Origin of the sequence: Ornithinibacillus bavariensis, assembly GCF_050433565.1 — a bacterium.
In the GTDB taxonomy this organism is placed as follows: Bacteria; Bacillota; Bacilli; order Bacillales; family Amphibacillaceae; genus Ornithinibacillus; species Ornithinibacillus bavariensis.
Genome location: NZ_JBNPWZ010000011.1, coordinates 1 through 57,671 on the forward strand (window position 1 = coordinate 1; position 57,671 = coordinate 57,671).

Annotated in this window: 57 protein-coding genes, 2 tRNA genes, 1 other RNA gene and 1 other annotated feature (1 of these 61 running past the window's edge); of the genes, 39 read left to right on the top strand and 21 right to left on the bottom strand. The window is 37.4% G+C overall.

Features of this window, described 5'->3' with window-relative positions:
• Positions 1-97 precede the first annotated feature (97 nt).
• From noc to rpmH, 9 genes are all read right to left on the bottom strand, one after another.
• On the bottom strand, positions 98-958 hold the full coding sequence (noc, locus tag HNR27_RS15065; protein ID WP_429340428.1) for a nucleoid occlusion protein: 861 nt from the start codon (positions 956-958) through the stop codon (positions 98-100).
• A gap of 300 nt (positions 959-1,258) precedes the next feature.
• Complete coding sequence (rsmG, locus tag HNR27_RS15070; RefSeq protein ID WP_429340371.1) at positions 1,259-1,975, bottom strand: 16S rRNA (guanine(527)-N(7))-methyltransferase RsmG; 717 nt, start codon at positions 1,973-1,975, stop codon at positions 1,259-1,261.
• 48 nt (positions 1,976-2,023) lie between these two features.
• On the bottom strand, positions 2,024-3,910 hold the full coding sequence (gene mnmG / locus HNR27_RS15075; RefSeq protein ID WP_429340372.1) for a tRNA uridine-5-carboxymethylaminomethyl(34) synthesis enzyme MnmG: 1,887 nt from the start codon (positions 3,908-3,910) through the stop codon (positions 2,024-2,026).
• Positions 3,911-3,933: 23 nt separating this feature from the next.
• Positions 3,934-5,313, bottom strand: coding sequence for a tRNA uridine-5-carboxymethylaminomethyl(34) synthesis GTPase MnmE (mnmE, locus tag HNR27_RS15080; RefSeq protein WP_429340373.1), 1,380 nt, complete (start codon positions 5,311-5,313; stop codon positions 3,934-3,936).
• A gap of 272 nt (positions 5,314-5,585) precedes the next feature.
• Positions 5,586-5,804 carry a YozQ family protein gene (locus HNR27_RS15085; protein ID WP_429340374.1) on the bottom strand — a complete coding sequence of 73 codons (219 nt, stop codon included), beginning with the start codon at positions 5,802-5,804 and terminating at the stop codon, positions 5,586-5,588.
• Between the two features lie 125 nt (positions 5,805-5,929).
• A complete protein-coding gene (gene jag / locus HNR27_RS15090; protein WP_429340375.1) occupies positions 5,930-6,547 on the bottom strand; it encodes an RNA-binding cell elongation regulator Jag/EloR in 618 nt (205 codons plus the stop codon).
• Positions 6,544-7,290, bottom strand: coding sequence for a YidC family membrane integrase SpoIIIJ (gene spoIIIJ / locus HNR27_RS15095; RefSeq protein ID WP_373306351.1), 747 nt, complete (start codon positions 7,288-7,290; stop codon positions 6,544-6,546). Before spoIIIJ ends, jag begins: the two co-directional genes overlap by 4 nt.
• Before the next feature lie 136 nt (positions 7,291-7,426).
• Complete coding sequence (gene rnpA, locus HNR27_RS15100) at positions 7,427-7,768, bottom strand: ribonuclease P protein component (protein WP_212921677.1); 342 nt, start codon at positions 7,766-7,768, stop codon at positions 7,427-7,429.
• A 157-nt stretch (positions 7,769-7,925) separates the two neighbouring features.
• The gene (gene rpmH, locus HNR27_RS15105; protein WP_010094630.1) at positions 7,926-8,060 is read right to left on the bottom strand and encodes a 50S ribosomal protein L34; all 135 of its coding nucleotides are present in this window, start codon (positions 8,058-8,060) and stop codon (positions 7,926-7,928) included.
• Positions 8,061-8,676: 616 nt separating this feature from the next.
• Here rpmH and dnaA point away from each other — a divergent pair.
• The 8 genes from dnaA to HNR27_RS15145 all read left to right on the top strand — a co-directional run bounded on the left by dnaA (position 8,677) and on the right by HNR27_RS15145 (position 19,325).
• Positions 8,677-10,020, top strand: a complete 1,344-nt coding sequence (dnaA, locus tag HNR27_RS15110; RefSeq protein WP_429340376.1) for a chromosomal replication initiator protein DnaA — start codon at positions 8,677-8,679, stop codon at positions 10,018-10,020.
• 186 nt (positions 10,021-10,206) lie between these two features.
• Positions 10,207-11,343, top strand: a complete 1,137-nt coding sequence (gene dnaN, locus HNR27_RS15115) for a DNA polymerase III subunit beta (RefSeq protein WP_212921675.1) — start codon at positions 10,207-10,209, stop codon at positions 11,341-11,343.
• 196 nt (positions 11,344-11,539) lie between these two features.
• Complete coding sequence (gene yaaA / locus HNR27_RS15120; RefSeq protein ID WP_212921845.1) at positions 11,540-11,761, top strand: S4 domain-containing protein YaaA; 222 nt, start codon at positions 11,540-11,542, stop codon at positions 11,759-11,761.
• A 21-nt stretch (positions 11,762-11,782) separates the two neighbouring features.
• Entirely contained in the window at positions 11,783-12,895 is a 1,113-nt protein-coding gene (recF, locus tag HNR27_RS15125) for a DNA replication/repair protein RecF (RefSeq protein ID WP_429340377.1), read from the top strand.
• 43 nt (positions 12,896-12,938) lie between these two features.
• Positions 12,939-13,211, top strand: a complete 273-nt coding sequence (gene remB, locus HNR27_RS15130) for an extracellular matrix regulator RemB (protein WP_429340378.1) — start codon at positions 12,939-12,941, stop codon at positions 13,209-13,211.
• A 34-nt stretch (positions 13,212-13,245) separates the two neighbouring features.
• Positions 13,246-15,165 carry a DNA topoisomerase (ATP-hydrolyzing) subunit B gene (gene gyrB / locus HNR27_RS15135; RefSeq protein WP_373306350.1) on the top strand — a complete coding sequence of 640 codons (1,920 nt, stop codon included), beginning with the start codon at positions 13,246-13,248 and terminating at the stop codon, positions 15,163-15,165.
• A gap of 95 nt (positions 15,166-15,260) precedes the next feature.
• Positions 15,261-17,768, top strand: coding sequence for a DNA gyrase subunit A (gyrA, locus tag HNR27_RS15140; RefSeq protein ID WP_212921671.1), 2,508 nt, complete (start codon positions 15,261-15,263; stop codon positions 17,766-17,768).
• Positions 17,769-18,230: 462 nt separating this feature from the next.
• Entirely contained in the window at positions 18,231-19,325 is a 1,095-nt protein-coding gene (locus HNR27_RS15145) for an HD-GYP domain-containing protein (protein WP_429340379.1), read from the top strand.
• 86 nt (positions 19,326-19,411) lie between these two features.
• Here the strand turns inward: HNR27_RS15145 and HNR27_RS15150 are convergent, their stop codons facing one another.
• Positions 19,412-20,359, bottom strand: a complete 948-nt coding sequence (locus tag HNR27_RS15150; protein WP_429340380.1) for a YaaC family protein — start codon at positions 20,357-20,359, stop codon at positions 19,412-19,414.
• A 187-nt stretch (positions 20,360-20,546) separates the two neighbouring features.
• On the opposite strand from HNR27_RS15150, the gene guaB reads away from it, so the two are divergent.
• From guaB to HNR27_RS15170, 4 genes are all read left to right on the top strand, one after another.
• Positions 20,547-22,022, top strand: coding sequence for an IMP dehydrogenase (gene guaB / locus HNR27_RS15155; RefSeq protein WP_429340381.1), 1,476 nt, complete (start codon positions 20,547-20,549; stop codon positions 22,020-22,022).
• A 132-nt stretch (positions 22,023-22,154) separates the two neighbouring features.
• Positions 22,155-23,489 carry a D-alanyl-D-alanine carboxypeptidase family protein gene (locus HNR27_RS15160; protein ID WP_429340382.1) on the top strand — a complete coding sequence of 445 codons (1,335 nt, stop codon included), beginning with the start codon at positions 22,155-22,157 and terminating at the stop codon, positions 23,487-23,489.
• A 72-nt stretch (positions 23,490-23,561) separates the two neighbouring features.
• Positions 23,562-23,778: a binding site (T-box leader), on the top strand.
• A 53-nt stretch (positions 23,779-23,831) separates the two neighbouring features.
• Positions 23,832-25,106, top strand: coding sequence for a serine--tRNA ligase (gene serS / locus HNR27_RS15165; RefSeq protein WP_212921667.1), 1,275 nt, complete (start codon positions 23,832-23,834; stop codon positions 25,104-25,106).
• A 129-nt stretch (positions 25,107-25,235) separates the two neighbouring features.
• A tRNA-Ser gene (locus HNR27_RS15170) sits at positions 25,236-25,328 on the top strand.
• Between the two features lie 819 nt (positions 25,329-26,147).
• Here HNR27_RS15170 and HNR27_RS15175 read toward each other — a convergent pair.
• Positions 26,148-26,831, bottom strand: a complete 684-nt coding sequence (locus HNR27_RS15175) for a deoxynucleoside kinase (protein WP_212921666.1) — start codon at positions 26,829-26,831, stop codon at positions 26,148-26,150.
• A 41-nt stretch (positions 26,832-26,872) separates the two neighbouring features.
• On the bottom strand, positions 26,873-27,517 hold the full coding sequence (locus HNR27_RS15180; RefSeq protein WP_212921665.1) for a deoxynucleoside kinase: 645 nt from the start codon (positions 27,515-27,517) through the stop codon (positions 26,873-26,875).
• 188 nt (positions 27,518-27,705) lie between these two features.
• Between HNR27_RS15180 and HNR27_RS15185 the strand changes: the two genes are divergently transcribed.
• A tRNA-Arg gene (locus HNR27_RS15185) sits at positions 27,706-27,778 on the top strand.
• An 809-nt stretch (positions 27,779-28,587) separates the two neighbouring features.
• Here the strand turns inward: HNR27_RS15185 and HNR27_RS15190 are convergent.
• The 6 genes from HNR27_RS15190 to HNR27_RS15215 all read right to left on the bottom strand — a co-directional run bounded on the left by HNR27_RS15190 (position 28,588) and on the right by HNR27_RS15215 (position 33,663).
• Positions 28,588-29,067 (bottom strand): hypothetical protein, encoded by a 480-nt coding sequence (locus HNR27_RS15190; RefSeq protein ID WP_429340383.1) that lies wholly within the window; start codon positions 29,065-29,067, stop codon positions 28,588-28,590.
• A gap of 26 nt (positions 29,068-29,093) precedes the next feature.
• The gene (locus HNR27_RS15195) at positions 29,094-30,566 is read right to left on the bottom strand and encodes a hypothetical protein (RefSeq protein ID WP_429340384.1); all 1,473 of its coding nucleotides are present in this window, start codon (positions 30,564-30,566) and stop codon (positions 29,094-29,096) included.
• A 73-nt stretch (positions 30,567-30,639) separates the two neighbouring features.
• Positions 30,640-30,993 (bottom strand): hypothetical protein, encoded by a 354-nt coding sequence (locus tag HNR27_RS15200; RefSeq protein WP_212921664.1) that lies wholly within the window; start codon positions 30,991-30,993, stop codon positions 30,640-30,642.
• The gene (locus HNR27_RS15205; protein ID WP_429340385.1) at positions 30,977-31,666 is read right to left on the bottom strand and encodes an ABC transporter ATP-binding protein; all 690 of its coding nucleotides are present in this window, start codon (positions 31,664-31,666) and stop codon (positions 30,977-30,979) included. Before HNR27_RS15205 ends, HNR27_RS15200 begins: the two co-directional genes overlap by 17 nt.
• 216 nt (positions 31,667-31,882) lie before the next feature.
• Positions 31,883-32,956 (bottom strand): sensor histidine kinase, encoded by a 1,074-nt coding sequence (locus tag HNR27_RS15210; protein ID WP_429340386.1) that lies wholly within the window; start codon positions 32,954-32,956, stop codon positions 31,883-31,885.
• A complete protein-coding gene (locus tag HNR27_RS15215; RefSeq protein ID WP_429340387.1) occupies positions 32,953-33,663 on the bottom strand; it encodes a response regulator transcription factor in 711 nt (236 codons plus the stop codon). The genes HNR27_RS15210 and HNR27_RS15215 overlap by 4 nt, the downstream gene beginning before the upstream one ends.
• 467 nt (positions 33,664-34,130) lie before the next feature.
• On the opposite strand from HNR27_RS15215, the gene HNR27_RS15220 reads away from it, so the two are divergent.
• The 3 genes from HNR27_RS15220 (at position 34,131) to acsA (ending at position 36,698) form a co-directional block, all read left to right on the top strand.
• The gene (locus tag HNR27_RS15220; RefSeq protein WP_429340388.1) at positions 34,131-34,319 is read left to right on the top strand and encodes a hypothetical protein; all 189 of its coding nucleotides are present in this window, start codon (positions 34,131-34,133) and stop codon (positions 34,317-34,319) included.
• Positions 34,316-34,786, top strand: coding sequence for a hypothetical protein (locus HNR27_RS15225; RefSeq protein ID WP_429340389.1), 471 nt, complete (start codon positions 34,316-34,318; stop codon positions 34,784-34,786). The genes HNR27_RS15220 and HNR27_RS15225 overlap by 4 nt, the downstream gene beginning before the upstream one ends.
• 196 nt (positions 34,787-34,982) lie before the next feature.
• Positions 34,983-36,698 (top strand): acetate--CoA ligase, encoded by a 1,716-nt coding sequence (gene acsA, locus HNR27_RS15230; RefSeq protein WP_429340390.1) that lies wholly within the window; start codon positions 34,983-34,985, stop codon positions 36,696-36,698.
• Positions 36,699-37,452: 754 nt separating this feature from the next.
• On the opposite strand, the gene HNR27_RS15235 is transcribed toward acsA, so the two are convergent.
• Complete coding sequence (locus HNR27_RS15235) at positions 37,453-38,742, bottom strand: glycoside hydrolase family 18 protein (protein WP_429340391.1); 1,290 nt, start codon at positions 38,740-38,742, stop codon at positions 37,453-37,455.
• 350 nt (positions 38,743-39,092) lie between these two features.
• Entirely contained in the window at positions 39,093-39,245 is a 153-nt protein-coding gene (locus HNR27_RS15240) for a hypothetical protein (RefSeq protein WP_429340392.1), read from the bottom strand.
• A gap of 158 nt (positions 39,246-39,403) precedes the next feature.
• On the opposite strand from HNR27_RS15240, the gene tadA reads away from it, so the two are divergent.
• The 18 genes from tadA (at position 39,404) to rsmI (ending at position 51,286) form a co-directional block, all read left to right on the top strand.
• The gene (gene tadA, locus HNR27_RS15245; protein WP_429340393.1) at positions 39,404-39,865 is read left to right on the top strand and encodes a tRNA adenosine(34) deaminase TadA; all 462 of its coding nucleotides are present in this window, start codon (positions 39,404-39,406) and stop codon (positions 39,863-39,865) included.
• Between the two features lie 66 nt (positions 39,866-39,931).
• Positions 39,932-40,197: signal recognition particle sRNA large type (gene ffs, locus HNR27_RS15250), an RNA gene on the top strand.
• 196 nt (positions 40,198-40,393) lie between these two features.
• Complete coding sequence (dnaX, locus tag HNR27_RS15255) at positions 40,394-42,079, top strand: DNA polymerase III subunit gamma/tau (protein WP_429340394.1); 1,686 nt, start codon at positions 40,394-40,396, stop codon at positions 42,077-42,079.
• Positions 42,080-42,107: 28 nt separating this feature from the next.
• Positions 42,108-42,428, top strand: coding sequence for a YbaB/EbfC family nucleoid-associated protein (locus tag HNR27_RS15260; protein WP_212921656.1), 321 nt, complete (start codon positions 42,108-42,110; stop codon positions 42,426-42,428).
• Positions 42,429-42,506: 78 nt separating this feature from the next.
• The gene (recR, locus tag HNR27_RS15265) at positions 42,507-43,103 is read left to right on the top strand and encodes a recombination mediator RecR (protein WP_212921655.1); all 597 of its coding nucleotides are present in this window, start codon (positions 42,507-42,509) and stop codon (positions 43,101-43,103) included.
• A 15-nt stretch (positions 43,104-43,118) separates the two neighbouring features.
• On the top strand, positions 43,119-43,343 hold the full coding sequence (locus tag HNR27_RS15270; protein ID WP_429340395.1) for a YaaL family protein: 225 nt from the start codon (positions 43,119-43,121) through the stop codon (positions 43,341-43,343).
• Between the two features lie 132 nt (positions 43,344-43,475).
• Positions 43,476-43,742, top strand: a complete 267-nt coding sequence (locus HNR27_RS15275) for a pro-sigmaK processing inhibitor BofA family protein (protein WP_212921653.1) — start codon at positions 43,476-43,478, stop codon at positions 43,740-43,742.
• 75 nt (positions 43,743-43,817) lie between these two features.
• On the top strand, positions 43,818-44,012 hold the full coding sequence (locus HNR27_RS15280) for a sigma factor G inhibitor Gin (protein WP_212921652.1): 195 nt from the start codon (positions 43,818-43,820) through the stop codon (positions 44,010-44,012).
• A gap of 90 nt (positions 44,013-44,102) precedes the next feature.
• Entirely contained in the window at positions 44,103-45,515 is a 1,413-nt protein-coding gene (locus tag HNR27_RS15285; RefSeq protein WP_429340396.1) for an aminotransferase class I/II-fold pyridoxal phosphate-dependent enzyme, read from the top strand.
• 20 nt (positions 45,516-45,535) lie between these two features.
• Entirely contained in the window at positions 45,536-46,171 is a 636-nt protein-coding gene (tmk, locus tag HNR27_RS15290) for a dTMP kinase (protein ID WP_429340397.1), read from the top strand.
• Between the two features lie 15 nt (positions 46,172-46,186).
• On the top strand, positions 46,187-46,516 hold the full coding sequence (locus HNR27_RS15295) for a cyclic-di-AMP receptor (protein WP_212921649.1): 330 nt from the start codon (positions 46,187-46,189) through the stop codon (positions 46,514-46,516).
• Between the two features lie 33 nt (positions 46,517-46,549).
• A complete protein-coding gene (locus HNR27_RS15300) occupies positions 46,550-46,990 on the top strand; it encodes a YaaR family protein (protein WP_212921648.1) in 441 nt (146 codons plus the stop codon).
• Positions 46,991-47,025: 35 nt separating this feature from the next.
• Entirely contained in the window at positions 47,026-48,012 is a 987-nt protein-coding gene (gene holB / locus HNR27_RS15305) for a DNA polymerase III subunit delta' (RefSeq protein WP_429340398.1), read from the top strand.
• Positions 48,013-48,016: 4 nt separating this feature from the next.
• A complete protein-coding gene (locus HNR27_RS15310) occupies positions 48,017-48,844 on the top strand; it encodes a PSP1 domain-containing protein (protein WP_212921646.1) in 828 nt (275 codons plus the stop codon).
• Positions 48,845-48,894: 50 nt separating this feature from the next.
• Positions 48,895-49,203 carry a DNA replication initiation control protein YabA gene (gene yabA / locus HNR27_RS15315; protein ID WP_373306349.1) on the top strand — a complete coding sequence of 103 codons (309 nt, stop codon included), beginning with the start codon at positions 48,895-48,897 and terminating at the stop codon, positions 49,201-49,203.
• 203 nt (positions 49,204-49,406) lie between these two features.
• Positions 49,407-50,147 (top strand): tRNA1(Val) (adenine(37)-N6)-methyltransferase, encoded by a 741-nt coding sequence (locus HNR27_RS15320; protein WP_429340399.1) that lies wholly within the window; start codon positions 49,407-49,409, stop codon positions 50,145-50,147.
• Complete coding sequence (locus tag HNR27_RS15325; RefSeq protein WP_212921643.1) at positions 50,140-50,433, top strand: GIY-YIG nuclease family protein; 294 nt, start codon at positions 50,140-50,142, stop codon at positions 50,431-50,433. Before HNR27_RS15320 ends, HNR27_RS15325 begins: the two co-directional genes overlap by 8 nt.
• Positions 50,411-51,286 carry a 16S rRNA (cytidine(1402)-2'-O)-methyltransferase gene (gene rsmI / locus HNR27_RS15330; RefSeq protein ID WP_429340400.1) on the top strand — a complete coding sequence of 292 codons (876 nt, stop codon included), beginning with the start codon at positions 50,411-50,413 and terminating at the stop codon, positions 51,284-51,286. Before HNR27_RS15325 ends, rsmI begins: the two co-directional genes overlap by 23 nt.
• A gap of 84 nt (positions 51,287-51,370) precedes the next feature.
• Here the strand turns inward: rsmI and abrB are convergent, their stop codons facing one another.
• Entirely contained in the window at positions 51,371-51,646 is a 276-nt protein-coding gene (gene abrB, locus HNR27_RS15335) for a transition state genes transcriptional regulator AbrB (protein WP_212921641.1), read from the bottom strand.
• 361 nt (positions 51,647-52,007) lie between these two features.
• On the opposite strand from abrB, the gene metG reads away from it, so the two are divergent.
• The 5 genes from metG to rsmA form a co-directional block, all read left to right on the top strand.
• Positions 52,008-53,951 (top strand): methionine--tRNA ligase, encoded by a 1,944-nt coding sequence (gene metG, locus HNR27_RS15340; RefSeq protein ID WP_429340401.1) that lies wholly within the window; start codon positions 52,008-52,010, stop codon positions 53,949-53,951.
• A 127-nt stretch (positions 53,952-54,078) separates the two neighbouring features.
• Complete coding sequence (locus HNR27_RS15345) at positions 54,079-54,849, top strand: TatD family hydrolase (protein WP_429340402.1); 771 nt, start codon at positions 54,079-54,081, stop codon at positions 54,847-54,849.
• A 237-nt stretch (positions 54,850-55,086) separates the two neighbouring features.
• Positions 55,087-56,268 (top strand): resuscitation-promoting factor, encoded by a 1,182-nt coding sequence (locus tag HNR27_RS15350; RefSeq protein ID WP_429340403.1) that lies wholly within the window; start codon positions 55,087-55,089, stop codon positions 56,266-56,268.
• A gap of 72 nt (positions 56,269-56,340) precedes the next feature.
• A complete protein-coding gene (gene rnmV, locus HNR27_RS15355) occupies positions 56,341-56,907 on the top strand; it encodes a ribonuclease M5 (RefSeq protein WP_212921637.1) in 567 nt (188 codons plus the stop codon).
• Positions 56,900-57,671, top strand: the 5' portion of a protein-coding gene (gene rsmA, locus HNR27_RS15360; protein WP_429340404.1) for a 16S rRNA (adenine(1518)-N(6)/adenine(1519)-N(6))-dimethyltransferase RsmA. The gene runs 113 nt beyond the window's last position; the window shows 772 of its 885 coding nt (coding positions 1-772); it begins with the start codon at positions 56,900-56,902; its stop codon lies beyond the right edge, outside the window. Before rnmV ends, rsmA begins: the two co-directional genes overlap by 8 nt.

A 57,671-nucleotide genomic window follows, 5' to 3' on the forward strand; every position in this document is an offset into this window, starting at 1 on the left:
AAAGGTGTCCTTTTTGTGTGCATAAAAAGAGTGGTATTCACCTGTTTAGGTAAGTACCACTCTTTTTTTATTTACTGGGGTTTTGTCCCAGCCTCATTTATTTCTTTTTCGGAATTTTAATAGTAATTTGGTAATAATCCTCTAAATCCTGCTCATCTGATTGTATGTCTATACCAGTATCAGACACCATAGTTAAAGATTGTCTAATAGTATTCATCGCTATTCGAATATCTTTATTAATTCCTTTTAGCTTCGGTTTTTTACGTTTTGGTTTTTCTTTAGCGGTATTAAGGTTCTCTATGCGTTCTTCTGTCTGTTTCACATTTAGTTCATATTCGATGATGTCTTGAAGAAGTTTTAATTGGACAGCCTCATCCTTCACCTTAATCAATGCCCGTGCATGCCTCTCCGTGATTTGTTTACTCAATAATGCTTGCTGGACTTGTTCTGGAAGCTTCAGCAGACGAAGCTTATTCGCTATCGTTGACTGGTTTTTCCCTAAGCGTTGTGCTAGAGCCTCTTGGGTTAGGTTCTGTAGCTCCAATAGCTTCGCATAAGCTACAGCTTCTTCAATCACTGTTAATTCCTCTCGCTGAAGGTTCTCAATTAAGGCTACCGATGCTGTTTGAGTTTCGTTCATATCACGAATAATTGCGGATACATTCTCCCAGCCGAGAGATTGTACAGCACGCCAACGCCGCTCTCCAGCTATGATTTCATATCTATCCTTGTCAATTTTACGAACAACTATTGGTTGAATAATGCCGTGGGTATTAATTGTCTTTGCAAGCTCAGCAATTTTCTCTTCATTGAAAATAGATCTTGGCTGATACCTATTTGGCTCGATTTGATGAACCGGAAGCTGTATAACTTCATCTGGGTGATAGGATTCTTCCTCAACGATTTCGTTGTTTTCTTTTTCTCCAATTCCGAAAATACGGTTAAATGGACTTACCACCATCAGACACCACCTTTATAAAAATAGATAGATTTCATAATATTTTTCTCTACTAACCTTCGTATCTAGTAAAATGTTTCACGTGAAACATTTCTTAAAAACAAGTACAAATGAGTTCTATTATAGTTTACCACAGAATTATCTCTACGCCTATTCTATCATAATCATCAAGACATAGATAAGCTTTTCAATAGAATTATTGTCAATCTATTCGAGGGGTTTCTGATAAATTGACTAACAATTACTAGTCCTCAATCAGTAAAAAAACAGGAAAAGCATCACTTTTCCTGTATAAGCTTCTTATTGAATCGGCTCTTTATTTGGTGTTCCAGGTTTTCGCGGGTATTTCTTCGGTGTTTGCCTGTTTTTTGCAATCAAAATAATAGAACGCTCACTATTTTCCTCTGGTAAACTAAAGGTATGGAAGGATGATACTTTTCCTCCTAATACCTCAATAGCTGATTTAGCTTCATCTACCTCTTCTTTTGCCTGTGAGCCCTTCATAGCAATGAACGTGCCATTCTTTTTAACTAGTGGGAGGCATAACTCACTAAGTACTGACATTCTAGCAACAGCTCTAGCCATAACGGTGTCATAGGACTCGCGGAACGTAGCATTTTTACCAAAGGTTTCTGCACGGTCATGATAAAAAGCGACATCATTTAATTCGAGTTGTGTTGCTAGATGATTTAAGAAACCAATTCGTTTTTGAAGTGAGTCAACAATCGTTACGTTAATATGAGGGAAGCAAATTTTGATTGGTAAACTAGGAAACCCTGCTCCAGCACCCACATCACAAATGCGCTGTTCCTTAGTAAAGTCATGATAAAAGGCTGCCGAAATAGAATCATAAAAATGCTTTAAATATACATCCTCTTCGTCTGTTAAAGCAGTTAAATTAATTTTTTCATTCCATTCTACTAATGTTTTGAAGTAGATACGAAATTGTTCTATTTGCCGCTCAGATAACATGATACCTTGTTTCTCAAGTTCATCTGCAAATTGAATGGCATTCATTACAAAACTCCCTTATTCATTTATGTACTAAGAGGGGCTTCCCCCTCTTTAGTTTGCTATTTTAGCAATTTTACCGTGTTCAATATAAACAAGCAATATAGAGATATCTGCAGGATTAACGCCAGATATTCTAGAAGCCTGCCCAACAGATAGCGGTCTTACTGTTTTAAGCTTTTCCTTTGCCTCTGTTGCAATACCACCGATAGCATCGTAATCAATATCATCTGGGATTTTTTTGTCCTCCATTTTTTTCATACGATCAACCTGTTCATTTGCTTTTTTAATATAGCCCTCATACTTAATTTGAATCTCGACTTGCTCCTTAACGTCTACTGGTAAAGCTTCAGCTGAGTCAATTACTTCAGAGATTAATTCATACGTTAATTCTGGTCGCTTTAATAAGTCATATGCTTTAATCGCTTCTTTTAATGGTGTAGCATTTGCCTTATTTAGCATTTCTTGAACATCTGGAGTTGGTTTGATTGTAATCGTACGTAAACGATCCTTCTCATCTTGAACCATTTGTTTCTTCGTTTCAAATTGTTGATAACGTTCTTCTGAAATTAACCCTAATTGATAGCCAATTTCGGTTAAACGAAGATCTGCATTATCATGGCGTAATAATAAACGATATTCTGCACGTGAAGTTAATAAGCGATAAGGTTCTTTTGTTCCCTTCGTAACTAAATCGTCAATTAATACACCAATATAGGCTTGTGAACGATCTAAAATAACCGGGTCTTTCCCTAGTACTTTAGCCGCTGCGTTAATACCTGCCATAATCCCTTGTGCTGCTGCTTCCTCATAGCCTGATGTACCATTAATTTGACCAGCAGTAAATAATCCTGGGATTTGTTTAAGCTCAAGTGTTGGCCAAAGTTGTGTCGGTACAATTGCATCATACTCAATTGCATATCCTGGGCGCATCATTTCAGCATTTTCTAACCCTGGTACAGAATGAATAATTTCATGTTGTACGGACTCTGGTAAAGAAGTGGATAAACCTTGAACATAAACTTCTTCTGTATCTCTACCTTCTGGCTCCAAGAATATTTGATGACGAGGTTTATCATGGAAACGAACAATCTTATCCTCAATAGATGGACAATAACGTGGACCTGTTCCACGCTTTGCACCAGAATACATAGCAGAAAGTCCTAAATTATCGTTAATAATTTGGTGAGTAAATTCATTTGTATACGTTAACCAACAAGGAATTTGGTCCAAAATATATTCCGTTGTTTCATAGGAGAAGCCTTGTGGCTTATCATCACCCGGTTGAATTTCCGTCTTGGAATAATCAATTGTTTTACTATTAACACGTGGTGGTGTCCCAGTTTTAAAACGAACGAGCTCAATTCCTAGCTCTTCTAGGTTTTCAGAAAGCTTAATGGATGGTCGTTGGTTGTTTGGTCCACTTTCATATTCCAAGTCTCCCATAAGCACTTTACCGCGCATAAAGGTCCCTGTTGTAATAATCACTGTTTCTGAGTGGTATGCTGCTCCAGTTTCCGTAATAACACCTTTACATATACCATCTTCAATAATAAGACGATCTACCATTCCTTGACGAAGCGTAAGATTATCTTGACTCTCCAAGATCTGTTTCATTTCCTTTATATAAACCGGTTTGTCAGCTTGGGCCCGGAGTGCTTGAACAGCAGGGCCTTTACCTGTGTTTAGCATACGCATTTGAATATAGGCTTTATCAATTGTTTTTGCCATTTCTCCACCTAGGGCGTCAATTTCTCGGACAACGATCCCTTTTGCAGGACCACCAATAGATGGATTACATGGCATAAATGCGATCATATCTAGGTTTAGGGTCAGCATTAGTGTTTTAGCACCCATTCTTGCAGCAGCAAGACCTGCCTCTACACCTGCATGACCAGCACCAATGACAATCGTATCGTAATGCCCTGCATCATATACCATAACTTTACTTCCTTTCCTTATTATTATTTCCCTAAACAAAATTGCGAGAATAACTGGTCAATTAAACTATCACTAGCAGTATCACCAATAATCTCTCCTAGAAATTCCCACGTTCTAGTAACATCAATTTGAACAATATCAAGTGGCATTCCCATCTCCAAGGAATCCATGGCGTCTTCTAAGGCTTTCTTCGCCTGCTTAAGAAGTTGAATATGTCGAACGTTTGAAACATACGTTAGGTCGCCAGAATCTATATCACCAGAGAAGAAGGAGTCGGCAATAGCTGCCTCTAATTCATTAATACCCTCTTCATTTAATAGGGAGGTCGAGACAATTTTCTTATCCCCTACTAATTCCAGTACCTGTTCCATATCTAATTTCTGTTCTAAATCTGTTTTATTAATAATGACAATAAATTCTAGTCCTCTTACTGCTTCAAATAATCGAATATCCTCTTCCGTTAACTTTTCATTATTATTTAAGACAAACAAAATTAAATCCGCTTCTTTTAATGCTTGTCTAGATCTTTCAACACCAATACGTTCAACAATATCTTCCGTTTCCCGAATTCCCGCAGTATCCACCAATCGTAAAGGGATACCACGTACATTAACATATTCCTCAATAATATCTCGTGTTGTACCAGGAATGTCCGTAACAATTGCTTTATTCTCTTGGACTAAGGCATTTAAAAGGGAGGACTTTCCAACGTTTGGTCGGCCGATAATTGCCGTTGCAATTCCTTCTCTTAAAATCTTCCCTTGTTTTGCCACACTTAATAACTCCTCGATTTCTGCATGGACCTCTCTTGTCTTTTTCCGCATCATCTCATGTGACATTTCTTCCACATCATCATATTCTGGATAGTCAATATTTACTTCTACATGAGCAACCGTCTCAAGTAATGACTGACGATACTTTTTAATTAGAGAGGACAGGCGTCCATCCATCTGTTTTAACGCGATATTCATTGCCTTATCTGTTTTTGCACGAATCAAATCCATGACGGCCTCTGCCTGTGATAAGTCGATTCTGCCATTTAAGAAAGCACGTTTCGTAAATTCACCTGGCTCTGCCAATCGAGCACCTTCATGTAAAGCTATTTCCAACACACGATTTACGGAAACAAGTCCACCATGACAATTGATTTCCACTACATCTTCTCGAGTAAATGTTTTTGGCGCACGCATGATTGTAACCATCACTTCTTCAGCTACTTCATTTGTTTCCGGATCGATAATCTTCCCATAATGAATCGTATGGGATTCCACTTCTTTTAAATCTTTACCTTGAAAGATTTTGGTTATTATATCTACAGCCTCGGAGCCGCTCAATCGAACAATCGAAATCGCTCCTTCACCTATTGGCGTAGAAATTGCAGCAATTGTATCAGTCTCAAACATTTTCTTCACCTCCACTACTTTTTTATCTATTTAACATACATTTATTACTAATTCTTAGTAGCAACATATTTTTACGTCACTAACTTAATAGAATAACACATTCCTAATCAAAAATAAACTTATCCACAAATAATATTTATATTTTTCATGTGGGCACTTATTAACATGTGGATAAGTTTACTAAAGGAAAAATAGTTAGTTATGCACAAAAAAAAGAGTCCTAAATTAGTTAAGACTCTTCTTCTTCCTACGTATTGAGCTATATATTTAACTTACTCCAAATCCTTACCTCTATATTCCTTTAATTCACCTTGTTCATCTAACATATCTATTTTCCCATCAACAGTTCCTTCTGTATACGCATCGGTTGCCTGCTCATGGGTAATGGCTAAGCCTTTTTCCGTTTGATTACTGCTTTGATAGCCAGAAGCATCAAAATACTTCTCAGCAACCTCATTTGATTGTTGTAGATCCTTTTTATCCTTAGACATTTTATCTTCCTTTCGTAACCATTATGTTATATCAATTAAGACATTACACTTCTTATTAGTATGGAACCGATGCGTAAAACCATACAAAAAAACCCCTGGTTCTCCAGAGGTTTTTTTCCATCATTTTATGAAGGCTTAATAACAATATGTCGATGTGGCTCTACTCCATCAGAATAAGTAGATATATCATCCAATTCTTGAAGCTTACTGTGAATAATTTTACGTTCAAATGCAGGCATTGGTTCTAATGCGACCTTTTTGTTAATGTTCTTCGCTTTATCAGCCATCCGTACTGCGAGTACTTCCAAGGTCTCTTTACGTCGCTCACGATAGCCTTCTGCATCTAAAGTAACTGTATAGTATTGATTTCCTTCTTTATTCACGACCAGATGAACTAAATATTGCAGTGCATTCAAGGTCTGTCCACGTTTGCCAATTAAGAGAGCAATTTTTTCACCACGTAAATCAAATGTTACATGATTCCCATCTATTGAGGTTGATATTTCAGAATCAACACCCATTTTACTTACAACATCAAGGATAAATTTCTCTGCCTCTTGAATTGGATTCTTCGCAAGCACCACTTTTACAATCGCGCGTTTTGCTCCAAATACACCAAGAATTCCTTTTTTACCTTCATCAATAATCGTAATATCAACTTGGTCCCTTGTTGTATTTAACTGCTCTAAAGCTGATTGGACCGCTTCATCAACTGTTTGCCCGGTAGCAGTTATTTCTCTCACTTTTTGTCTCCCCCAGTATTCGTATCCCTCATCATAGGCTTACGAATGAAAATGGTTTGTGCAATCATAAATAGATTACCGATAATCCAATAAAGTGCTAGAGCTGATGGGAACATAAACGCAAATACTGTAATCATGATCGGCATCATATAAAGCATTACCGTCATTTGTGGATTATTAGCCCCAGCGCTTCCTGCCATCATTAACTTTTGCTGTAAAAATGTTGTTATACCAGCTATAAATGGAAGAATTAAATCCTTCTCATCTAATGGGAACCATAAAAATGTATGGTGGCCAATTTCCTCTGTACGCATGATTGCGTGATAAATTGCAAGTAGAATTGGCATTTGCACAAAGATTGGTAAACATCCTGCCAACGGATTTACCCCATGCTTTTGGAATAACGCCATTGTTTCTTGCTGTAATTTCTGCTGTGTATTCGCATCCTTTGAGCTATATTTTTGCTGTAGCTCTTTTAATTCCGGTTGGATATCCTGCATTGCTTTTGTACTCTTTAATTGCTTTATATTTAATGGAAGTAATGCTGTACGGATAATTACCGTTACTAGGATAATCGCTAGTCCATAATTCTCATTAAATAAATTAGCAAAATACTGTATCAACCATGATAATGGATAGACAAAATATGAATTCCAAATTCCTTCACTTTCCGGAGTAATTGGTTCATTAATCTGGCTACACCCAGATAGGAATACTATTAAACCAATTAACATCGCTATCATTAATAACTTCTTACGCAAATTCTGCTCCTCCTAACTAGTCTAAAACAAAAAAATCGCTTTCAATTCGATAAAAATACTATGTATCACATATTTTACAATAAAGCATAAATAGATTCTATTTAAATCTATAGTTACTTTATTTTTTTAATAGCTTTTCCTTCGACAATAAATGCATTAGGCTCTTTTTCACTTCAAAAAATTGCATGTTTTTTGTTGGTTGTCGGGCAATAATGACAAAATCATAGTTTGCTAAAATATCGGACTCCAACTCATGAAATGCCTGTCGTAAATATCGTTTAATTCGATTTCTTGTTACTGCATTTCCTATTTTTTTCCCAACGGATAAACCAATTCTAAAATGTTCCTGATCAGGCTTCTTCATATAATAAAGAACTAGTTGTCGATTGGCAAAAGACTTACCCTTTTTAAAAATTACTTGAAAATCTCTATTATCCTTCACTCGAAATTCCTTTTTCATGTTCATCACCTAATGCTAAGTTGCAAATGTCATCCTATGTAATAAAAAAGCAGCAGGACCTTTTACCATTCTGTACCACTGCTTTTCGTATTATTCTATTTATAACCTGATTCTTCGATTTTAACTGCGAAAAAAGACCACTGACATTTTCAGTGGCCTATGCAGACAATACTTTTCTTCCTTTACGACGACGACGAGCTAAAACTTTACGACCATTTTTAGTACTCATACGCGCACGAAAGCCATGTACTTTTTTACGTTTACGGTTATTTGGTTGAAACGTTCTTTTCATTTATACTGCACCTCCCCGAGGGATCTAATTTCTCCAAAACAATCTAAACCTTAGACAGTCTTTGTAATTATACAGAAAAAATGGACTATCGTCAACTTCCAATTCGACCCTCGTTTATCCACACGCTATGTTCATACCTTTTTCAAGATTTTTGATTATCCACAGCATTTGTCGACAGGTTAAGCACAAAATATAGTGGTGTGAATAATTTTTGTCTACAATAGGTGGAATATGTGGATAAGTGTCGAAAAGTCATTGCAGAGTCTGCTTTTTTTTGTTATCATTAATGTGTTTTAACATGTCAATAACCAAATTCCCTATTATACTTATTCACAATTTGTGGATATCCTGTGGACATTTATTCACAGTACTGTCTGTAACCTTATCCACAGTTTTCTTTAATCTGCGAATAACTCTATTAAATGTTTTAATTTCATAGCTTTTATTATCCACATTCATTGTTAACTATTTTTGCGTAGTTACATTAAATATAATAGAATCCTTACCTTTTCATCTTTATGCATGCACACGAAAAATATGCAATAAAAAGATAGAGAGAGGTTTTTTATTCTAAAAATGGAAAATCTATTATCGTTCATTGAAAGGGGGGAATGATTTGGAAAATATTCATGACCTATGGAAGGCAGCTTTAGAAAAAATAGAAGAAAAAATTAGTAAACCAAGCTTTGATACATGGTTAAAGGATACAAAAGCAGAATCATTAGAAGGCAGTACATTAACCGTCTCTGCCCCAAATGAATTTGCTAGAGATTGGTTAGAAGAACAGTATTCCCAATTAATTTCCAACATCTTATTAGAGGTGACTGGTGCAAAATTAGTAATAAAGCTTATTGTTCAAGATACCGCTATAGAGGAAGAAATAAAGCCTCAACCAAAACCAATTCATCAGGACAATGAAGCTCATGATGGAAAAACGATGTTAAACCCTAAATATACATTTGATACATTCGTTATTGGATCAGGCAATCGTTTCGCCCATGCTGCATCACTGGCAGTAGCTGAAGCACCGGCAAAAGCCTATAACCCCCTATTCATCTATGGAGGAGTTGGGTTAGGCAAAACTCACTTAATGCATGCAATTGGCCATTATGTATTAGAGCATAATAAAAATGCAAATGTGGTTTATCTATCTTCTGAAAAATTCACGAATGAATTCATTAATGCCATTATGGATAATAAGGCAATTAATTTCCGAAATAAATATCGAAATGTTGATGTTTTACTAATAGATGATATTCAGTTTATTGCTGGTAAGGAATCTACCCAGGAGGAATTTTTCCATACCTTTAATGCCTTACACGAAGAAAATAAACAAATTATCATTTCTAGTGATCGACCACCTAAAGAAATACCAACATTGGAGGATCGTCTACGTTCCCGCTTCGAGTGGGGACTAATAACAGATATAACCCCTCCCGACTTAGAAACTAGAATTGCGATTCTAACGAAAAAAGCAAAAGCAGAAGGACTAGATATACCAATAGAAGTTATGCATTACATTGCCAATCAAATCGATACCAATATTCGTGAACTAGAGGGCGCTTTAATCCGCGTCGTTGCATATTCTTCACTAGTAAATCAAGATATTGATGCTGGATTAGCAGCTGATGCTTTGAAGGATATTATTCCGAATAGCAGACCTAAAATCATTACTATTCCTGCAATTATTGAAGTTGTTGGTGAGAAATATAATGTGAAGACAGAAGACTTTTTTGCAAAGAAACGCACAAAGTCGATAGCATTTCCACGCCAGATTGCAATGTACTTATCTCGAGAATTAACAGATTTATCGTTACCAAAGATTGGGGAAGAATTTGGTGGAAGAGATCACACAACCGTTATCCATGCGCATGAAAAAATCACCAAGATGGTAGAAAATGATACCATTTTAGCAAAAGAAATAGATGAACTTAAGCAACAATTAAAATCGCTATCCTAATAACTGTATGTTAACAATGTGGATAACGAATACACCTTTATAAACACTTTATTCACATGTGGATAACTAGGCTCCATTTACTCTGAAGGGGGTTATCCACATATTCACAGGCCCTATTACTATTATTACTATATTTTTTATAAAAAATAATAAATAAATAGAACATCCTTTGGGAGGATTTTTTCAATGAAATTTACTATTCAACGTGATTTATTAATCGATAGTGTCCAAGATGTCATGAAAGCAATCTCATCAAGAACAGCTATTCCGATATTAACTGGTATGAAAATAGAAGCAAGACAACACGGTATTACGTTAACAGGTAGTGATTCTGATATTTCCATCGAATCGTATATTCCAGCAGAAGAAGATGGAATCGTAAATGTAGAGGATATTGAGGAAGGTAGTATTGTACTGCAAGCGAAATATTTTCCTGATATTGTACGTAAGCTACCTGAGCAACATGTTGAGATTACTGCAGATGAGAATTTAAAAGTGACCATTCGTTCTGGAAAAGCAGAATTTAGTTTAAATGGACAGGATGCAGAAGAATATCCACAGCTACCGAAATTACAAACCGATGATAGCTTTGAGATCCCTACTGATATTCTGAAAAGCTTAATTAAACAAACTGTATTTGCTGTCTCTTCCATGGAAACTAGACCAATCTTGACTGGGGTTAATCTATCTTTATCTGAAAGTAAATTAACATTCACCGCGACAGATAGTCACCGACTAGCTTCTAGGGAAGTTCCAGTAAGCTCATCTAGTGTTCAATTTTCGAGCATAGTTGTTCCTGGAAAAAGCTTAAATGAATTAAATAAAATTCTTGATGATACGGAAGAAACAGTTGAAATTAGTGTTACCAATAATCAAATTTTATTCCGTACAAAGCACTTAAATTTCTTATCCCGTATTTTGGATGGTAACTATCCTGAAACGTCAAGATTAATACCAGAACAAAGTAAAACAGTACTTCATGTAAAAACAAGAGATTTAATTAGTAGTATTGATCGTGCTTCCCTACTTGCAAGAGAAGAACGTAATAACGTTGTGAAATTAACCACAAAGGATGGAAATATATTAGAAATAACTAGTAATTCTCCTGAAATTGGCCATGTATCGGAGGAATTATCGGTTCAATCTATTGAAGGAGAAGAATTAAAAATATCCTTTAGTTCAAAGTATATGCTAGATGCACTAAAGGTAATGGAAGTGGATGAAGTAAAAATTGACTTTACAGGTGCTATGCGTCCATTCGTTATCCGCCCTGTGGACAATCCAGCGATGCTACAATTAATTCTTCCAGTAAGAACATATTAAAATCTAATTTTAAAAAAGACTTTTATCTGCTGTCTAAGTAATAAAAGTCTTTTTTTATACCTATAAAACGCATTTTTAGACACATAGAAACGTTTTAAGTGTATTTCGAGGGTCATACCTTCCCTTTAAGCAAAAACTTTAGTAAAATGGTTATATGGAATTATTTAAAATAAACGATGGAAAAATGGTGATAACATTGCATACATCAATCGAAATAAGTACGGACTATATTCCATTAGGTCAATTTTTAAAGCTAGCTAATATTTTGGAATCTGGTGGAATGGTAAAGGCATTTTTACAAGAGCAAGGTGCGTTAGTGAACGGTGAATTAGAGCAACGACGCGGAAGAAAGCTGTACCCAGGAGATATTGTTGAAATTGAAGGAGCTGGCTCTTTCTTGGTAACCAAAAAGGATTAATTCCTAAATGAGGAATAAAAAATGCATATTGAAGAATTAAAATTAACGAATTATCGTAACTACCAAAAACTAGATATTCCGTTTGATGATAAAGTAAATGTCATCATTGGAGAGAATGCGCAAGGAAAAACAAACCTCATGGAAGCAATCTATTTACTAGCGTTTACAAAGTCACATCGAACCTCCAAGGAAAAAGAATTAATCCGCTGGGATGAGGATTATGCTAAAATAGAAGGTAGGATTAAAAAGCGTGCAACCTCTATACCGCTTGAAATAGTAATATCTAACAAAGGAAAAAAAGCTAGGTTAAATCATTTAGAACAGCGAAAATTAAGTGATTATATTGGTGTATTAAATGTTGTCATGTTTGCCCCTGAGGATTTGACATTAGTAAAGGGTCCACCGCAGATCCGGAGAAGATTTATCGATATGGAACTTGGTCAAATACAACCACGCTATATTTATCACCTCGGACAGTTCCAAAAAATACTAAAGCAGCGTAATCATTTATTAAAGCAAATGCAACGAGAGCAAAATAAAAACCTTGTTATGCTGCATATTCTAACAGAGCAGTTAGTTGAACATGCAAGCACCATTTTAGAGCGGCGGTTTGTTTTTCTAGAGTTATTACGGAAATGGGCAAAACCAATTCATCATGGTATAAGCCATGAGCTAGAAGAGCTTGAAATCGTATACTCACCAACGATAGAAGTATTAGAAGGTGCTAGTAAGGAAAAAATAGAAAGTAGCTTTTTGGAAAAATTTAAGCAAATACAAGATAAAGAAATGGAACGTGGCACTACCTTAATTGGACCACATCGAGATGACATTCTTTTTTATGTTAACGGTAAGGATGTACAAACCTATGGGTCTCAGGGCCAGCAACGAACAACAGCCTTATCTATTAAGCTTGCTGAAATTGACCTTATCTTCAATGAAGTAGGCGAATATCCAATTTTACTTTTGGATGATGTCTTGAGTGAACTAGATGATTACAGACAGTCTCATTTGTTAAATACAATTCAAGGAAAGGTTCAAACCTTTGTATCAACAACTAGTGTAGATGGTATTCATCATGAAACTTTAAAAAAGGCAGAAATTTTCCGTGTTACTAATGGGACTGTATTCCTTTAATAGATGAAGCTAACCCGAGTCTTTTGGAATGTGGGGAGATATTTTGTTTATTCATATTGGAAATGGTAACGTCATACGGTCAAAGGATATTGTTTCCATCATTGACTATCATATTATTTCATCCTCTACCATTATGGAGGAGATGATGAAAAATTCTACAGGAATAATTGGACCTCGGGAGGATGCAAAATCAGTTGTAATAACAGATAACCAATTATATGTGAGCACACTATCAGTTGCTACATTAAAAAAACGCGCAAGCATGATTTCAACAATAAGTAAACTTGAAGATTATTCGAGCGATTTGTTTGAGTAAATACTTTAGGTAGATTGTAGGTGGAATAATGGCAATGGAAGAAAATGTAAAAGTAGAACAAGAATATAATGCCGATCAGATACAAGTTCTTGAGGGCTTAGAAGCAGTTCGCAAAAGACCTGGTATGTATATTGGTTCAACAAGTGAAAAGGGTCTCCATCACTTAGTTTGGGAAATCGTAGACAATAGTATTGATGAAGCATTAGCAGGATATTGTGATCATATTGAAATAATTGTCGAGGAAGATAATAGTATTACCGTTAAGGATAATGGTCGTGGGATACCTGTTGGTATTCAGAAAAAGACCGGTAAACCAGCAGTTGAAGTTATTATGACTGTACTACATGCTGGTGGTAAATTTGGTGGCGGAGGCTATAAGGTTTCTGGTGGATTGCACGGTGTTGGAGCTTCTGTCGTTAACGCACTATCAACGAATCTAGAGGTCTATGTTCACCTTGATGGCAAGGTGCATTTTATAGGGTTTGAACGAGGCGTACCCGTTAAGGAACTAGAAGTAATTGGTGAGACAGATCGTACTGGTACAACCATCCACTTTAAGCCAGACCCAGAGATTTTTACAGAAACCACAACATTTGATTTAGATACGTTAGTACAGCGTGTTCGTGAACTAGCATTTTTAAATAAAGGAATTCGCATTAGTATTGAGGATAAGCGTACGAATGAAGAACCTCAATCGTTCCACTACGAAGGTGGAATAAGTGAGTATGTGGAATATATTAACCGCAATAAAGAAGTCTTACACGAGCCTTTCTATGCTGAAGGACAAGATCAAGGAATCTCTGTGGAGGTTGCCATTCAATATAACGATGGATTTAATTACAATATTTATTCGTTTGCCAACAATATCCATACGTATGAAGGTGGAACACATGAGTCTGGGTTTAAGACAGGCTTAACTCGCGTCATCAATGATTATGCACGTAAGAATGGGTTAATGAAAGAAAATGAAGCCAATTTAACTGGTGATGATGTTCGAGAGGGAATTACCGCAATTGTCTCTGTCAAACATCCAAACCCACAATTTGAGGGACAAACGAAAACAAAGCTAGGAAATAGTGAAGTTCGTGCGATAACAGATTCCATTTTTAGTGAATTATTCTTGAAATTTCTACTTGAAAACCCTTCTATCGGTAAAACGATTGTAGAAAAAGGGATGATGGCATCACGTGCACGTGCAGCAGCAAAAAAAGCACGTGACCTTACAAGAAGAAAAAGTGCACTTGAAATTTCTAATCTGCCAGGAAAATTAGCTGATTGCTCTTCCAAGGATGCTGAAATTAGTGAACTTTATATCGTAGAGGGTGACTCAGCGGGTGGATCAGCGAAGCAAGGTAGGGATCGTCATTTTCAAGCAATCTTACCATTGCGTGGTAAGATTTTAAACGTGGAAAAAGCCCGACTCGATCGAATTTTATCCAATAATGAAGTGCGTTCTATGATAACTGCACTAGGAGCAGGTATTGGTGATGATTTCGACATTACAAAAGCAAGATACCATAAAATTGTTATTATGACAGATGCTGATGTGGATGGAGCCCATATTCGGACATTACTTTTAACCTTCTTCTATCGATTTATGCGTCCATTAATCGAGCATGGCTATGTTTACATTGCACAACCACCGCTTTATAAGGTGCAGCAGGGGAAAGCAATCTATTATGCGTATGATGATAAAGAGCTTGAAAAAATATTAGCAAGTTTACCACAAGCTCCAAAGCCAGGCCTACAGCGTTACAAAGGTCTTGGAGAAATGAATGCTGAACAGCTTTGGGAAACAACAATGGACCCTAGTAATCGGACATTACTTCAAGTTGAGCTTACTGATGCAATCGATGCAGATCATGTATTCGATATGCTAATGGGTGATAAAGTAGAGCCACGTCGACTATTTATTGAAGAAAATGCCCAATATGTAAAGAATTTAGATATTTAACAAATAAACGGATAGCAGAAATACAAACTTGTTTTTCTTAGATGTCGTTATCTTCGTCTTTGATGGTAACGACATGATCAGGAGGTTTTATATCTATGGCGGATCAGGAACGTCAAAGTGTACAAGAAATAAATATCAGTCAGGAAGTACGTACATCCTTCCTTGACTATGCAATGAGTGTAATTGTCTCTCGTGCGTTACCAGATGTAAGAGATGGGATGAAGCCTGTACATCGAAGAATATTATATGCAATGAATGACCTTGGTATGCATTCGGATAAAGCGTACAAAAAGTCAGCTCGTATCGTTGGAGAAGTAATTGGTAAATATCACCCACACGGTGATTCAGCGGTTTACGAGGCGATGGTACGTATGGCACAGGATTTCAGTTATCGAAATCCTTTAGTTGATGGACATGGTAACTTCGGTTCTGTAGATGGTGATTCAGCAGCAGCGATGCGTTATACAGAGGCGAGAATGTCAAAACTTTCAATGGAGCTTCTACGTGATATTAATAAGGACACGATCGATTACCAGGATAACTATGATGGTTCAGAACGCGAACCAGTTGTATTTCCATCTCGCTTTCCGAATTTACTCGTAAATGGAGCTTCAGGGATTGCTGTTGGGATGGCTACGAATATTCCACCACATAATCTTGGAGAAACAATTGATGCTGTTCTTGCAGTAAGTAAGGATCCAGATATTACAATTGATGAGATTATGGAAGATTATTTACCTGGACCAGATTTTCCTACAGCTGGAATTATTCTAGGTCGAAGCGGTATTCGCAGAGCATATGAAACTGGTAAAGGATCCATTACCATTCGTGCAAAGGTTGAAATTGAAGAGCATGCCAATGGAAAGTCTACCATACTTGTGACAGAGCTTCCTTATCAGGTCAATAAAGCAAAGCTAATAGAAAAAATTGCTGAGCTAGTTCGTGATAAGCGGATTGAGGGTATAACTGATTTACGAGATGAATCAGATCGTAATGGTATGCGAATTGTCATGGAATTACGCCGTGATGTTAATGCGAATGTCCTATTGAATAACCTTTATAAATATACAGCATTACAAACAACATTCGGAGTTAATACCTTGGCACTAGTTGATGGCGTACCAAGGGTATTAAATATAAAAGAATGTCTAATTCATTACTTAGATCACCAAAAGGTGATTATTAAGCGACGCACAGCCTTTGAATTAAGAAAAGCAGAAGCCCGTGCTCATATTTTAGAGGGATTACGAATTGCCCTTGATCATTTGGACGAGGTTATTTCACTAATCCGTAATTCGAAAACGGCAGATATTGCCCGTGACGGTCTAATGACGCGCTTTAATTTATCAGAAAAGCAGGCACAGGCTATTCTGGACATGAGACTACAGCGCTTAACTGGATTAGAACGTGAGAAGATTGAAAATGAATACAATGAGCTTTTACAGCTAATTGAAGAATTAAAAGCTATTCTAGCTGATGAAGAAAAGGTTCTAGAAATCATCCGTGAAGAACTAACAGAGATTAAAGAAAAATACGGAGATGAAAGAAGAACTGAAATAACGATTGGTGGAGCCGATTTATTTGAAGATGAGGATTTAATCCCTGAAGAGAATATTATCATTTCGCTTACACATAAGGGCTATATTAAACGACTACCTTCATCAACATACCGTGTACAAAAGCGTGGTGGACGTGGAATTCAGGGAATGGGTACACATGAGGATGACTTTGTAGAACATCTCGTTTCGACCTCTACTCACGATACGATTTTATTCTTTACGAACAAAGGAAAAGTTTACAAGGTGAAGGGCTATGAAATACCAGAATATAGCCGTACGGCGAAAGGTCTTCCAATCATTAATCTATTACAAATTGAAAAAGAAGAGTGGATTAATGCAGTAATTTCTGTTAACGAGTTTAGAGAGGATTGGAATTTCTTCTTTACAACAAGAAGAGGAATTTCTAAACGTACTTCCCTTTCTCAATTCGCTAACATTCGTAAAGGTGGATTAATCGCACTTGGATTACGTGATGATGATGAACTAATTTCTGTACGATTAACAGACGGTACAAAAGATATTATGATTGCAACAAAGAATGGCTATTTGATTCGTTTCCCTGAAGAGCAGGTTAGATTGATGGGGAGAACTGCTGCGGGTGTTCGTGGTATTTCCTTACGTGGCGATGATGAAGTAGTTTCTATGGAAATTCTCGAGGAAGGCTTACAAATCCTTCATGTAACGAATAAAGGTATTGGAAAACGCTCACCAGAGGATCAATATCGAATTACGAATCGTGGAGGTAAGGGAATATTTACAGCCAAGCTCTCAGAAGAGACAGGTCATATTGTAGCCGTTAAGGCAGTAACTGGAGAAGAAGATATCATGCTAATTACAGCAGCCGGTGTACTAATTCGAATTCCTGTAGAAGGTATTTCGCAAACTGGTAGAAATACTCGTGGTGTTCGCTTAATTCGTCTTCAAGATGATGAAGAAGTGGCGACTGTTGCAAAAATTGAGCGTGAAAAGGATGAAGAAGAATCTGCTGATGTAGAAGAGATTGCTTATGAATCCGTTGAAACTGATACAGAAGAAATCGAATAGAGTATCGAGAAATAATAAAATGGCTGGAACAAATGGGGTAGTACTAATCAATAATCCGAACAATTAACTTGGTGCAAAACCCACTCTGGAAAAATACTATTCTTTCACTTCCAGTATAGGGGCAATATCTGCTCGAGAGGATCATCGTCGTGTCTGCTTTACCGCTGGACGATTGGTGAGCCTCCTCGTGCTGTATGCTCGTCGTGTTGCAAATTACTTCAGGGAAGTTTTACACCTCGCAACTTATTGCTTACTCGGTAGAAGCAAGGCTTTACTTCGCGGTTTTACTGATACCTGTTCTACCGAAAATCAAGGACTACATTGATAGCGATTTCACCTTCGTGAGAAAAAGTTTTTATCAAGGAGTCTACCTATTTTTCATCCGCTAACAGAAGATTATTCGCTTCTTTAGTTAATCGTTTTTATGTCTCAGCTGCTATTTCTTAAACGGAGGGGTAGAAAATGCGTGTATCACCATCACAATTAGTACCAGGCTGTATCCTTTTACGTGATGTTATAGGGAAGACAAATCGACCAATTATCCCACATAAGACAGTGTTAACGGAAGAACATATTTTCATCCTTGATAAATTTCTAGTAGATCAGGTAGAGGTTTCAGAGCGATTGGAAAATGATAGCATGTATAAGCCAGAAGAAAGAATAGAAAGTGAACCAGTAGAAGAAAAAGAAATAGAAGCCAATACGCAAGTTTCGAAACTACCGTTCAAGGACCATTATTTATATGTGGTGGAAGAGTATAAAAAACTATTTGATTCTTGGAAGCGTAATTTACCGATAAATAATTTTGCTGTTCGAAATTTAATCCTGCCATTAATTGATCGAATGGAAGACATTGCATCTGCAGTGTATACACTTCATCACTTTGCAAATAAACAGGATTATTTTTACCATCATAGTGTATCCGTCTCTATTTTAAGTGCCTATTTAGGTAAAAAAATGGGCTATTCAAAAGGCGAATGGTACCAAATTGGGTTAGCGGGATTACTAAGTGATGTAGGAATGGCTAAACTGGGGAACTTTGCTTTTTACAAAGAAGGGCAGCTAACAGATGAGGAAAAACTGGAGATTAGAAATCATCCAACCTTTTCGTATCGAATGGTAGAACATATTGCATCGATCCCATATTCCGTTAAACTAGCTGTATTACAGCATCATGAACGCATGGATGGAAGCGGATACCCACTAGGTCTTTCCAATGAAAAAATTCACCGATATGCTAGAATTATAGCTGTTAGTGATATTTATCATGCGATGACGTGTGAACGTAGCTATCGAAAAAAGCAGTCTCCTTTCAAAGTTATCGAAGAGCTTCAAAAGGAGCAGTTTAGTAAAATTGATCCTAGGGTTGTACAAGTATTCGTTGATGCCATTGCTAACTTTTCCATTGGCACGAAGGTTTTATTATCGAATAACCAGGTGGGGGAAATTGTCTTTATTGAACAAAATAACCCTACAAGGCCAATTGTAAGACTGGAGAATGATGAAATTATTACATTAAGCAATAGTCTTTCATTGTTTATCAGTGAAATTTTGTAATAGGGTTTAATTCCTTGTAAGGATGCTGTATAGCAGCAAGGAATTGGACTCTTTTTCTATATACCTTCTAACCATAACTTTACATATCATCCTTTTAGGAAATGTGAACCAATGATAGAAGGTATTTTCCTTTGCGTAATCGTTAAAAATCCGGTTATAAAAGGAAAATCAATATCCGGTTTTGTAGTGAGAAGTTCTCCCCACCATTCTGCTTCATAACGGGATAGCATACTGAGATTATATAAAATTAAATAATGAACCATTACTTCGGATATTGGAAAGAAAAGGTTACGGTCTGTTGGTAGGAAGATAGCGTTATCCATACCAATTTGAAATGGTCCTGACCGTCCTGTTAACGGTTCTTTCAGCTCAATAATGATATGTTCCGGGGTAAATTTTGTATGAATAATGGTAGGCAGGTATTTAGCTAATTTAGTAATCAGTGCATTCTCTGTTAGATGATAGGCATCACATAGATTTTTTGGTAACCGTAATATGGCACTCCCTGTTGTCCCTATTTTCGTTAGATTAATGATCTTCTCAAAATGAAAATATTGGGTAAGCTCAGGAATTAGGCTAAGAAGTGACCTCATTGATACTTTTTCAAAGGGAATTTTTTTAATCTGAAAAAGGTGCTCAGAAAAGTATGGAAATAAGCCATTATGTTGGATTTTAACTTCATCCTCCAGAAAGCTATAATTCTTTTTCTTTCGCTTTCTCGCTGATACACCATGTGCTAAAACAGTCGTTGATTCTGGGTAATTCGTTCGTTTCGTTAGTAACAGAGCTTTTAATAAATGTGTCATTCCATAAAAAAACATGACAGGCTGTAGGACCGGATCTAATTTTTCACCAGCCGCATAATATCTTAATCCATGATCGAGGCAATACATAAATACATTACAATTCTCATAGCTTTTTTTTTCTGCATCCATTGGATTGATTTTTTGATAGCATTGATACAAATAATTTTGTGCTGTCTGCTGTGATTGCAAATAAGTATAGATGGAAGCAATATTATCGTTAACGAACATAAAATAACCCTTCTCTTTTACCGAAAAATTAGAAAATAACAACTTCATTTTTTCAATTATCCCTTATTGAAATACTTAATAGGTTGGCGTATTGTAGAAAACAATAGATATGACATATAGCTTTTCCATCTAGAAAAGAATTATTCTGTAACTGTTTACCTACGATCACAATAAAGGAGGATATAAAATGAGAACAGATAAGTTTGCAAAAGAAGGGTTAACCTTTGATGATGTATTACTATTACCAGCGAAGTCAGAAGTTTTACCTCGTGAAGTAAGTGTTAGCACTATTTTAAGTCCGAATTTAAAGCTGAATGCGCCTATAATAAGTGCTGGAATGGATACTGTAACAGAAGCGACAATGGCTATTGCTATGGCGAGACAGGGTGGCCTAGGGATTATTCATAAAAATATGTCCATCGAAGAACAGGCAGAGCAGGTTGATCGGGTAAAACGCTCAGAAAGTGGCGTAATTACCAATCCATTCTTTTTAACACCAGAGCATCAAGTATTTGCTGCAGAGCATTTAATGGGAAAATATCGCATTTCTGGTGTTCCTATTGTGAACAATGAGGATGAGAAAAAGCTAGTAGGAATTATTACGAATCGGGATTTACGCTTTATCCAGGATTATTCGATTTCTATTGCAGATGTGATGACAAGTGAAGATCTTGTAACAGCACCAGTTGGAACGACACTGGAAGAAGCAGAGAAAATCTTACAAAAGTATAAAATTGAAAAGCTACCTTTAGTAAATGAAAAAGGTGTTTTAAAAGGCTTAATTACGATAAAAGATATTGAAAAGGTGATTGAATTTCCAAATGCAGCAAAGGATGCACAAGGACGTCTACTTGTTGGCGCAGCTGTTGGTGTGACAGGAGATTCGATGAAACGAATAGAAGCATTAGTAACTGCTGGTGTAGACGTAATTGTCATTGATACAGCACACGGTCATTCACAGGGTGTAATAGAGCAGGTTAAAAGGGTACGAGCTGCATATCCAGAACTAGATATTATAGCTGGGAATGTTGCTACCGCTGAGGCTACAAAGGCATTAATCGAAGCTGGAGCAACCATTGTTAAGGTCGGAATTGGTCCAGGATCGATTTGTACAACCCGTGTTGTCGCTGGAGTTGGTGTACCGCAAATAACAGCCATTTATGATTGTGCAATTGCTGCGAAGGAATATGGTGTACCAGTAATCGCTGATGGTGGTATTAAGTATTCTGGAGATATTACGAAAGCAATTGCTGCTGGAGCACATGCTGTTATGCTAGGAAGTCTTTTTGCTGGGGTATCGGAAAGCCCAGGCGAAACAGAGATTTTCCAAGGAAGACGTTACAAGGTATATCGGGGAATGGGATCTGTAGCAGCAATGAAAGCTGGATCAAAGGATCGCTATTTCCAAGATGCTGAGGATACGAAGAAGCTAGTACCTGAAGGAATTGAAGGAAGAGTTGCCTATAAGGGGCCATTAGCAGATACGGTTCATCAATTAATTGGAGGCTTACGCTCAGGAATGGGTTATTGCGGAGCACCGACAATTGAGGCACTACGTACAGAAGCACAATTTATCCGTATTACAAATGCTGGATTAAGAGAAAGTCATCCACATGACGTACAAATAACGAAAGAAGCACCGAACTACTCCATAGAAAGCTAAATTTACCAAATAATTCTATAAGGATGGGCAATTTGCCCGTCTATTTTTTTATACTAATCTATGATAAAATACTAAAGGTGTTCTAAAAACAGACATAATGAATGTAAATACAGGGGTGGAGGTTTAAAAAAGGTGAAACAGATCTATTCAAAATTATTTATGGCGTTACTTGTTGTACTAGTCACAACAGCATCGTTAATTAGACAACCAATACTTACACAAGCAGCTGAATTAGAATTAGATGCTGAGTCAGCCATTTTAGTTGATGCAAAAACGGGGAAGGTCTTATATGCGAAAGACCCTGATATCGCCCTTCCACCAGCAAGTATGACAAAGATGATGTCAGAATACCTTGTGTTGGAAGCAATTGAAAATGGGGAAATTACTTGGGAAACCACAACCCAAATTAGTGATTATGCGTATAGCATTTCTGCTAATCCAGAGTTTTCCGGAATCGGATTAACGCAGGACAAAAACTATAGCGTAAAAGAACTATATGAAGCGATGGCTATTTTCTCTGATAATGGGACAACGATCGCACTTGCTGAATTAGTTTCCGGTTCTGAGGGAGAATTTGTTAAGCGCATGAATAAGAAGGCTGAAGAAATGGGCCTTCCAGATTATAAATTTGTAAATTCCACGGGACTAGACAATAGCTCCCTTGGTGAAAACCATCCAGAAGGTACAGATCCGAATGGAACAGATCTTTTATCAGCAAGATCACTTGCGCTTCTAGCCTACAATTTAATTAACGATTTTCCACATGCACTTGATATTTCAAGTAGAATTGAGGATGATTTTGAAGGTTATAAGGTAGAGAATTTAAACTGGATGCTTCCGCATAAGGCAACCTATCTCAAACAATTTTATTATGAAGGCATGGATGGATTGAAGACAGGCTATACAGGTTTAGCTGGCTATACATTTACAGGAACTGCTGAACGCAATGGAACACGTTTAATCTCTGTTGTGATGCGTACAGATAGTAAAGCAGCTCGTTTTGAACAAACTGCAAAGCTAATGGATTATGGTTTTGGAAAATTTACGTATAAGGAGCTTTTCCCTGCTGGTTATCAGTTGAAAAAGCAAAAGACACTTCCAGTAGCAAAAGGTAAGGAAAAAACAGTAAATATTTCACTTAAAGAGGGATTCACCCTACCGATTAATAATGGGGATGAAGAGCTCTATAAAGTTGAATATAAAATAAATAAAGATAAGCTAAATAAAGATGGACAATTAGTAGCACCAGTTAAAAAAGGTGAGAAAATTGGTACTGCTGAACTCGTGTACACTGGTGATAGTGATTACGGTTATATCTTTAATAGTGATCATTTATCAGTAGATTTAGTTGCAGATGAATCAGTGGAAAAATCAAACTGGTTTATGCTTACACTGGGTGCAATCGGTGATTTCTTTAGTGGAATCTTCTCAAGCATCGTGGACACAGTAAAAGGTTGGTTCTCCTAATTATTAAGATTTTCGTATGAAAACTTGCATCTTAGCAAAAAATTAGCTATGATATATCTTAATTAAAATGAAATAAAAGTTATGATAGGAAATAGTAATAGTGTTGCTTACCAAAAGAGAGTCGATGGTTGGTGAAAATCGATGTAGGTATACTATGAATCCATCCTTGAACTGGTTTACCGAACCATAGTAAGTAAACCCGGATTCGTACCGTTAACACGAATAGAGCCGGAAGAGATTTCTCTTCAACAAGGGTGGCAACGCGGGAATATAAACTCTCGTCCCTATTTTGGGATGAGGGTTTTTTTGTTATTTTGTAATAATTTAAAGGAGGAAATGATCATGTTAGACATGAAGTATTTACGTAATAATTTTGCAGAGGTTAAAGCGAAATTAACTCATCGTGGTGAAGATTTATCAGAGCTTGATCGATTCGGTGAACTCGATGAAAGACGCAGGGAGTTAATTACGAAGACAGAAGCTTTAAAGGCTCAGCGAAACGAGGTAACCAAACAAATTTCCCAGCTGAAGAAGGAAAAGAAGGATGCTGATGCGGCTATTAAGGAAATGCGTGAGGTTGGTGACAAGATTAAGGAATATGATGATGAGTTACGAGATATTGAAGCTACGTTAGAAACAGTCATGCTATCTATTCCTAACATTCCACACGAAAGCGTTCCAGTTGGTGAGGATGAAGAGGATAATATCGAAGCAAGGAAATGGGGAGAGGTTCCTAGCTTTAGCTTTGATGCTCAGGCACACTGGGATATAGCCACTAATTTAGATATTCTTGATTTTGAAAGAGCTGGAAAGGTAACAGGCAGCAGATTTGTGTTCTATAAAGGCCTTGGAGCAAGACTAGAACGTGCACTATGGAGCTTTATGATGGATCTTCATTCCGAAGAGCATGGTTATGTCGAGATGCTACCACCAACGATAGTTAATCGTACTAGTATGACTGGAACAGGACAGCTACCAAAGTTTGAAGAGGATGCATTCAAATTAGAGGATTGGGACTACTTTATGGTTCCGACAGCAGAAGTACCAGTAACGAACTACCATCGCGATGAGATTCTAAATGCTGAAGATCTCCCAACTAAATATGTAGCATTTAGCGGCAGCTTCCGTTCAGAGGCTGGTTCCGCTGGACGCGACACTCGTGGGTTAATTAGACAGCATCAATTTAATAAAGTAGAGCTTGTACAATTTGTTAAGCCTGAGGACTCTTACCAAGTGTTGGAAGAGCTAACAGGACATGCAGAGAAGGTATTACAGCTATTAAAATTACCATATCGTGTCATGAGCATGTGCACAGGTGATCTAGGCTTCACAGCAGCTAAAAAGTATGATATTGAGGTTTGGATTCCTAGTCAAAACACGTACCGTGAAATTTCCTCTTGCTCTAATTTTGAAGCCTTCCAAGCAAGACGTGCTGGTATTCGCTTTAGAAGAGAGGCAAATGGTAAGCCTGAATTTGTTCATACCCTAAATGGATCAGGCTTAGCAATTGGTCGTACAGTGGCAGCAATTCTAGAAAATTACCAACAGGAAGACGGAAGTGTCAAGGTACCAGAAGTATTAATTCCTTATATGGGTGGCAAAGAAGTCATTCAATAATAGAGAGGGGTTTTCCCCTCTCTATTTTAAAAATTATCGAAACAATTTTTTATTTTCATTTGGCGAAAAAAGTAGGCAAATCTCATTGACAATGAAATTTAATTCCTGTATATTATTATTTGTTGTGATGGAGGTATACCCAAGTCTGGCTGAAGGGATCGGTCTTGAAAACCGACAGGCGGGTCAAACCGCGCGGGGGTTCGAATCCCTCTACCTCCTCCATTAAAAGCGCATAAATATTGGAGATATAAAAAACCGTTACTTTAGTAGCGGTTTTTTTATTTGGAATTAGATTTATGGAGATTTTTAGGGCTGTATATTGAATTATAGTTATAAATGTTATTTTGGATTGGATTGTAGAATGAAATGATGGATAGAGGTGTTCTAGGCGTCATTTTGGATTGGAATGTGGAGTGGAATGAAGCATAGCGGTGTTCTAGGCGTCACTTTGGATAGGATTGCAGAGTGAAATGAATCATAGAGGTGTTCTAAGCGTCATTTTGGATAGGATTGCAGAGTGAAATGAATCATAGAGGTGTTCTAAGCGTCATTTTGGGCTGGAATGTGGAATGAAATGAAGCATAGCGGTGTTCTAGGCATCATTTTGGATAGGATTGCAGAGTGAAATGAAGCATAGAGGTGCTGTAAACGTCATTTTGGATTGGAATGTGGAGTGGAATGAATCATAGAGGTGTTCTAAACGTCATTTTGAACTGGAATGTGGAATGAAATGAATCATAGAGGTGTTCTAGGCGTCATTTTGAACTGGAATGTGGAATGAAATGAAGCATAGCGGTGTTCTAGGCGTCATTTTGAATTAAATTGCAGAATGAAATGAAGCATAGAGGTGTTCTAAGCATCATTTTGGCTAGGATGCTCAGTTTGAAATGAAGTATAGAGCATAATGACATTCAATCATAAATAGTGAACTGTGAATCTTTATATAAAAGGCTTTTCGTCAGGTATTAATTTATCAATATTCACCTTTAAATAGAGCTAAAATAAAAAGATGATATACCGAAATGATATATCATCTTTTTATTATTTTATTAGTTCTCTCGTTTCCCAGCGTCTGGACTGCTGAATGAAGTGTCCAATTTTTTGTAAGATCGGTTCAATGGATGTTTCCTCGTCCATAAGATCATAATCGGAGATGTTAATTCTTAGGATAGGGCATGCATTAAAGTTATTAATCCAGTTTTCGTAGCGTTTAAACATTTCTTCCCAATAGGAAATTGGTGTGCTTTTTTCCATTTCACGGCCACGTTCTTGAATCCGTTTGAGTACTTCTTCAAATGAACCCTCTAAGTAAATTAGTAAATCAGGATGTGGAAAATAAGGTGTCATGACCATCGATTCAAATAAACTTGTATAGGTTTCGTAATCGGTAGGTGACATGGTGCCTTTTTCATAATGCATTTTTGCAAAAATACCGGTATCTTCATAAATAGATCGGTCTTGAATAAATCCGCCACCATATTCGAAAATTCTCTTCTGTTCTTTGAATCGCTCTGCTAGGAAGTAAATTTGCAAATGAAAGCTCCAGCGCTCAAAATCTGCATAGAATTTTTCAAGATATGGGTTTGTATCCACCTTTTCAAAGGAGGTCTTAAAATTTAAAGCATCTGCTAATGCTTTCGTCATGGTTGATTTACCAACCCCAACAGTACCAGCAATTGTGATAACAGCATCATTAGGAATATTATATTTTTCTCGTAAATTCATCCTTAATCTCCTTTAAGAGTTAGTTACTTATAAGAACAGTACTATTTAGATATGGTAGTAAAATGATTTAGCTGGTTCTGAACCTGTGAAATAATAGCATCTAAATCATTTTGATACTTCACAAAATCTATTTCATCCCCATTAATACGAATTACTGGTATTTCCGGGTGCATAATTTCAAATTCATTCATATATGATTCATAATCTTGAGCGAGCTGAGCTAAGTATGATGGTTTTATATTTTGCTCAATTTCCCTACCCCGCATCTTGATCCGTTTTAAAATGGTATCAAGACTGGCATGTAAATATATCATCATATTTGGTACAGGCATATCTTGTGTTAAAATGTGATAAATTTGTTCATATTTATCAAACTTATCTTTTTGAAGTGTACGTCTTGCGAAAATCATATTTTTAGAAATATGATAATCAGAGATCACAGCCTTATTTTGTTTTAAATATTTCTTTTCTATATCCTCCAGCTGCTTGAATCGATTACATAGAAAAAACATCTCTGTTTGAAAGCTCCACTCGTCAATGTCATCATAGAACTTCCCAAGAAATGGGTTCTCCTCTACAATTTCTCGTAATAAATGAAAATTAAAATGATCTGATAGCTTATTTGCTAATGATGTTTTACCAATCCCAATTGGTCCTTCAATGGCGATAAATGGCACCTCAGCCATCCTAGTTCCCCCAATCAAAATACTACTTACAGCATATAATATCTTATCATTTTATCATAATCGACAAAAGTCTTCTATATCGTATTGAAAAGGCCAGGCAGTAATATTTGGTATTCATTCTAGAGAATATTTTATTTTTGAATTTATTTTACAGGTTCTGTATAATAACTTATGTCCTTTTATTTTACGCCTTCGTAGCTCAGGGGATAGAGCATCGGTTTCCTAAACCGTGTGTCGCAGGTTCGAATCCTGCCGAGGGCATTGTGAAGACCTTGCTGTGGCAAGGTTTTTTGTTTTGTTTTGTAAATGAAAATTAGACTTTCTATTAATCGGGGAAAATTATTACTTTAAAAGTTATTGAGACACTTAGAATTCATTTTGTTTATAAGTATAAAAAGACCATTTTCTCCTTTACAAGAGGATTATCTGTAGATTTGCATCTATAAAAAGAAAAACACGTCCTGTTATACGTGTTAATCTTACTAATATATTATATTTATCTTTCTTTAAGTCTAACAGAAAAAGAGAACAAAACGAAGACGAGCCCAATTATCAAGAAAAACCACACATAAAAGTTATCAAAAATCCCAGGCATAGCAGGTTCTATTGGAAACTCACTTTTCCCCTCATCAAAACTATAAATCGCAAACACCAAAATTGATAAAACCTTTCGAAGGTGAACAAAATCCCACTAATAGCTAGCATATCAATTCCAGAGAAAAAAATAGACTTCTTCATGTTTACTAGCCACTCCCTTTATTTTTCGGACAAAAATCTTTTATTTTACTTTTAATTCGTTTAACATAATCTAATTCCTCTTGAAGTTCAAAAATACGAATAGGACGTATATATTCCTTGCTTTTCATAACTTTTCCTAAATGTTTTATATTTAGCCCATTTTCATAAAGGAGATGCCCTAACAGATAATTACTACTTATTTTTATGCAGTGGTTAATCCCTTTTTCGGATAGACCAATAGGTTCTATGGCTTTTCCTTCTAAAGTAGAGCATGAAAAGTGATGATAGTGTTTCCTAAGTAAGGAAATACACGGAGATTATGCTCATTTCAATCAAATCCTCCGCTTACTGACTCCATGGAAACACCATTGGACGGCAAACAGATGGGACAGTAGAACAAGAAGCAATCCATATGCTGTAGTCATAAGAAGAACTCCTATTGCGTCAGGTTTTTGTAGGGCGACGACGATCATTACGAGTATTATCCCCGCAAGCAGTTCCTTGATCACGCGACTTTGTAGGATTCGCATCCACGACTGTCCTGCCAACCGCAATGGGAAGTCACGCTTCGCCTGTAATGTTGCAGTGATCAATGCACGGATTGCAGTAGCAACACTGAAAGCAACCGCCAGTACAAGCAGAGAAAGGAACTGTAACCACACAAGGTATGCGGCAAACTGTGCATGTAGTATTCCCTCTTCAGCAATATAAACAACCTCTAGTTCTCCTTTAATGCCGCGATTGCGTAGCGACTGAGCATCAAGGCTGTGTCGTTCTAATAAATGTTTCGTAGCTGTTACACCAGTGAACATTATGTTGTTACTCGAGATCATGGATGTTAAGGTAGAATCATTAAAGGTTTCATACAGCGAGGGAACGACAGCGAATAGGACATCATCTCCAAAGTAGAGACTTCCCCCCCTCCCCCTTGTGCCACTGGAAGTTGGGAATCCTTGACTGGTTGGAAGAATATTAGTTGTTCCAATAGATTCTTGGGATGACCTTCTCTCGATAAAATATTAATCTGTTCTTGGACTTCATGAACAAGATCTTCTGAAATGTTGTGGTGCGAAATAGGCTCTACAATCTGTTGTTGCTCACCTAAAGTGATTAAGTCAAGCCAACGCTGGTTTACGAAAGAGACGGCGGAGTACTCACCGAAATCAACGGATGGCCACATTTCCTTCGTGAAAGTATAAGAAAGTGCCACTGATTGAATAGATTCCGCATCCTTTACCATGTTGCCAATCATTGCTTCCGTGTGATCCATTTCGTCATTGTCTGTTGCGAACACAATCGATACTTGGTCTGCAAGTCTCTTCCACTGTGCCATTTCAGCCGCCTTAGCAGATGAGTGTTGATATGCAGACCAAGCAGGGGCCACCGTAGCTACCACTAATACGAATGTTAGAGCCTGGATCAGAATCGCCATCGAACGGAGGCTTTTTACAGTTGGTTGTCTAGTAGCGAGCATGGCAGCACTTGGCCATGTAGATGCAGACATAATAAATGCAACAAATAGGGAAATGGCAATAACTATGACTTGCAGACTAATCAGTACTTTGAGGAAGACGCTAACGTACATCCAGCCATGAAAAACACCCACATAGCCTGCTGCTACTATAGCTACAGTCCCAGCCGAAATAAATAATGCCCCACCAAACGCTGTAAGGTCCTGCATCAGAATTCGTTTAGTTGGAGACCCACCCAGAACCCGAAGTGCACGTCCTCGCGCCCTCACTGATAGCCAAAACAGTGCTAGTGATGAAATCAGCACAAGCGAGGCAAGAATTACGGTTGTAAATCCCTTTTCCTGAACCACGAATACAAGACTATCCAAGATTGAGGCATCCCTGCGGCTAACATCTACACCCGCATCCCTCAGAGTGTCCTCAAGTTCACCCAAACGATCTGTACTGCCAGTCACGAGATATAACCCATCAGGGTAGGAATTGGCAAGCTGATCTTTGCCAACAATTTGACCTGTATCGTTACCGTTGAACCAAGTAAACGCATCAGGCAAAGTTCCATCGTTAAGCATTGCAAAAATCTTGCCATCTCCCTCCTTGGCCAGATCTGGGGCAACCTTGACTAGTCCAAGCTTTAGCCGTGTATCGAGTTCTTCTAGCTTTGAAAATGCTTCAGAGATAGAGAAACTTGATTCCTTGAAGCTAATAGTTAGCCTACTGTCGCTCCCAATAGCTTGTGGAAATTCTCGATCATATAGGTCGGTAATGATTGCGGCCAGCAGTGCAAGTAAAGTAAACAGCGCTGCCGAAACGGCTACTATGATACGTTTGTACATATTCATCTCTCTTTCCCCCTTTTCTTTTTCCATGCGAGAGAAAATGTTTAAGGTTAAGGCTAACTAGTTGAAGCTAGGGTTAGCGTTTCTCCAAAAGAACCGGAGCCCCAAATCCTTCACTGGTGGAGAACAGTTTGTCTATGGCATCACGCTCTGATTTTGAATTGTAGCTAACCAAGACGAGTCCCCGTTCCGGATTATTTGGACAAGGCTTACCCAATTCTACTTTAATCCCATCTCCTAGATTTTCTATTTCTTTGGCGAGCTTTTCGTGATTGTCCAAAGCAGCCATTACCTCTGCAACGGTCGGCAGTTGGTCACATGGCGGATGCGTGTCCTTTGGCGCTACCGGTATCCAACCGTTAAGAAAAGAAAAGGATCCTACTACCAGTACTAAACCAATACCGATAATAATTTTAGAAGTTGTTTTCATAATTATCCTCCTTGTCTTCTTTAATGAAACGAGCTTTGGAACCGACCTGATGTAAGACATTGCACGCATCAATCATCTCGGAATCATGTGTTGACACAATGACTGTCCGACCACGCAGAGCGAAGTCCGTAAGCAGTTTGATGACCATCCGCCGATTACCGGCATCAAGCGAAGCAGTTGGCTCATCAACAAAAAGGACATCAGCATCCTTGTAAATAGCACGGGCCAGGGCAAGCCGCTGCTTCTCGCCTCCACTTAGATGTCCGGCCAACTCATTTTCTCTACCTGTAAGACCCGTTTCTTCAAGTGATTGTATCAACTGTTCTTTATTTCCAGAGACACGCCTTCCAATGATGCTCGCTTGCATAGTGACATTGAAGGCAACTGACTCCTCATCCATAATGCCATAATCCTGAAGTACGAAGGCCGCATGATCTCGCCAAAATCGACGTCGTGCGGTGGTGCTATACCTTGTGACATCGTTCCCGTTAATTCGTATGCTGCCCTTATCTACTGGGAGCAATAATCCTAGGGAGTGTAGGAGTGTAGTTTTTCCCGACCCACTCGCACCCACGAGGGCAGTCATGGTACCGGGCTTACAATGAACCGACTCACCATCAAGTACAAGGCGCCCACCAATTGCTACTGAAATATCTTGAGCTTCAATTAACATTTGCACCACCTATCAAATTCGACATCAATTGCTAGCATAGTAGACATTACTTTGACCGTTTGATTCAAGTCGTTCTTTTTTTGACTAAATAAGGATTTCTTCATTTGGTTCATTCCTTTCAACTCAGTAATGGATGGTTCGTCACGAATAATTCGTTTCTATACGTAATATAGAACAAAAAAATAAACACCATTGAAATGGTGTCTTAACAGAATCTTAATTTTTGAAAGGAAATGATATCTTTATCCTCGTTCCTTTATTGCGCTCACTTTCGACTTTAATATGCCCTCCTTGTTTTTCAATAAACTGTTTAGCAATGGACATTCCCAACCCTGACCCGAGATGGGACTTGTCTGTCGTTGTCCCTCGGTAATATTGATTAAATAATTGTTGGATTGTTTTATCATCCATACCGATGCCATCGTCTTTAATTTCTATTAAAGTTGATCCTTCTAATTTTTCTATCGAGACAGTAATCGTTGTTTCACGGGGATTATGATAAATAGCATTCATAATGAAATTTTCTAATGCTCTTTTTAATAATGTCTGATCAATAGATAATAAAATATCGTCTTCATCCTTAACATTTAAATGAATAGGATAGTCAATAGCCATTGGGTACTGACGAAGATCGTCCAAGACATTTTTTATAAAAGTAGCTAGATTGATAGTACGAAAATCTAATGGGATTTGCATTTTATCAAACTCATACATAACACTTAAATCATCAATTAACTGTTCCATATATAATGATTTTTCTTCAATAATTTTAGCAAAATCCTTCATTTCTTCTTCACTCCATTTATGCTCGGAGCGGAGCATGGCTGCATAACCTTTAATGTAGGATAACGGCGTTTTTAAGTCATGTGTCACTCCAGAGGTCCAGTTCTTCCTTGTTTCCTCAAGCTCTTGTCGTTCTTTCTCTGCTGCATTGAGTTGTTGTGTTAGACCATCGAGCTTTGATGTAAGTTCCAAAAATGGACGAAACCTTATCTTGTTTAAAGAAAAATTCTTAATCGTATCAGGCTTTTTAAAGATCCCAAGGGATAATTGATCAATCCAGCGTATAAAAAAGAAAAGAGGCTTTCTGATTTGACGGTCGATAATCAGACCGATCAGAATAAGTATTCCAATCAATAGTATTGGGAATAAAATATATGTCACCAATCCATTCATTCCTAAAGGGATATTCAATAGTGAAAGGACTGAAAAACCGGTAATAAAAAAAATAACACCAGTGGTTAAAAAAATGATAATTAATATCAATGAAATCTTGGTTTCTAATTTCATTGGAGACTCCTTTGATTTTCATTACTTAGCATGTAGCCCAATCCTCTCACATTTTTTAAATACTCTGGATTTTTAGGATCCTGTTCGATTTTTTGGCGTAGGCGACTAATATGGACCATGACCGTATTTTCTTTCCCCACTATACTATAATCTCCCCAAACTCTTTCATATAAATGGTCTACACTAAAAACTTGATTGGGATGTTGGCACATAAATTTTAGTAAATGGAACTCCTTAGCTGGGCAATTTACCTCTTTTCCTTCCACAATCAACCTTGCTTGGTCATAATGTAACACGAAACGCTCTGTTTCAAATAGCTGAGGCATCTCTTTTATTGCTTTCCTTTGACGATGTAGAATGGCTTTAATTCGGGCAGCTACTTCGAGGGGATTAAAAGGTTTTGTTATATAGTCATCGCCACCCATAGAAAAGCCGGTTAATTTGTCAATATCTGTCGTTCGCGCTGTCAAAAAGATAATGGGTACATCTGATATTTCTCTAATATGTTGACACAAATCAAAACCGTTTGTATCTGGCAGCATGACATCGAGCAATATCAGATCAATCTTTTTCTCCTGTACCGTTCTCAATGCTTCAGCACCGGACTCAGCCTGGTATATCTCTTGAAATCCTTCCTTATCTAACAACCGTTTTAGCATTTTAATTAGTCCTACTTCGTCTTCAATAATGAGTATACGTTCGTTCACTTTTTCCCTCCTCGACTGTAGATATCATATACCAAACATATAACAACTAGAAAACACAGTATTAAATATCTCTGACTTATCTGTTTTGAAATCCTTCTTACAAAGAGATACTTTTCACATCTCTCTTTCATCTATTAATTTAGGTTAATCATTTTGTCAATAGATACCTCGTTTATTACTTATTGTATCAGTCCATTTAAGAACTAACAAAAAATGGGTTAGGCTTTTTCTCTACACGATAAGAATACTGTTTAAATCCTGTCCATAAAGAAGAGAATTGTTCATTTTAATCCTTCCGTTTAACCGTGTATCATAGATTCGAATGCAGCCGAGAGTACATTATAATTCTATAAGATTAGTTAACGATTCAAAATCTTTTATACCCTCACAAATAATTGTTGTATACTAAAAGCACCGGAGTGGTTCAAATTCGGTGCTTTTTATTATGGAAAAATTGAGGTGTGTAAATGACAATAGCAATCATTTGTTTAATCGTTTTTGCGATTCTTGTATTCCTAGTATCGTTTAGAGTTAAAAAGTTTGATGCAGAAGCAAGCTATGAAGAATTAAGTACGAATCAAACCGTAGAATTTTATAAAATAAATAAACGGCTAAAGGCTTTGGAAGAAGAATTATTAGTGGAGTATGAAGAATGAGAGATTTATTACGTGGTATCTCCATAGGCGTTTTATTTGCTACAGGAATACTAGCATATGCCTATTACACAAATTCCCCAAAGACTAATGTAGTAGAAAAGGAATACACAATAGAAGATGCAATCACTTATTTACAAAAGCAAGATTATGAGGTTATTAAAAAAGAAAATAAGGTAGAGTCCAATACACCGGATGAATCGGCTAAATCAGGGGAAAGTCAAGAGGACAATAAACAAACTGGAAACAACCAAAAAGAGACCATAAAAGAATATAAACTCGTTATTGAAAAAGGAATGATTTCACAAGAAGTAGCTGACATTCTTTATAAATATGGCATTGTTGATGATGCCGAAGCCTTTAATGATTATTTAGGGGAACATAATTTTCAAACAATCATCCGTCCCGGTACATATTTGCTAAATTCACAGATGAGCTATCAACAAATTGCTATTTTAATAATCAATTAAATGGAAACCGTAATACACCTCTTTAGTATTTTACTAGAGAGGATTTTTTTGTTAAATAAAGCTAATTGATAAAACATTCTATTAAATTAGTAATAAACTCTTTTAAATTGTCATAAAATGTTTTAAAATAATACTTAAATATTTCACAATTAAGAAATGTAATCGGTTTCAAAATCTTGATGTATGAGGTGATACGATGGACATGCAACGAATTCCAGCAAGAAAAGGGAATCACAATTTACAACAGTATGAGGAAATGCGGGCTAGCTTTAAGTGGGAGGATATTCATCAAAAATTTTCCTGGAATGAAACGGGAAAGGTAAACATTGCCTATGAAGCTATTGATCGTCATGCGGAAAATCCGTTAAAAAAGGATCAAATTGCTCTATTATACTCTGCACCTGGAAGAGAAGAAACACTGACTTTTGAGGAAATTAGTAAACAAAGTAATCAATTTGCTAATGTATTGAAAACGTATGGAGTGGATAAGGGAGACCGCGTTTTTTTATTTATGCCAAGAAGTCCAGAGTTTTATGTTACCTTCTTCGGTATATTAAAAACTGGTGCCATTGCAGGTCCATTGTTTGAAGCATTTATGGAGCAAGCAGTACGTGATCGCTTGCAGGATAGTGAAGCTAGAATGCTTATCACCACTCCAGAATTATTAGAACGCGTTCCACAAGATGAATTACCTAATTTAGAGAAAATTGTACTGGTTGGTGGGAATCTAGAGGATTCCGGTAAATATATTGATTTTACAAAGGAAATGGCTGAAGCAAGTGATGCCTTTGATATCGAATGGGTTGACTTAGAGGATGGTATGCTTCTCCACTACACCTCTGGCTCCACAGGTAAGCCTAAGGGTGTGTACCATGTCCATAATGCCATGATCCAACATTATGCAACGGGTGAATGGGTCCTTGATTTAAAAGAGGATGATATCTATTGGTGTACTGCTGACCCAGGCTGGGTGACTGGAACAAGCTATGGAATTTTTGCTCCGTGGCTACATGGTGTAACCAATGTCATTCGGGGTGGTCGCTTCACACCAGAGGATTGGTATGAAACCTTAGCAAAAAATAAGGTAACGGTTTGGTATACTGCACCAACCGCATTACGGATGCTAGTGAGTGCAGGAGAGGACCTAGTGAAAACGTTCGACCTATCTTCACTTCGTCATATTATGAGTGTTGGTGAACCATTAAATCCGGAGGTCATTACATGGGGATTAAAGGCATTTAATCTACGAATTCACGACACATGGTGGATGACTGAAACAGGCGCTCAGTTAATTGTCAACCTACCGTCAGAGGAAATCCGTCCAGGTTCTATGGGTAAACCAATACCAGGTATTGAAGCAACGATTGTCGATAATGAAGGAAATGAAATCCCACCGAACCAAATGGGAAATCTTGCAATTAAAGCAGGCTGGCCATCTATGATGCGTCAGATTTGGAATAACCCAGGTAAATATGAAAGTTATTTTATCAATGGGTGGTATGTTTCTGGTGACAGTGCCTACCGCGATGAAGACGGTTATTTCTGGTTCCAAGGCCGCTTAGATGATGTCATCAATACATCTGGAGAACGCGTGGGTCCATTTGAGGTCGAGAGTAAATTAATCGAACACCCTGCAGTTGCAGAAGCGGGTGTCATTGGTAAACCAGATCCACAGCGCGGAGAAATCATCAAGGCATTTATTACCTTGAATCCTGGCTACGAGGAATCATCAGAGCTACTGGAAGACATACGAAAATTCGTTAAAACAGAGTTAGCCGCACACGCTGCACCACGTGAAATAGAGGTGCGTGACTCAATTCCAAAAACAAGAAGCGGAAAAATCATGCGTCGCCTATTAAAATCTTGGGAGCTTGGACTACCAACTGGCGACACCTCAACATTAGAAGAATAATAAGCCCCCCTCCAGTGTTGTGTGAGTGCTGGAGGGGGATTTTTAATAAAGAACTTTACTTGCGTATTCTTTGATGAGTAAAACTGCTTTGATAGACGAGTTCCTCATATAGTTCATGCTTCTGTAGTCAATCGAACATGCTCTATTTGACAAGTAACCTGTTGACAAGTAACCTGGAAATTGGTCCTTCATCGTACAATAGAGCCACTCTAATAGGCAGCTAACTCGAAATCCAATCCCCTCAGTCTAATAGAATTGCTCTAATAGACAGTTAACGTGGGAATCATGCATTTTAGTCTAATAGAATGGTTCTAATAGACAGTTAATGCAGAAATTAGGTACTTTCAGTCTAATAGAACCAATCTAATAGACAGTTCACGCAGAAATCATGCATTTTAGTCCAATAGAACCACTCTAATAGACAGTTAATGCAGAAATTAGGCACTTTCAGTCCAATAGAACGGTTCTAATAGACAGTTAATGCAGAAATTAGGCACTTTCAGTCCAATAGAACCACTCTAATAGACAGTTCACGCAGAAATCATGCATTTTAGTCTAATAGAACTGCTCTAATAGACAGTTAATGCGGAAATTAGGTACTTTCAGTCTAATAGCACCACCCTAATAGCCAGCTAACCCAAAATCCAAGCCCTTATAGTCCAATAGCTCCCTTCCATACGCCCCCTTAGCTCAAAAAAATCATTCAAAGCGTCAAATATAACATATTGAATCCAAAGCCAAACCCAAAGCCAACTCATCCAAACTTCACAATATTAAAGTTATCCCTCAGCAACAACCAATTCTGCGGGAAGGATAGTCCTAGCTTCCAATAACTGATTCCACGAAGATTTTTTTCTTTAATTAAATCAAACTTTGCCTGGATCGAGCGGGCATCTTCAAACCAGACCTCATGCTCCTTACCTTGAGCATCCCAGTAGCGGAAAAATGGTGCTTGTGCAGTTGTATCATATTGGATTGCTGCATTATGTTCTCTGGCAAGTGCTATTGCCTGTTGTGGACTTACTGCCTTTGCAAATGGTCCTCCTTGAACAAAAGGTAATGTCCAATCATAACCGTATAAATTTTGACCTAATAAAATTTTATTGGCAGGGATTTCTGTCAGAGCATATTCCACTACTCGTCGTACTTGATCAATTGGTGACACAGCCATAGGAGGTCCACCACTATATCCCCATTCATATGTCATTAATACAACTAAATCAACTATTTCACCATGTGTACGATAGTCGTGAGCTTCATACAATACACCCTGCTGTGTAGCACTTATTTTTGGAGCGAGGGCTGTTGACAGGAGTAATCCTTCCTGTGACAGTCGATCTTTTGCCTTTCGTAAAAAGGTGTTATATGCATCTCGATCTTCTGGTGGTAAAAACTCAAAATCAAAGTGAACGTCGGTAAAACCAACTTGCTGTGCTGTGTTGATTATATTATCCAGCAATTTATTTTGTACGGCCTGAACGGTTAAGATGATATGTCCAAGCTCCGTACTAAAAGCTCCCTCTTCAAGGGTGGTAACTACTAGCATTAAATTAGCGTTATTGGCATTGGCAATTTCCTTGAAGTTATTAAGTGGTGGGGCTGTTAAACTTCCATCTCGATTCACTTGGTAACTAAATGGAGCAAGATAGGATAAATATGGAGCGGTATCTCTAGTGGCATTTTCTAGGGTTTGGGAAACAGTGCCTCCCGTAGGCTCTACATAAGCATTAACGAGGATATCTCGTTTTGGTTGTTGTGGAATATATAATCGAAATCCAGTTTGAAGTGTTGCATTAACAGAAATATTATTAATCCTAGCTAACTCCTGATAGCTAATTCCAAATCGTTGTGCAATCGAAAATAACGTATCACCGGGCCGAACAAAATAAAACTGTCCTACAATTGGTATCACTAATGCTTGCCCTACCACCAATTGACTAGGGGCATCTAGCTCATTTGCATTTGTAAGAGCATCTATGGTTGTGCCATATCTATTGGCAATAGAAAATAAAGAATCACCCTGTACGACAACGTGGATTTGCATAAATTCCCTCCTTAAATTCCTTCAGATTACCTGAACACTTGATGTCTCTATATAAAAACTTTATGAAAGGGGGCATGTACGTTATGTCTAGTTTGGGTCAATTGTTGCTATCATCTAAGGGTGGAGTAGATAAGTACATACCAACTAGCTTCCCTCTTCTCTTAAGGCCGTACAGTTTTTTAGGATATGCATCGTAATTTCACACATACACATCCTTTGCAGTCAATAAAACACAACTATCCCCTGAAAACCCAGCAGATAATGTGTATTACTTCTAGATTGTGTAAAGGGATTATTAAAGGAATTTGAAAAGAAGCAGAATGCTATGGTTTAATGAGAAAGTAGTCATCTTATATGGTTCTTAGCTTTTCCACCATATGATTATTATCATTAATAATGATTGGGGTCAGATCAAAGTCGGTAATCATCATTCCTATACTTATTGTGTTTATTAACAATAAGAAACTTGATGATAGTAAATAAATCTCTTCCGTATGTGCCAATAACTATCCCCTTCATAAAATTAAAATCATTAATTAAAACAAAACAACTGTTTTATCTCTTATACGATGATCCACCTAAGATAACCCCAAAGAAGGCTTATAAATCGTGAATCGTATTAAAAAATAGAAAATCCCAAAGTTAAAGTGAGCTGGAAAAAATGAACGATGCGTATTATATGCAATTGGCAATTAATGAGGCTGAAAAGGCATCCCAAAGGAATGAAGTTCCAATCGGTGCCATTATTGTTTTACAGGATGAAGTGATAGCTACTGGATTCAATATCCGTGAAACCTCGCAGGAAACATTATCCCATGCGGAATTGATTGCTATTCGTGAAGCAAATAAAAAAGTAGGAAGCTGGAGATTAGAGGATTGTACCTTATATGTGACACTAGAACCTTGTCCGATGTGTGCAGGAGCTATCGTTCAATCAAGAATAAAACGAGTCGTATTTGGTGCCTCTGATCCAAAGGCAGGATGTGCGGGAACCCTTATGAACTTGTTGGATGAAAAACGATTTAATCATCAGGTGGCGGTTACAAAAGGTGTATTAGAGGAAAAGTGTAGTTCATTACTTTCGAATTTTTTTAAGGAGCTACGAACGAGAAAAAAACAGTAGATCTTCCAAAATATCTCACCGTCATGCTCTTTGATTTTTTTCATCATCGTGTTATAATGAGTATTACCGTGCTAAGCGGGGAGGTAGCGGTGCCCTGTACTCGCAATCCGCTATAGCGAGGCCGAATTCCCATCACGAGGTGGGTGACCGTGTGGTCTGCCTCAAGGAATTGGTGTTGACGTTTAGGTCCTGCGCAATAGAAACCCACGAACCCTGTCAGGTCCGGAAGGAAGCAGCAGTAAGTGGTCATTTCTGTGTGCCGCAGGGTCACCTAAACCGAGCCATGAACTTGAGTAACGCATGGGGTTACTTCATCGACGGTGGGTGCACGGCATACATAATAGCGATAAACCTCTTGTGTCCTACAAGAGGTTTTGTTGTACCTCGTCCTATAACCTCCATACAATTCATCTTCTTTTCATTCGTATGGAACTATTCATCATTCTTTTCATTCTTTTTTTCATTATCATTCACATTAACCTGTAAAATCGGTATAATTAAATAGATATTAAAGAGGGGAATTCCATTATGAGCTATCAAGCATTGTATCGCGTATGGCGTCCGCAAACTTTTCAGGATGTAGTAGGACAAAGTCATATTACTCGAACATTACAAAATGCCATTGTCCAACAAAAATTTTCACATGCTTATTTATTTTCTGGTCCCCGAGGAACAGGGAAAACGAGTGCTGCCAAAATTTTTGCCAAGACAATTAATTGTGAGCATGCTCCTGTAAAAGAACCATGTAATGAATGTGCAGCTTGCCGTGGTATACAGGATGGTACGATATCAGATGTTATTGAAATAGATGCTGCTTCTAATACAAGTGTAGATGACATTCGTGAGATTCGTGATAATGTCAAATATGCATCCAGTGCTGTACCCTATAAGGTGTATATTATTGACGAGGTGCATATGATTTCTGTTAATGCATTTAATGCATTATTAAAGACATTGGAAGAGCCACCAAAGCATGTTGTTTTTATTTTGGCAACAACAGAACCGCATAAGATTCCACTTACCATTATTTCTCGCTGTCAGCGCTTTGATTTTAAGCCAATAACCAATCAAGCGATTGTGGAGCGTATGCAGACCATTGTCGATGCGGAAAACGTAGAGGTAGCAAAAGAGGCACTTGATGCTGTAGCTCTTGCCGCTGATGGTGGAATGCGGGATGCGCTTAGTATTTTAGATCAAGCAATTTCCTACAGTGAGGACGGAGTGAAATTAGAGGATGTTCTTGCGGTTACTGGTGGAGTATCTCAGAAAATATTAACTAATATTGTTTCTGCTATGTACCAGAAGGATGTACAATTGGCCTTGAAAATGCTCGATGAGCTGATTCAAAATGGAAAAGATCCAGCACGATTTGTTTATGATATCATTTATTTCTTACGTGATTTATTGCTCTATCGAAGTGCACCTCAATTAGAGGGAGTTTTGGAACGAGCAATGATTGATGAGGATTTTCAAAAAGTAGCAGAGCAAGTAACTGACAAATGGATTCAGTCTGCTATCTTAGAATTAAACCAATGTCAGCAAGAAATGAAATGGTCAAATAATCCAAAGGTATTCATTGAAATTGCGATTATAACCATTTCTAATCAATATCAAGCACAAGCTGAAAGCACAAATGCTGTTTCTTCAGAAGCAGTTATGCAGCTCACCCAAAAGCTAGCACAGCTTGAAAAAGAAATTACGAATTTAAAACAAGCTCCAGTACAAACTGATGCTGTACCGCAGCCTGAAAGAAGGAAGCAACAACCAAGTAAATCAAAGAATACCTATAAGATACCTTATGAGCGTATTCGAAATGTGCTAAAGGAAGCACAAAAGCCAGCACTTAAAGAGGTGCAAGCACAGTGGGCTGCCTTTTTAGGAAAGTTAAAAACAACTAGTGCACCAGCACATGCTACGATACAGGATTCAAAGCCTGCCGCTGCATCGGATAATGCTTTAGTTGTTGCATTTAAATATGAGATACACTGTTCACTTTTCTTAGAAAATCGTGAGCTTGTCGAGTCTGTATTAACTAGCGTATTAAATAAATCGTTAACGATTATTCCAATTCCGAACCAGGATTGGCAGGAATTGCGTAATGAATATTTGAAGAATCAAGAGCCATCAAATACCGAAGAGCAAAATACCGGTGATCCAATAGTGGAGGAAGCGAGAAAGCTTTTTGGAGATGACTTGATCGAAATACATGATTAATTAGTTGAACTAAAAGGAGGCGTTTTCCATGAAAGGTATGGGAAATATGGGTAATATGATGAAGCAAATGCAAAAAATGCAGAAGAAAATGATGCAGGCTCAGGATGAACTATTTGAAATGGAATTTGAAGCATCAGCTGGCGGTGGGATGGTAACCGTGAAAGCAAATGGTAAAAAGGAAATTACCGATGTTGTAATTAAAGAAGAAGTTGTTGATCCAGATGATATTGAAATGCTACAGGATTTAATTATAGCTGCAACCAATGATGTACTAAAGCAAATTGATGAGAAGACTAATGAGACAATGGGTCAGTTTACCAAAGGATTGAATGTTCCAGGTCTTTTCTAGGAGCAATGATGTTTAGCTTTAGGTGCAGTCCGTAGTTACTATGCGGTTGGCCCTTTAGCTTTTCTAGGAGGAAACACCATGTATTATCCAGAACCGATTTCGAAGCTGATTGATAGCTTTACAAAATTGCCAGGTATTGGGCCTAAGACGGCTGTTCGTCTGGCTTTTTTTGTGTTAAATATGAAAGATAATGATGTACTTGAGTTTGCTAATTCACTCGTTAATGCAAAACGTGAACTGACACATTGCTCCGTTTGTGGCCATATTACAGATCAGGATCCTTGTGCGATTTGTTCTGATCCGTCAAGGGATAATTCAGTAATTTGTGTTGTACAGGATCCAAAGGATGTCATTGCTATGGAGAAAATGAAGGAATACCGTGGAAAATATCATGTGCTCCATGGTGCCATTTCACCGATGGATGGAATTGGTCCTGAAGACATAAATGTTCCAGATTTGTTAAATCGTTTAAAGGACGAACAAGTGAATGAAATAATTTTAGCAACAAACCCTAATATTGAGGGAGAAGCAACTGCAATGTATATTTCGCGATTAGTAAAACCATCTGGTATCAAAACAACGAGAATTGCACATGGATTACCAGTTGGTGGCGATTTAGAATATGCAGATGAAGTCACATTATCAAAAGCATTAGAGGGTAGGAGAGAACTGTAAGGTAAGGTGACACTTGTGGGAAGAAAAAAAAGAAAACAAAAGCGAGAGGTCGATGAGCTGCTACTTGAAGCTATTTTTTCCATCGAACGGGAATGGAAACAAATAAAATCCTTAATAAATCAATCGATTGAACCAACGTTTGAGGGAAGAAGTAGTGAAAAGATTGCTCAATCCAAGTATTTATTTTTACTTCGGGAAGCAAAGCACCGGAAGATTAGTGCGGTGCGATATAGTAAATAGCTTTAAAAAACACTTACAAAAATTTTTTGTGGGTGTTTTTATTTTGTAATGAATAGAATTATAATAACTGTTCTTTTTTCTTTCTCAACTTCATATTTACTTATTAGGGACAAGTAAAAGGAGTTGATGAAGATGGAGCCTAAAGTTGTGATATCCATCATGGTTGCTGTTATTGTTCTATTGCTTTTCGTTGGGACATCCTTTAAGCCACTTCGATTTTTAGCAACTGGTACCGTTAAATTAGGGATTGGAATATTGTTTTTATTCTTTTTTAATGTGCTTGGTGGCTCGTTTGGATTACATATTCCAATAAATATTTTTACTGCAGTTGTATCAGGTTTTTTAGGGTTATTTGGAATAGCCTCACTTGCTGCCATTCATATGATCATTCTTCCGTAATATTTTCATGAGATTGCTAGTATAGCTTCTGTTAAACATGGACAAACTAGTATTAGTTTAACGGAGGTGGGGAAAATGGAAGAAAGATTGGTAGAGTTCGTGAATTGCGGGATTTGTGAGGAAAAGAAACATCAAGGAATCCATATATACAATATGTTTATTTGTACAGAGTGCGAGTATAATATCATTCATACCGAGCCTCGTGAGGAAAAATATAATTATTATTTAAAAAAGCTAAAAAATATTAATAGACCCTCAATACTTTCATAGATTTTTTTGGAAATAGCCTTTGTACTAGGATTACAAAGGCTATTTTTGTTGGTATGATAAGAATAATAGTTTTTCAGGAGGAACATGAGAATGAACCATCAGGAAATGCCACTGTTCTATCAGCTAGTACAGTTCGCGGAAAAAAAACCATTCTCCTTTCATGTACCAGGACATAAGAATGGGACGGTTTTTTTAGAAGAAGCGAGGGAATATTTTAAGGCTATTTTACCGTTGGATGTTACTGAATTAACAGGGTTAGATGATTTACATGCAGCACAGGGTGTGATCTTCGAAGCGGAGAAATTGGCAGCGGAATACTTTAAAGCAGATTACACATTTTTCCTGGTTGGGGGTAGTACGGCTGGTAATTTGGCAATGATTTTATCAACCTGCGCACCAGGAGATAAAATTATTGTGCAGCGGAACTGCCATAAATCCATTATGAATGGTCTGGAGCTGAGTGGTGCAAAGCCAATTTTTATTCGTCCAGAATATGACAAGTCTGTCTGTCGTTATACCGCACCAGATTATTCTACGGTGGAGAATGCACTACATGAAAATCCCGATGCAAAGGGACTAGTATTAACGTATCCTGACTATTTTGGTCATACATATGCATTAAAGCATATGATTGATTTAGCCCACCGATACCAAATTCCTGTCTTAGTAGATGAAGCGCATGGTGTTCATTTTAGCCTTGGTGATCCTTTTCCTATTTCTGCTGTGGAGCTTGGGGCGGATTTAGTGGTTCAATCGGCACATAAGATGGCACCTGCAATGACGATGGCTTCATTTTTACATATGAAATCAGATTTACTATCAAGGGATCGTGTACAGCATTATTTACAAATGCTTCAGTCAAGTAGTCCATCCTATCCATTAATGGCCTCACTTGATATAGCAAGAGCCTATCTAGCTTCACTATCAAAGGAAAAAATAAATACGATATTAACTAGTGCTCATCGGTTAAGGCAACTATTTAGCCAAGGAAAGGATTGGGATGTGTTGCCCAGTCATGATCCATTGAAAATAACGCTACAGGTTCAGGAAGGCTTATCTGGCTATGAAATAGCACATGAATTTGAAAAGCATCTACTATACCCAGAGCTAGCAACAGATAAGCAAGTTTTATTTATACACGGACTAGAAGAATTCCGGGATTTTAATCGTGTGGAAAACATCGTGAAAAACATGAACGAACAATATAAATATAAGACAAATCATGCTACAATAGAGATAGGAACATTATTTAAAGAACCAATACAAGAACTAGCTGTTTCCTATCATGAGATGTTTAAGTTAGCTAAGAAGAAAGCTAAACTAGAGGAGACAGTAGGATACATTGCTGCAGAAGCAGTAATTCCATATCCCCCAGGAATACCTGTGATTTTAAAGGGGGAGCGAATTACAGAAGAACAAATTCGCCTAATTCGGCATTTAATACAACAAGGAGCAACATTTCAACACCACGATATCGAACAAGGCATCGAAGTTTTTGAATGAGCTAAAGGAGAAGACAAAAGGTGAGTGGTTATTTTATAACATTTGAAGGTGTGGAGGGTGCTGGAAAAACGTCAATCCTTCATTCTGTGGGAACGAAGCTACAAGAATTAGGATACGATGTGGTCACAACAAGAGAGCCTGGCGGAATTGATATAGCGGAGAAGATTCGCGATATTATTTTAAATCCAACCCACACGGCAATGGATGGGCGAACAGAGGCATTATTATATGCAGCTGCTAGAAGACAGCATCTAGTGGAAAAGGTTTTACCATTGCTTGAAAAAGGGAAAGTAATATTATGTGACAGATTTATTGATAGTAGCCTTGCCTATCAAGGGTATGCAAGAGATCTAGGGATGGATGAAGTGTTTACCATCAATCAATTTGCCATCCAGAATGCGATGCCAGATCTAACCTTACTTTTTGATATTGAACCAAAAAAAGGGCTAGAGCGCATAGCGGCAAACAAGGATCGAGAACGTAATCGATTAGATTTAGAAAAAATTGCTTTCCACGAAAAAGTGTACGAAGCCTATCAGATACTAGTTAAGCAATTTCCAGAACGTATTAAGGTAATTAATGCAGACCAAACTAAGGAAAAGGTAGAAAGTGACAGCTTATCATTAATAACCCATTTTTTAAATACAATCAATTAAAGGAGAGGGTTTTTTATGAAACTAGTAATGGCGGTAATTCAGGATAAGGATTCCAATCGTTTAACAGATGCACTAGGAAAGAGCAATTACCAATCTACAAAGCTTGCAACAACCGGTGGTTTTTTGAAGGAAGGAAATACGACGTTAATTATTGGCTGTGAGGATGAGTATGTAGATGATGTGCTTCAAATCATCAAGGAAAATTGCTCACACCGCGAACAAATGGTAGCACCAATTTCACCAATGGGCGGAAATGCGGATTCTTATATTCCAAGACCAGTTAAGGTTGAAGTTGGCGGTGCAACAGTATTTGTGTTACCAATTGAATCTTTTTTTCAGTTTTAAATTAAGGTAAAAAAGTCAAAGGAGGGCTGAACAGTGAAAATAAGTCAGGAAATGTTAAAGCAGGTGGATACATCACAAAAGAATGTTCGTACAACCAAAAATAACCAGCTATCGTTTGAGTCCATTGTTCAGTCCCAAACCCAAAAGCTACAACAAAATGAATTACAAAGGCTAATGAATGATATAACTGTGCAAGGTGATCGATTGGCTCGGTTTCGAGCGTTTAAGGATTTAGTGAAATTTAAACGATTAATTAAACGATTTTTAGAGGAAGCTGTAACGAATGGACTGGATATCGAAAAGTCTTTGAGCTTTAGTTATACAGGCAGTAGCCGAAATCTAACACTCGTTAAACAAATAGATGAGAAGTTAATGGAATTAACAGAAGAAATTATGAATCAAGAAAAAAAATCAGTAGACCTACTAGGGTTAATAGGTGAAATTAAGGGTTTACTGATTAATATATATACGTAATAGTTGGACAAGCTGTTTAAGGTGGATTGAAATCTATGAAATCGTGGTCTGACGTGGCTGAGATACAGCCTTTGGCTAGTAAAATAATAACGAATAGTATTCAAAAGGACCGCATATCTCATGCTTATTTAATTCAGGGTGCTCGAGGGACAGGAAAAGAAGCAATTGCTACACTAATTGCCAAGGTATTGTTCTGTGAGAATAAATCTGGTGTTAATCCTTGTTTAATTTGCAATGCGTGTAAACGAATAGATTCTAGAAATCATCCTGATGTTCATTGGATTGAGCCAGAAGGACAATCCATTAAGATAGAACAAATTAAAAATCTACAAAAGGAATTCACATATTCAGGTCTTGAATCGGAACAAAAGGCTTATATTATAAAGGGTGCAGATACATTAACAACAAATGCTGCAAACCGTATTTTAAAGTTCTTGGAGGAGCCGAACAAAAAGACGACTGCCATCATGCTAACGGAAAATAGTCAAGCAATCTTGCCGACTATTCGCTCAAGATGTCAGGTTATTGATTTGCAGCCTTTAAATCCGTATCATTTAAAGCAAAGATTACTAGATACAGGATTAAGTGAGGCAAATGCTAAATTAATGAGTGCACTAACCAATAATTTGGATGAGGCAATCTCGTTAAGTCAAGATGAGTGGTTTGCCGAAGCACGAAAATTAGTGGTACAATTAGTAGAAACATTTACAGATAATTCAAATGATGTATATTTATTTATACATAATCATTGGATGCAGCATTTTAAGGAACGAATTCAACTAGAGCAAGGATTGGATTTATTGCTTTTAGCGTTTAAGGATATTCTTTATTTTCAAATTGGAATCGAAAATGCTTCTGTTTTCTTTCACCAAAATGAACGCCTTGAGCAAATGGGTATGTCCTTTTCACAGGAAAAACTGATTGCCATCCTCCATGATTTGCTAAAGGCAAAACAAAAATTGAAGCAAAATGTTCATCCAACACTTGTGATGGAACAGGTTACACTTCAAATACAGAGGTGATGATATGATAGGAGTAATAGGCGTCCGCTTTAAAAAAGCGGGTAAAATATATTATTTTGACCCTGCCGGCTTTGATATTGAGAATGATAGTTATGTGATTGTCGAAACGGTACGAGGAATCGAATTTGGTAAAGTAGTAATTGCCAAGAAGGAAGTCGATGAGGAGGATGTTGTTCTCCCTCTTAAAAAGGTTCTCCGTGTTGCTAATGACAAGGATAAATTAACGGTTATGGAGAACAAGGAATATGCAGACCAGGCATTCCGAGCTTGCACGGATAAAATTGAAGAGCATGGCCTAGATATGAATTTGGTTGATGTCGAATATACCTTCGACCGAAATAAAATTATCTTTTATTTTACAGCAGATGGTCGTGTAGATTTTCGTGAGCTTGTTAAGGACTTAGCTGCAATGTTTAAAACAAGAATAGAATTAAGGCAAATTGGTGTTCGTGACGAAGCCAAAATGCTAGGTGGAATTGGTCCCTGTGGTAGAATGCTATGCTGTTCTACATTTTTAGGAGATTTCGAGCCAGTTTCTATTAAAATGGCGAAGGATCAAAACCTTTCTCTTAATCCAGCAAAAATATCTGGATTATGTGGCAGGTTAATGTGTTGTCTAAAATACGAGAACGATGAATATGAGGCAGCTAAGAGAGAACTACCTGATTTAGGTGAGCATGTGAAAACACCTCACGGGGAGGGTCATGTTGTCGGTTTAAATATTCTGGATCGTGTCATTCAAATAGAAATCCCGGAAATTGAACGAACTATTGAATATACCTTGGATGAACTCATCGAAGAAGGAATTGTTACAGCTCAGGGCCAAGAATAACGGAGTGAGTCGAATTGCAAAAAAGACAGTTATTTGATCAAGTATCAGATATGGAAAAACAAATTGGCGAACTGTATGAACAGCTAGGAGAGCTAAAAGGAAAGTTAAGTGACCTACTTGAGGAAAACCATCGACTATCCATGGAAAATCATCATCTGCGGAACAGATTAGAGCTGGAAGAAGCAGCTCAGGATAAAGTAGGTGAGGAAATGGAATCGTTGAAGGTGCCGAGTGAAGGTTATGATAACCTAGCTCGATTATATGAAGAAGGATTTCACATTTGTAACTTGGAATTTGGCAGTCCCCGCAGAAACGAGGACTGTATGTTTTGTTTAGATTTTCTTAGCAAAACAAAATAACGTATAATAAAGCTGTTTGGAGAATACCAAGCAGCTTTTTTCTTTTAGAATATTTTACCCATATCTTTTTGTTAAAACAGTCACATAGCCAAAATTAGCGGAGTGTATTCGGACCACGGGTTTGGCCGAAGCAACTATCTATGAGTATTGCTTTAGATAATTAAATAAAATAATGTTGAAAATCAATAAGAAAGGGAATTTCCATGGTTCAACTATATGATGATGAACGACTAGACTATCTAGTCGCAGATGAAAGCTTACAAATTATTCAAAGTCCTACTGCCTTCTCCTTTTCCCTTGATGCCGTATTATTAGCAAATTTTGCGTCTATACCAATAAGTAGAGGGTCTATATTAGACCTATGTAGTGGGAATGGGGCAATTCCACTCTTGCTTTCAAGACATACAAGAGCATCGATTATTGGAGTAGAAATTCAGGACCGTATTATAAGTATGGCAAAGCGCAGTATTGAACTAAATGATTTAACAGAGAAAATAACGATGATACATGGTGATATCCGTAATTTAAAGGATCAGCTTCAGCATAGTAGCTTTGATACAGTAACCTGTAATCCACCTTATTTTAAAACACCTCATCGTACGGAGTATAATCAAAATGAGTACTTAACCATTGCGAGACATGAGCTATATTGTACCTTAGAGGATGCGGTGAAGGCATGTAAATTATATGTGAAACCAGGTGGTAAGGTCGCTATGGTACATCGCCCAGGTAGACTTGTCGATATCATAATGACATTTAGAGAACATAAAATTGAGCCCAAGCGTTTACGTCTTGTCTATCCAAAAAAAGGACGTGAAGCGAATATGCTATTAATAGAGGGAATTCGTGATGGGAAAGCAGATTTACATATCCTACCACCATTAATTATCTATAAGGACGATGGAACCTATACAGATGAAGCAAAGGAGATTATTTATGACTGAGGAAGAACATACTGTCTATATCTTAAAATGCAATGATAACACGCTATATACAGGTTACACGAATGATCTTGAGCATCGCCTAAAAATGCATGAGTCTGGAAAAGGTGCTAAATATACACGTGGTCGAGGCCCCTTTCAAGTGATGTTTGTAGAAAGATATCCAACAAAGGAAGCTGCAATGAAGCGAGAATATGAAATTAAGCAATTAACAAGAAAAGGAAAGTTTCAATTAATACGTGATAAATTGAAAGAGGTTATGCATTATGCTGATTCAAAAGAGCTTTGAGCCTCGAGATGAAGGTACGTTATATGTGGTTCCAACACCGATAGGAAATTTAGAGGATATAACCTATCGTGCTCTTTCTACCTTACAAACAGTCTCTGTAATTGCTGCAGAAGATACTAGAAATACGAAAAAGCTACTGAATCATTTTGAAATATCTACACCACTTCTTAGTTATCATGAGCACAATAAACTGGAAAGGGAAAAGCAACTGTTAGAACGGTTAGCAAATGGAGAATCGATTGCTATTGTTAGTGATGCAGGCATGCCGGCAATCTCAGACCCAGGGTTTGAGATCGTAGAAGCAGCTATCCAGCATCAATATTCTGTTGTTGTTTTACCTGGAGCAAATGCAGCCTTATGTGCGTTAGTTGGTTCAGGGTTATCTAGTAGGGAATTTCTATTCTATGGATTTTTGCCGAGAAAACAAAAAGATAAGGAGGCTGAGCTTGACCGTCTAGGTAGGTTGAAAGCGACTCTATTATTTTACGAATCCCCTTATCGAATAAAGGATACATTAAGGATAATTTCTAAAACACTGGGAAATAGGAGAATCGCTATTGCTCGTGAATTGACAAAGCGATTTGAGGAATTTGTTCGAGGTACAGTGGAAGAGCTGGTAGGTTGGGCTGAGGAACAAGAGCTAAAAGGTGAATTCTGTATTGTAGTAGAAGGTAGTTCTGAAGAGCCAATAAATATAGAAGCTAATTGGTGGGATGGTTTAACTGTAGTGGAGCATGTTGAATATTACATGAACGAAAAAGGTCTATCTAGTAAGGATGCTATTAAACAGGTTGCTAAGGATAGAGGCTTACCAAAGCGTGACGTATATCAAAGCTATCACATAAAAGAGTAAAATTTTCCTGAAAAACATAAAAAAAGAGCCAAAACCTATTCAGTTTGGCCCTTTTTTATGTTTTTCATAACTTTTTTTCATAGCTTATTTAAAACGTGATTGAATTTCTTGTATGAGAAGCTTGGCGCCCTCTGGACTTAAAACAATTTTACCGTCTGCCAATGCGATATTCTCATCAGAGGATTCACCAGTAATTTGACAGGCCATATTTGGTTGATACTTCTTTAAAATGACCTTGTCATTGTCAACGTAAATTTCTAATGGATCTTTAATGTTTATGTCCAATGTCCGTCGTAACTCTATTGGAATTACGACCCTTCCCAACTCATCTACTTTTCTAACAATGCCAGTTGATTTCATAATACTTTCCCCTCCTCCTAATAATCACACATAAATCGTCACTTTTCGACATTTCTTTTGCTTAATATTAGCAAAAATATCCTATTATCGTCAATTATATTCAGAAAAAACAAGAAATAATAGGAAAATTTTATGAATAACATTCTTTTCTTACCCCTTATACGATAGAACTAAACCATTTTCTTATAAATTCAATAATATTTTCCAATCGTTTTTATAAAAAGGGAGGGATTAACAATAGAGAATTCGGAGAATAATTGCATGAAAGAGCCTTTCTAATAAACAAATATGGAAATCTATTGTTAAAATAGATACAATAGAAGAATCATTGAATCATCAAATATGACGAGGAGGTAATAGAATGGGTGAGAAGAAAACTTTTTATATCACAACACCTATTTATTATCCTAGTGGTAAATTACATATAGGGCATGCGTACTCTACTGTTGCAGGGGATGCTATTTCACGTTATAAGCGTATGCGTGGCTATGATGTCATGTATTTAACAGGTACGGACGAGCATGGTCAAAAAATTCAACGTAAAGCAGAAGAAAAAGGCGTTACGCCACAGGAATATGTGGATGAGATTGTAAGTGGTATTCAAGATTTATGGAAAAAGCTCAAAATAACGAATGACGATTTTATCCGGACAACACAGGAACGTCATACAAAGGTAGTTGCCAAGATTTTTGATCAATTGGTTAAGCAGGGGGATATTTATTTAGACGAATATGAGGGCTGGTACTGTACCTCTGATGAATCCTTCTTTACGGAGCGGCAATTAGTAGATGGACATTGTCCTGACTGTGGCGGTAAGGTAGAAATGGTGAAGGAAGAATCCTACTTCTTTAAAATGAGTAAATATGTAGACCGCCTTGTAAAATATTATGACGAGCATCCAGAATTTATACAGCCTGAAAGCCGTAAAAATGAAATGTTAAATAACTTTATCAAGCCGGGTTTAGAGGACTTGGCCGTTTCTCGTACGACATTTGATTGGGGTATCAAGGTACCTGGTAACCCGAAGCATGTTATTTATGTATGGATTGATGCATTAAGTAATTATATTACTGCACTCGGCTATGGAACAGAGAATGATGAGAAGTTTAGGAAATATTGGCCAGCAGATGTTCATTTAATGAGTAAGGAAATCGTTCGTTTCCATACGATTTATTGGCCAATCATGTTAATGGCTTTAGACTTACCATTACCGAAAAAGGTATTTGCTCATGGTTGGATCTTAATGAAGGATGGAAAAATGTCTAAATCGAAGGGAAATGTTGTCGATCCAGTAAGCCTTATTGATCGTTATGGTTTAGATGCCCTACGTTATTATTTGCTTCGTGAGGTACCATTTGGATCTGATGGTGTATTTACTCCGGAAGGTTTTGTAGAGCGGACAAATTTTGACTTAGCGAATGATTTAGGGAACCTGCTTAATCGTACGGTAGCAATGATTGAGAAGTACTTTGATGGAAAGCTCCCAGCGTATCAGCTTGGGGAGACAGAGGTAGATCAATCCCTTGAAGCTACTATTAAAGAATCGATTACACAGGTAGAAGAAGCACTTGAAGACATGCAGTTTTCTGTCGCACTTTCTACCATTTGGTCGTTAATTAGTAGAACGAATAAATATATTGATGAGACACAGCCATGGGTGCTTGCGAAGGATGAGGCAAATAAAGATAGACTTGGTAATGTGATGGCCCATTTAGCAGATTCCTTACGTATTGTCGCTGTTATGCTACAACCATTTTTAACCGAGTCACCAGCTGAAATATTTAGACAACTAGGTATTCAGGAGGACGCCTTAAAAGAGTGGGATAGTGTCTATAAACTAGGGCAAATTAAAGCAGGGACGGCTGTAGTAAAAGGTAGCCCACTGTTCCCACGACTAGATGTCAAAGATGAAGTAGCAGCAATCAAAGCGATGATGCAAGGTCCAGAAGTAGCAGAAGAAACAATAGAAGATAAGAAAGCAGAAATAGTCTATGACGACTTTATGAAGCTAGATATGCGCGTAGCAGAGGTTATTCATGCGGAAAAAATGGAAAAAGCAGATAAACTACTAAAATTACAGCTTGATCTAGGAACAGAAAAACGTCAGGTTATCTCCGGTATCGCGAAATTTTATACACCGGAAGAAATGGTAGGAAAAAAAGTTATCTGTGTGACAAACCTAAAACCTGTAAAATTACGTGGCGAGCTTTCAGAGGGTATGATTTTATCTGGTGAGGATGAGAACGGCAAGCTTTCTCTAGCAACTGTCGAAGAATCACTACCAAATGGATCTATTGTAAAATAAGGATAGAAAAACAAAAGAGGTCAGTATCTACATATGTAGAATTCTGACCTTTTTTAAAGGTTTTAACATGAACGGATGCTCAAGCTTTGGCGTCCCTATGATTTTCTTAGTAGAAAGGATAATTACGATGCTTTTTGACACACATGTTCATATGAATGCAACACAATTTATCGAAGATCGTGACGAAGTAATTCAGCGTGCATTTGCCAATGGTGTACAGTATATGGTAGTTGTTGGCTTTGATCGAGAGACCATTCCACTTGCCATCGAAATTGCCGAGCAATACGATACGATTTACGCGGCGGTCGGTTGGCATCCTGTAGATGCGATTGATATGACCGATGAGGATTTAGCTTGGATAGAGGAATTATCACATCATCCAAAGGTTGTCGCTATTGGTGAAATGGGGCTTGACTATCATTGGGATAAGTCCCCAAAGGATGTCCAAAAGGAAGTATTTCGGAAACAAATTCAGCTAGCAAAAAAAGTTAACATGCCAATTATCATTCATAATCGAGAAGCAACAGAAGATATTCTTCAGATACTTGAGGAAGAAGGGGCATCCGAGGTGGGAGGAATTATGCACTGCTATAATGATTCCGTACACTATGTACAGCAGTGTCTGGATATGAACTTTTATATTTCATTGGGAGGACCAGTAACCTTTAAAAATGCACCTTTACCGAAGGAGGTAGCTGTAGAAGTCCCGATCGATCGTTTATTAGTGGAAACAGATGCACCATATTTAGCTCCACATCCAAATCGGGGAAAACGAAATGAGCCATCTTATGTTAAACTAGTGGCAGAAAAAATAGCAGAATTAAGGGGTATTTCTTTAGAAGAATTGAGTAAAAAAACAACTGAAAATGCCTTTAAACTATTTCAAATTAATCGCTAAAAAGTAAAAAAGATACTAATTATAGATAAAAAAGACTAGAAAAAAATTCTAGTCTTTTTGCTTTTGTAATAGTTCTACCGTTCTAGTAATAGCAAGCGTTCTCAGCTTTTAAATGGGTTGGAATATTATGGTTGAATTACCCATTGTAACCAAATTGTAAAGAGACCGTAATCCTATTACCATTTACTTTTACATAATAGTGTCTATATAATCAATTCGAATAAGGAGGCAAGATGCATGCGAATTCTTTCAAAGCTATTGCCGGCCTCGAGACGGAAGCTGGTTATGTCATGTATCGGCATCGTAGCGCTAGCTACATTTACTACTATACTAATCTTTCAGGCAACCGAGCGAGAAGTAGTATTTTCAGAAAATGGAGAAGTTAGGACTATTGACACCCATGCCGATACGATTAAGGAATTGCTTGAAGAAGTAGGTATTACAGTCGGAGATCACGATTTCATTTCACATGATATAAATACTAAAATTATTAATGGAATGGAAATAGCATATAAAAAAGCCAACAAAGTAATGCTTTCAATTGATGGAAACAAGAAGATGTATTATACAGTTGCTGATACTGTTGAAGCGTTTCTAAAAGAGAATAATATTTCTATCACTGATCGTGATGACATTTCTCATTCGTTAACAGGAGCTATAAATGATGATATAACATTAACGATTCATCAAGCTTTTGAGGTAACGATTGATGATGGTGGTAAAAAGGTAAAAGCCTGGTCAACTGGCGGCACTGTAGAAGAACTGTTAAAGAAGAATAATATTGTCCTAACAGAGCTTGATAAAGTAGAACCAGAAATAGAAAAGACCGTTCAAAAGGACAGTACGATCTCCATCGTTCGAATTGAGAAAAAGACAGAAGAAGTAAAGGACACTATTGCTTTTAAAACAGAAACTCGTAAGGATAGTTCTCTAGAAAAAGGCAGTGAAAAGGTCCTTGCATCAGGTTCAGACGGAGCCGTGCTAAAAACCTATGAAGTGACATATGAAAATGGTAAAGAAGTTAAGCGGGAACTACTAAAAGAAAAAGTTACAAAAGAAAGTGAAAACCGCATTGTTGTCGTAGGCACCAAGGAATCAAAAAACCTAGTAGCGCTTTCTAGTAGTGGTGGGAAAGAGTTTACAATGACAGCAAGTGCATTTACTGCTTATTGTAATGGATGCTCAGGAAATACTGCTACTGGAATAAATTTAAAGGCGAACCCTAACACAAAATTAATTGCCGTAGACCCAAGTGTTATTCCACTTGGAACAAGAGTTTGGGTTGAGGGCTATGGGGAAGCTATTGCTGGAGATACAGGTGGTCATATCAAAGGCAATCGAATCGATATACATGTCCCAACAAAAGCAGATGCTTACAAGTGGGGCGTAAGAAAAGTTAAAGTAATTATTCTAGATTAAATGAAATTCATGCTCTTACCATGTTATAGTGGTAAGAGCATATTTTATTTTTGACAAAGTGAGGAACAATTCTTGAGGATAAAAGAAATAATTGTTGTAGAAGGAAAAGATGATACAGCAAAAATCAAGCAAGCTGTTGATGCTGATACAATTGAAACAAATGGTTCTGCTATAAATCAAAAGACCTTGCAGCAAATTAAACATGCAAAGGAAAAACGTGGTGTAATTATTTTCACGGACCCTGATTATCCTGGCGAACGAATTCGACATATCATTGATCAGGCTGTACCTGGATGTAAGCATGCTTTTTTAACAAAGGATAAAGCAAGAGCAAAGCATCCGAACAATAAAAGCTTAGGAATAGAACATGCGACGGTGGAAGCAATTAGACAGGCACTAGAAGATGTGCATGAATTAGCAAATCTGGAACAAATCAATATTACAAAAGAGGATTTAATACATCACCAGCTTATCGGTGGACCTGGTGCAAGTCGAAAGCGAGAAAAACTAGGGGAGCTATTACAAATCGGACATACTAATGGAAAACAGCTATTAAAGCGTCTAATGATGTTTCAAATTACGAAAGAGCAATTTGAAGAGGCAATGCTTACAATAGAGCAGGAGGACATTCATGGATAAGAAGTATATTGCAACACCAAATCGTACAAAAGAAATTTTACAAACTTATCAATTTACCTTCAAAAAAAGCCTTGGCCAGAATTTCTTAGTCGATGTGAATGTTTTGCAAAACATCATCAACCATGCGGGAATTGACAAGCAATCAGGAACCATTGAAATTGGTCCAGGGATTGGCGCATTAACAGAGCAATTAGCGATTCATTCGAGCAAGGTAGTTGCTTTTGAAATAGATGGACGCCTATTACCGATTTTAGAGGAAACACTTCATGATTATGAAAATGTTCAAATTATCCATGAAGATATATTAAAGGCTAATGTACATGAGATTATAAGGGAAAATTTCTCCACCGATCAAACCATTCATATTGTAGCAAATTTGCCTTATTATATTACGACCCCAATTTTAATGAAGCTTTTGCGGGAAAGGCTACCAGTCGATAGTATAACAGTAATGATTCAAAAGGAAGTTGCTGACCGTATGGCAGCATCACCTAATACGAAAAGCTATGGGTCTTTATCGATTGCTGTTCAATATTATACAGAAGCTAAAGTGGTCATGAATGTACCTAAAACAGTATTTATGCCACAGCCAAATGTAGACTCGAGTATCTTAAGACTCGTTGCTAGGGAAGAGCCTCCAGTCTTCGTGGAGGATGAAGATTACTTTTTCACACTTGTGCAGGCGTGTTTTGCACAGAGAAGGAAAACGTTAAGAAATAACTTAACAAGCCATTTTAAAGGTATGTTCGAAAAGGAAAAAATAA

Coding starts and splice junctions, on each gene's coding strand:
- tadA (WP_429340393.1), top strand. CDS start 39,404: ATGAACGATGCGTATTATATGCAATTGGCAATTAATGAGGCTGAAAAG.
- HNR27_RS15150 (WP_429340380.1), bottom strand. CDS start 20,359: ATGTTCGTTAACGATAATATTGCTTCCATCTATACTTATTTGCAATCA.
- HNR27_RS15220 (WP_429340388.1), top strand. CDS start 34,131: ATGACAATAGCAATCATTTGTTTAATCGTTTTTGCGATTCTTGTATTC.
- spoIIIJ (WP_373306351.1), bottom strand. CDS start 7,290: ATGATAGCGATGTTAATTGGTTTAATAGTATTCCTATCTGGGTGTAGC.
- HNR27_RS15200 (WP_212921664.1), bottom strand. CDS start 30,993: ATGAAAACAACTTCTAAAATTATTATCGGTATTGGTTTAGTACTGGTA.
- HNR27_RS15320 (WP_429340399.1), top strand. CDS start 49,407: ATGGTTCAACTATATGATGATGAACGACTAGACTATCTAGTCGCAGAT.
- HNR27_RS15280 (WP_212921652.1), top strand. CDS start 43,818: ATGGAAGAAAGATTGGTAGAGTTCGTGAATTGCGGGATTTGTGAGGAA.
- holB (WP_429340398.1), top strand. CDS start 47,026: ATGAAATCGTGGTCTGACGTGGCTGAGATACAGCCTTTGGCTAGTAAA.
- HNR27_RS15295 (WP_212921649.1), top strand. CDS start 46,187: ATGAAACTAGTAATGGCGGTAATTCAGGATAAGGATTCCAATCGTTTA.
- HNR27_RS15225 (WP_429340389.1), top strand. CDS start 34,316: ATGAGAGATTTATTACGTGGTATCTCCATAGGCGTTTTATTTGCTACA.
- guaB (WP_429340381.1), top strand. CDS start 20,547: ATGAGAACAGATAAGTTTGCAAAAGAAGGGTTAACCTTTGATGATGTA.
- serS (WP_212921667.1), top strand. CDS start 23,832: ATGTTAGACATGAAGTATTTACGTAATAATTTTGCAGAGGTTAAAGCG.
- abrB (WP_212921641.1), bottom strand. CDS start 51,646: ATGAAATCAACTGGCATTGTTAGAAAAGTAGATGAGTTGGGAAGGGTC.
- HNR27_RS15345 (WP_429340402.1), top strand. CDS start 54,079: ATGCTTTTTGACACACATGTTCATATGAATGCAACACAATTTATCGAA.
- yabA (WP_373306349.1), top strand. CDS start 48,895: ATGGAAAAACAAATTGGCGAACTGTATGAACAGCTAGGAGAGCTAAAA.
- rsmI (WP_429340400.1), top strand. CDS start 50,411: ATGCTGATTCAAAAGAGCTTTGAGCCTCGAGATGAAGGTACGTTATAT.
- HNR27_RS15190 (WP_429340383.1), bottom strand. CDS start 29,067: ATGTTCACTGGTGTAACAGCTACGAAACATTTATTAGAACGACACAGC.
- HNR27_RS15260 (WP_212921656.1), top strand. CDS start 42,108: ATGAAAGGTATGGGAAATATGGGTAATATGATGAAGCAAATGCAAAAA.
- HNR27_RS15145 (WP_429340379.1), top strand. CDS start 18,231: ATGCGTGTATCACCATCACAATTAGTACCAGGCTGTATCCTTTTACGT.
- HNR27_RS15350 (WP_429340403.1), top strand. CDS start 55,087: ATGCGAATTCTTTCAAAGCTATTGCCGGCCTCGAGACGGAAGCTGGTT.
- rpmH (WP_010094630.1), bottom strand. CDS start 8,060: ATGAAAAGAACGTTTCAACCAAATAACCGTAAACGTAAAAAAGTACAT.
- rsmG (WP_429340371.1), bottom strand. CDS start 1,975: ATGAATGCCATTCAATTTGCAGATGAACTTGAGAAACAAGGTATCATG.
- HNR27_RS15210 (WP_429340386.1), bottom strand. CDS start 32,956: ATGAAATTAGAAACCAAGATTTCATTGATATTAATTATCATTTTTTTA.
- HNR27_RS15235 (WP_429340391.1), bottom strand. CDS start 38,742: ATGCAAATCCACGTTGTCGTACAGGGTGATTCTTTATTTTCTATTGCC.
- gyrB (WP_373306350.1), top strand. CDS start 13,246: ATGGAAGAAAATGTAAAAGTAGAACAAGAATATAATGCCGATCAGATA.
- HNR27_RS15275 (WP_212921653.1), top strand. CDS start 43,476: ATGGAGCCTAAAGTTGTGATATCCATCATGGTTGCTGTTATTGTTCTA.
- HNR27_RS15325 (WP_212921643.1), top strand. CDS start 50,140: ATGACTGAGGAAGAACATACTGTCTATATCTTAAAATGCAATGATAAC.
- gyrA (WP_212921671.1), top strand. CDS start 15,261: ATGGCGGATCAGGAACGTCAAAGTGTACAAGAAATAAATATCAGTCAG.
- dnaN (WP_212921675.1), top strand. CDS start 10,207: ATGAAATTTACTATTCAACGTGATTTATTAATCGATAGTGTCCAAGAT.
- HNR27_RS15205 (WP_429340385.1), bottom strand. CDS start 31,666: ATGTTAATTGAAGCTCAAGATATTTCAGTAGCAATTGGTGGGCGCCTT.
- metG (WP_429340401.1), top strand. CDS start 52,008: ATGGGTGAGAAGAAAACTTTTTATATCACAACACCTATTTATTATCCT.
- HNR27_RS15285 (WP_429340396.1), top strand. CDS start 44,103: ATGAACCATCAGGAAATGCCACTGTTCTATCAGCTAGTACAGTTCGCG.
- HNR27_RS15195 (WP_429340384.1), bottom strand. CDS start 30,566: ATGAATATGTACAAACGTATCATAGTAGCCGTTTCGGCAGCGCTGTTT.
- rnpA (WP_212921677.1), bottom strand. CDS start 7,768: ATGAAAAAGGAATTTCGAGTGAAGGATAATAGAGATTTTCAAGTAATT.
- HNR27_RS15180 (WP_212921665.1), bottom strand. CDS start 27,517: ATGGCTGAGGTGCCATTTATCGCCATTGAAGGACCAATTGGGATTGGT.
- recR (WP_212921655.1), top strand. CDS start 42,507: ATGTATTATCCAGAACCGATTTCGAAGCTGATTGATAGCTTTACAAAA.
- acsA (WP_429340390.1), top strand. CDS start 34,983: ATGGACATGCAACGAATTCCAGCAAGAAAAGGGAATCACAATTTACAA.
- HNR27_RS15175 (WP_212921666.1), bottom strand. CDS start 26,831: ATGAATTTACGAGAAAAATATAATATTCCTAATGATGCTGTTATCACA.
- HNR27_RS15085 (WP_429340374.1), bottom strand. CDS start 5,804: ATGTCTAAGGATAAAAAGGATCTACAACAATCAAATGAGGTTGCTGAG.
- HNR27_RS15310 (WP_212921646.1), top strand. CDS start 48,017: ATGATAGGAGTAATAGGCGTCCGCTTTAAAAAAGCGGGTAAAATATAT.
- mnmG (WP_429340372.1), bottom strand. CDS start 3,910: ATGGTATATGATGCAGGGCATTACGATACGATTGTCATTGGTGCTGGT.
- dnaX (WP_429340394.1), top strand. CDS start 40,394: ATGAGCTATCAAGCATTGTATCGCGTATGGCGTCCGCAAACTTTTCAG.
- mnmE (WP_429340373.1), bottom strand. CDS start 5,313: ATGTTTGAGACTGATACAATTGCTGCAATTTCTACGCCAATAGGTGAA.
- recF (WP_429340377.1), top strand. CDS start 11,783: ATGCATATTGAAGAATTAAAATTAACGAATTATCGTAACTACCAAAAA.